46 protein-coding genes (2 of these 46 cut by a window edge) are annotated in these 57,671 nt (G+C 59.4%); 26 read left to right on the forward strand and 20 right to left on the reverse strand.

The genetic code is table 11. From position 1 onward, the window contains the following. Positions 1–365: the end of a DUF6543 domain-containing protein gene (locus AABM55_RS13155; protein WP_347929803.1), read on the forward strand. Its footprint begins 3,469 nt before the window's first position; 365 of the gene's 3,834 nt are visible here — the last part of the coding sequence; its start codon lies off the left edge, out of view; the stop codon is at positions 363–365. Positions 366–440: 75 nt separating this feature from the next. Here the strand turns inward: AABM55_RS13155 and AABM55_RS13160 are convergent, their stop codons facing one another. Further along, positions 441–935: a DUF934 domain-containing protein gene (locus AABM55_RS13160; protein WP_019690775.1), complete on the reverse strand. Its 495-nt coding sequence runs from the start codon at positions 933–935 to the stop codon at positions 441–443. Next, positions 919–2,577, reverse strand: a complete 1,659-nt coding sequence (locus AABM55_RS13165) for a nitrite/sulfite reductase (RefSeq protein ID WP_347929804.1) — start codon at positions 2,575–2,577, stop codon at positions 919–921. The genes AABM55_RS13160 and AABM55_RS13165 overlap by 17 nt, the downstream gene beginning before the upstream one ends. A gap of 521 nt (positions 2,578–3,098) precedes the next feature. Between AABM55_RS13165 and AABM55_RS13170 the strand changes: the two genes are divergently transcribed. After that, positions 3,099–4,184 carry an ABC transporter substrate-binding protein gene (locus tag AABM55_RS13170; protein ID WP_347929805.1) on the forward strand — a complete coding sequence of 362 codons (1,086 nt, stop codon included), beginning with the start codon at positions 3,099–3,101 and terminating at the stop codon, positions 4,182–4,184. A gap of 7 nt (positions 4,185–4,191) precedes the next feature. Here AABM55_RS13170 and AABM55_RS13175 read toward each other — a convergent pair whose 3' ends face one another. Next, on the reverse strand, positions 4,192–4,410 hold the full coding sequence (locus AABM55_RS13175) for a DUF2970 domain-containing protein (RefSeq protein WP_054597004.1): 219 nt from the start codon (positions 4,408–4,410) through the stop codon (positions 4,192–4,194). 77 nt (positions 4,411–4,487) lie between these two features. Next, positions 4,488–4,844 carry a hypothetical protein gene (locus AABM55_RS13180; RefSeq protein ID WP_054597005.1) on the reverse strand — a complete coding sequence of 119 codons (357 nt, stop codon included), beginning with the start codon at positions 4,842–4,844 and terminating at the stop codon, positions 4,488–4,490. Between the two features lie 504 nt (positions 4,845–5,348). Here AABM55_RS13180 and AABM55_RS13185 point away from each other — a divergent pair. Then, entirely contained in the window at positions 5,349–10,250 is a 4,902-nt protein-coding gene (locus AABM55_RS13185) for an NAD-glutamate dehydrogenase (RefSeq protein WP_054597006.1), read from the forward strand. A 76-nt stretch (positions 10,251–10,326) separates the two neighbouring features. On the opposite strand, the gene AABM55_RS13190 is transcribed toward AABM55_RS13185, so the two are convergent. The 4 genes from AABM55_RS13190 to AABM55_RS13205 all read right to left on the reverse strand — a co-directional run bounded on the left by AABM55_RS13190 (position 10,327) and on the right by AABM55_RS13205 (position 14,041). Next, a complete protein-coding gene (locus tag AABM55_RS13190) occupies positions 10,327–11,085 on the reverse strand; it encodes a lytic polysaccharide monooxygenase auxiliary activity family 9 protein (protein WP_347929806.1) in 759 nt (252 codons plus the stop codon). Between the two features lie 127 nt (positions 11,086–11,212). After that, positions 11,213–11,920, reverse strand: a complete 708-nt coding sequence (locus AABM55_RS13195) for an ATPase (RefSeq protein ID WP_347929807.1) — start codon at positions 11,918–11,920, stop codon at positions 11,213–11,215. A 268-nt stretch (positions 11,921–12,188) separates the two neighbouring features. Next, a complete protein-coding gene (locus AABM55_RS13200) occupies positions 12,189–12,482 on the reverse strand; it encodes an antibiotic biosynthesis monooxygenase family protein (protein ID WP_216742248.1) in 294 nt (97 codons plus the stop codon). 125 nt (positions 12,483–12,607) lie between these two features. Then, a complete protein-coding gene (locus tag AABM55_RS13205) occupies positions 12,608–14,041 on the reverse strand; it encodes a PLP-dependent aminotransferase family protein (protein WP_347929808.1) in 1,434 nt (477 codons plus the stop codon). A 187-nt stretch (positions 14,042–14,228) separates the two neighbouring features. Here AABM55_RS13205 and AABM55_RS13210 point away from each other — a divergent pair, with 187 nt between their 5' ends. Both AABM55_RS13210 and AABM55_RS13215 read left to right on the forward strand, forming a co-directional pair. Beyond that, positions 14,229–14,750, forward strand: a complete 522-nt coding sequence (locus AABM55_RS13210) for a GNAT family N-acetyltransferase (RefSeq protein ID WP_347929809.1) — start codon at positions 14,229–14,231, stop codon at positions 14,748–14,750. A gap of 244 nt (positions 14,751–14,994) precedes the next feature. Beyond that, entirely contained in the window at positions 14,995–15,489 is a 495-nt protein-coding gene (locus AABM55_RS13215; protein ID WP_347929810.1) for a hypothetical protein, read from the forward strand. Positions 15,490–15,680: 191 nt separating this feature from the next. On the opposite strand, the gene AABM55_RS13220 is transcribed toward AABM55_RS13215, so the two are convergent. Continuing rightward, positions 15,681–15,902, reverse strand: a complete 222-nt coding sequence (locus AABM55_RS13220; RefSeq protein WP_347929811.1) for a cbb3-type cytochrome c oxidase subunit 3 — start codon at positions 15,900–15,902, stop codon at positions 15,681–15,683. 57 nt (positions 15,903–15,959) lie between these two features. Next, positions 15,960–17,387: a cytochrome-c oxidase, cbb3-type subunit I gene (gene ccoN, locus AABM55_RS13225; protein WP_103319758.1), complete on the reverse strand. Its 1,428-nt coding sequence runs from the start codon at positions 17,385–17,387 to the stop codon at positions 15,960–15,962. Between the two features lie 264 nt (positions 17,388–17,651). Between ccoN and AABM55_RS13230 the strand changes: the two genes are divergently transcribed. Together AABM55_RS13230 and AABM55_RS13235 are read left to right on the forward strand one after the other, a co-directional pair. After that, positions 17,652–19,325, forward strand: a complete 1,674-nt coding sequence (locus tag AABM55_RS13230; RefSeq protein ID WP_347929812.1) for a nitrite/sulfite reductase — start codon at positions 17,652–17,654, stop codon at positions 19,323–19,325. Continuing rightward, entirely contained in the window at positions 19,322–19,816 is a 495-nt protein-coding gene (locus tag AABM55_RS13235; protein ID WP_054597015.1) for a DUF934 domain-containing protein, read from the forward strand. Before AABM55_RS13230 ends, AABM55_RS13235 begins: the two co-directional genes overlap by 4 nt. 77 nt (positions 19,817–19,893) lie before the next feature. On the opposite strand, the gene AABM55_RS13240 is transcribed toward AABM55_RS13235, so the two are convergent. Beyond that, positions 19,894–21,300: a DUF1254 domain-containing protein gene (locus AABM55_RS13240; RefSeq protein WP_347929813.1), complete on the reverse strand. Its 1,407-nt coding sequence runs from the start codon at positions 21,298–21,300 to the stop codon at positions 19,894–19,896. 271 nt (positions 21,301–21,571) lie between these two features. On the opposite strand from AABM55_RS13240, the gene AABM55_RS13245 reads away from it, so the two are divergent. The 8 genes from AABM55_RS13245 to AABM55_RS13280 all read left to right on the forward strand — a co-directional run bounded on the left by AABM55_RS13245 (position 21,572) and on the right by AABM55_RS13280 (position 35,325). Further along, positions 21,572–22,015 carry a hypothetical protein gene (locus tag AABM55_RS13245; protein ID WP_054597017.1) on the forward strand — a complete coding sequence of 148 codons (444 nt, stop codon included), beginning with the start codon at positions 21,572–21,574 and terminating at the stop codon, positions 22,013–22,015. Positions 22,016–22,246: 231 nt separating this feature from the next. Next, entirely contained in the window at positions 22,247–22,747 is a 501-nt protein-coding gene (gene tpx, locus AABM55_RS13250) for a thiol peroxidase (RefSeq protein WP_019690760.1), read from the forward strand. Between the two features lie 179 nt (positions 22,748–22,926). Next, on the forward strand, positions 22,927–24,249 hold the full coding sequence (locus tag AABM55_RS13255; RefSeq protein WP_347929814.1) for an MdtA/MuxA family multidrug efflux RND transporter periplasmic adaptor subunit: 1,323 nt from the start codon (positions 22,927–22,929) through the stop codon (positions 24,247–24,249). Beyond that, positions 24,246–27,350, forward strand: a complete 3,105-nt coding sequence (locus AABM55_RS13260; RefSeq protein ID WP_347929815.1) for an MdtB/MuxB family multidrug efflux RND transporter permease subunit — start codon at positions 24,246–24,248, stop codon at positions 27,348–27,350. The genes AABM55_RS13255 and AABM55_RS13260 overlap by 4 nt, the downstream gene beginning before the upstream one ends. Beyond that, on the forward strand, positions 27,347–30,454 hold the full coding sequence (locus AABM55_RS13265) for an efflux RND transporter permease subunit (RefSeq protein ID WP_347929816.1): 3,108 nt from the start codon (positions 27,347–27,349) through the stop codon (positions 30,452–30,454). Before AABM55_RS13260 ends, AABM55_RS13265 begins: the two co-directional genes overlap by 4 nt. Continuing rightward, positions 30,451–31,944: an efflux transporter outer membrane subunit gene (locus AABM55_RS13270; protein ID WP_054597021.1), complete on the forward strand. Its 1,494-nt coding sequence runs from the start codon at positions 30,451–30,453 to the stop codon at positions 31,942–31,944. The genes AABM55_RS13265 and AABM55_RS13270 overlap by 4 nt, the downstream gene beginning before the upstream one ends. Before the next feature lie 336 nt (positions 31,945–32,280). After that, positions 32,281–34,362, forward strand: a complete 2,082-nt coding sequence (locus tag AABM55_RS13275) for an EAL domain-containing protein (protein ID WP_347929817.1) — start codon at positions 32,281–32,283, stop codon at positions 34,360–34,362. A gap of 216 nt (positions 34,363–34,578) precedes the next feature. Further along, positions 34,579–35,325, forward strand: coding sequence for an SDR family oxidoreductase (locus tag AABM55_RS13280; RefSeq protein WP_347929818.1), 747 nt, complete (start codon positions 34,579–34,581; stop codon positions 35,323–35,325). Here the strand turns inward: AABM55_RS13280 and mapR are convergent. From mapR to AABM55_RS13295, 3 genes are all read right to left on the reverse strand, one after another. Further along, positions 35,322–36,731 carry a GntR family transcriptional regulator MpaR gene (gene mapR, locus AABM55_RS13285; protein ID WP_103314357.1) on the reverse strand — a complete coding sequence of 470 codons (1,410 nt, stop codon included), beginning with the start codon at positions 36,729–36,731 and terminating at the stop codon, positions 35,322–35,324. The genes AABM55_RS13280 and mapR overlap by 4 nt on opposite strands. 190 nt (positions 36,732–36,921) lie before the next feature. After that, a complete protein-coding gene (gene ccoG, locus AABM55_RS13290) occupies positions 36,922–38,334 on the reverse strand; it encodes a cytochrome c oxidase accessory protein CcoG (protein WP_347929819.1) in 1,413 nt (470 codons plus the stop codon). Positions 38,335–38,529: 195 nt separating this feature from the next. Further along, positions 38,530–38,763, reverse strand: coding sequence for a DUF3203 family protein (locus AABM55_RS13295; RefSeq protein WP_054597026.1), 234 nt, complete (start codon positions 38,761–38,763; stop codon positions 38,530–38,532). Between the two features lie 207 nt (positions 38,764–38,970). On the opposite strand from AABM55_RS13295, the gene AABM55_RS13300 reads away from it, so the two are divergent. The 3 genes from AABM55_RS13300 to glgB all read left to right on the forward strand — a co-directional run bounded on the left by AABM55_RS13300 (position 38,971) and on the right by glgB (position 46,721). After that, positions 38,971–40,968: an alpha-1,4-glucan--maltose-1-phosphate maltosyltransferase gene (locus AABM55_RS13300; protein WP_347929820.1), complete on the forward strand. Its 1,998-nt coding sequence runs from the start codon at positions 38,971–38,973 to the stop codon at positions 40,966–40,968. A 180-nt stretch (positions 40,969–41,148) separates the two neighbouring features. Further along, entirely contained in the window at positions 41,149–44,490 is a 3,342-nt protein-coding gene (gene treS, locus AABM55_RS13305; protein WP_347929821.1) for a maltose alpha-D-glucosyltransferase, read from the forward strand. Beyond that, positions 44,487–46,721, forward strand: coding sequence for a 1,4-alpha-glucan branching protein GlgB (gene glgB / locus AABM55_RS13310; RefSeq protein WP_347929822.1), 2,235 nt, complete (start codon positions 44,487–44,489; stop codon positions 46,719–46,721). The genes treS and glgB overlap by 4 nt, the downstream gene beginning before the upstream one ends. Before the next feature lie 84 nt (positions 46,722–46,805). On the opposite strand, the gene AABM55_RS13315 is transcribed toward glgB, so the two are convergent. Further along, the gene (locus tag AABM55_RS13315; RefSeq protein WP_103314363.1) at positions 46,806–47,672 is read right to left on the reverse strand and encodes a universal stress protein; all 867 of its coding nucleotides are present in this window, start codon (positions 47,670–47,672) and stop codon (positions 46,806–46,808) included. A gap of 227 nt (positions 47,673–47,899) precedes the next feature. Here AABM55_RS13315 and AABM55_RS13320 point away from each other — a divergent pair, with 227 nt between their 5' ends. From AABM55_RS13320 to AABM55_RS13330, 3 genes are all read left to right on the forward strand, one after another. Then, positions 47,900–48,511: a tRNA-(ms[2]io[6]A)-hydroxylase gene (locus AABM55_RS13320; protein ID WP_054597031.1), complete on the forward strand. Its 612-nt coding sequence runs from the start codon at positions 47,900–47,902 to the stop codon at positions 48,509–48,511. Positions 48,512–48,665: 154 nt separating this feature from the next. Continuing rightward, positions 48,666–49,373 (forward strand): winged helix-turn-helix domain-containing protein, encoded by a 708-nt coding sequence (locus tag AABM55_RS13325; protein WP_347929823.1) that lies wholly within the window; start codon positions 48,666–48,668, stop codon positions 49,371–49,373. Further along, positions 49,374–50,651 carry an ATP-binding protein gene (locus tag AABM55_RS13330; protein ID WP_347929824.1) on the forward strand — a complete coding sequence of 426 codons (1,278 nt, stop codon included), beginning with the start codon at positions 49,374–49,376 and terminating at the stop codon, positions 50,649–50,651. A gap of 84 nt (positions 50,652–50,735) precedes the next feature. Here AABM55_RS13330 and AABM55_RS13335 read toward each other — a convergent pair whose 3' ends face one another. The 4 genes from AABM55_RS13335 to AABM55_RS13350 all read right to left on the reverse strand — a co-directional run bounded on the left by AABM55_RS13335 (position 50,736) and on the right by AABM55_RS13350 (position 53,262). After that, positions 50,736–51,539 carry a MipA/OmpV family protein gene (locus AABM55_RS13335; protein ID WP_347929825.1) on the reverse strand — a complete coding sequence of 268 codons (804 nt, stop codon included), beginning with the start codon at positions 51,537–51,539 and terminating at the stop codon, positions 50,736–50,738. Positions 51,540–51,630: 91 nt separating this feature from the next. Further along, on the reverse strand, positions 51,631–52,119 hold the full coding sequence (locus tag AABM55_RS13340) for a GFA family protein (RefSeq protein WP_054597035.1): 489 nt from the start codon (positions 52,117–52,119) through the stop codon (positions 51,631–51,633). Between the two features lie 153 nt (positions 52,120–52,272). Beyond that, positions 52,273–52,767: a Spy/CpxP family protein refolding chaperone gene (locus AABM55_RS13345; RefSeq protein ID WP_054597036.1), complete on the reverse strand. Its 495-nt coding sequence runs from the start codon at positions 52,765–52,767 to the stop codon at positions 52,273–52,275. A 96-nt stretch (positions 52,768–52,863) separates the two neighbouring features. Continuing rightward, complete coding sequence (locus AABM55_RS13350) at positions 52,864–53,262, reverse strand: hypothetical protein (RefSeq protein WP_347929826.1); 399 nt, start codon at positions 53,260–53,262, stop codon at positions 52,864–52,866. A 253-nt stretch (positions 53,263–53,515) separates the two neighbouring features. Between AABM55_RS13350 and AABM55_RS13355 the strand changes: the two genes are divergently transcribed. Then, entirely contained in the window at positions 53,516–53,869 is a 354-nt protein-coding gene (locus AABM55_RS13355) for a BON domain-containing protein (protein WP_054597038.1), read from the forward strand. 130 nt (positions 53,870–53,999) lie between these two features. Here the strand turns inward: AABM55_RS13355 and AABM55_RS13360 are convergent, their stop codons facing one another. Further along, a complete protein-coding gene (locus tag AABM55_RS13360; protein ID WP_103314373.1) occupies positions 54,000–54,872 on the reverse strand; it encodes an undecaprenyl-diphosphate phosphatase in 873 nt (290 codons plus the stop codon). Positions 54,873–55,216: 344 nt separating this feature from the next. Between AABM55_RS13360 and AABM55_RS13365 the strand changes: the two genes are divergently transcribed. The 4 genes from AABM55_RS13365 to AABM55_RS13380 all read left to right on the forward strand — a co-directional run. After that, the gene (locus tag AABM55_RS13365; protein ID WP_347929827.1) at positions 55,217–55,984 is read left to right on the forward strand and encodes a hypothetical protein; all 768 of its coding nucleotides are present in this window, start codon (positions 55,217–55,219) and stop codon (positions 55,982–55,984) included. 29 nt (positions 55,985–56,013) lie between these two features. Next, positions 56,014–56,451 (forward strand): hypothetical protein, encoded by a 438-nt coding sequence (locus tag AABM55_RS13370; RefSeq protein ID WP_054597041.1) that lies wholly within the window; start codon positions 56,014–56,016, stop codon positions 56,449–56,451. Positions 56,452–56,571: 120 nt separating this feature from the next. Further along, positions 56,572–57,237: a response regulator transcription factor gene (locus tag AABM55_RS13375; protein ID WP_347929828.1), complete on the forward strand. Its 666-nt coding sequence runs from the start codon at positions 56,572–56,574 to the stop codon at positions 57,235–57,237. Then, positions 57,213–57,671, forward strand: the 5' end (the start) of a protein-coding gene (locus AABM55_RS13380; protein ID WP_347929829.1) for an ATP-binding protein. The gene runs 927 nt beyond the window's last position; 459 of the gene's 1,386 nt are visible here — the first part of the coding sequence; the start codon lies at positions 57,213–57,215; its stop codon lies beyond the right edge, outside the window. Before AABM55_RS13375 ends, AABM55_RS13380 begins: the two co-directional genes overlap by 25 nt.

Below are 57,671 nucleotides of genomic sequence, written 5' to 3' on the forward strand. Positions count from 1 at the left end.
CCAGGCCAAACGCTTGGTTGACCGGGCTTCTCCCTGAGCAGGCGGCACAACAGACCGCACGCTGGGAGCGTCTTTTTGCAAAAGAGGGGAGTAATCGTTTCTTCGACACTTTGGACGTACTGACGCGCACGGCCGATTTCCTGGTGGACTATGCACCTTTGCAACAGCGAGTGTGGCGAATGGTTAATGAGATGGATGCTTCGCAGGAGCTTTGCCAGCACCTGTTCGAGGGCGTGGAATGGTCGCCTCTCGATGGGGATGACCCGTTTGCCAGTTTTGTACGACTGGAAGACAGAATCACTTTATTCAAGGAGCCGCCTGTGAAAAAAGCCAGTCTCGACGGCGAGACTTTTCAAGCGTCGTAGGTGGAGCGAGGAGTCTGTAGCCACAATAAAAAACCTTGAGCCCGGCACAGGCGCCGGGCTCAAGGTTTTTTTCGATCAGCGGCGACGAAACAGTGGCAGCGGTTCGTCGGTGGCGGCCTGGTAGGTCACCGAGAAGTCCTTGAGGCTTTCAAGGGCTTCGTACGGGTCCTTGTCGGCGCGCAATGCATACGCGTCGAAACCGCAGCGGTGCAGGTAGAACAACTGGTCGCGCAGCACATCGCCAATCGCCCGCAGTTCGCCCTTGTAGCCGTAACGGTCACGCAGCAGGCGCGCGTTGGAGTAGTTGCGCCCGTCGGTGAAGGCCGGGAAGTTCAAGGCAATAACCTGGAACTGATCGACGTCGTCACCGATTTCCTCGGCTTCTTCATCGGCATCCAGCCACACGCCCAAACCGCCATCGCGAGCCTTGAGCGCATGCGCGTGATCGCGCCACAGGGCCAGCGGGACGATCAGGTCGTCGCAGTTGGAAATGCCGTCGAAGGTAGCGTCCTTGGGCAGCAAGTGCCAGGTTTCGTCGATGACTTCGTTGTTCTTAATTATTCGCTGCATAGACGCGTTCCTTGAAGAGGTCGATGCCGATACGTTGATAGGTGTCGATGAAGCGTTCGTCTTCGGTACGTTGTTCCACGTACACGTCGATCAGCTTCGAGATCACGTCAGGCATGTCGTCCTGTGCAAAGGACGGGCCGAGGATCTTGCCCAGGCTGGCGTCACGGCTGGCGCTGCCGCCGAGGGATACCTGGTAGAACTCTTCACCTTTCTTGTCCACTCCGAGGATGCCGATGTGCCCGACGTGGTGGTGACCACAGGCGTTCATGCAGCCGGAAATGTTCAGGTCCAGTTCGCCGATGTCGAACAGGTAGTCCAGGTCATCGAAACGGCGCTGGATGGCTTCGGCGATCGGGATCGACTTGGCGTTGGCCAGGGAGCAGAAGTCGCCACCGGGGCAGCAGATGATGTCGGTCAGCAGGCCGATATTCGGTGTAGCGAAGCCTTGCTCGCGCAATTCACCCCACAGGGTGAACAGTTGGCTCTGCTCGACATCAGCCAGAATGATGTTCTGCTCATGGGAGGTGCGCAGCTGGCCAAAGCTGTAGCGGTCGGCCAGGTCGGCAACGCCATCGAGCTGCTTGTCGGTCAGGTCACCCGGAGCAACGCCGGTCGGCTTGAGCGACAGGGTCACCGCGACATACCCCGGCTTCTTGTGAGCCAGGGTGTTGCGGGTGCGCCAGCGAGCAAAGCCCGGATATTGCTTGTCGAGTTCAGCCAGTTCTGCCGTCTGATCGTTCAGGGCTTTGTAGTCCGGATCGACGAAGTGCTTGGCGACGCGATGCACTTCAGCCTCGGTCAGCGTGGTCTGGCCACCGCGAAGGTATTCCATTTCCGCGTCGACTTTTTGTGCGAAGACTTCAGGCGTCAGGGCCTTGACCAGAATCTTGATCCGCGCCTTGTACTTGTTGTCGCGACGACCATAGCGGTTGTACACACGCAGGATGGCGTCGAGGTAGCTCAACAGGTCTGGCCACGGCAGGAATTCATTGATGAACGCGCCAACGACAGGCGTTCGGCCGAGGCCACCACCGACCAGCACGCGGAAACCCAGTTCGCCTGCGGCGTTGTGCACTGGCTCAAGGCCGATGTCATGGACTTCAATGGCTGCACGGTCCGAGGTCGAACCGTTGATGGCGATCTTGAACTTGCGCGGCAGGTAGGCGAATTCCGGGTGGAAGGTGGTCCACTGACGGACGATTTCGCACCACGGACGCGGATCGATCAACTCGTCGGCAGCGACACCGGCGAACTGATCGGTGGTGACGTTGCGCAGGCAGTTGCCGCTGGTCTGGATAGCGTGCATCTGCACGGTCGCCAGCTCAGCCAGGATGTCCGGGATGTCTTCCAGTGCCGGCCAGTTGAACTGGACGTTCTGCCGGGTACTGATGTGGGCATAGCCCTTGTCGTAGTCGCGGGCAATCTTGGCCATCATTCGCGTCTGGCGCGAAGTCAGTTGGCCATAAGGCACGGCAACCCGCAGCATCGGAGCGAAGCGCTGGATGTAAAGGCCATTTTGCAGGCGCAGGGGGCGGAATTCTTCTTCGCTCAGCTCGCCTGCCAGATAGCGTCGGGTCTGATCACGGAACTGCTTGACGCGGTCCTCGATGATCCGCTGATCGTACTCGTCGTATACGTACATATAGGTCCTGTTCTCAGGCTTGGGCCAATCAGGAACAGCTGCGTTTTCCGCTCGCTTGATTCCGATACTGCCTTGGCAATTCTGCGCGCACGGCCGCGCACTCCCCACGGAGCCGAGGCAAGATACCAGTTTGCGTTTATGCGCAAAAGTGATGTTTGAGTATATGTAAAGAACCAAATCGACTAATGAGACTGGTTATTGTCTTACCCACATTTGTGGTGCGGGCAATCCTCTACTTAACTGTGCTCGAGTCTTTCTGCAATCACCGATAAAACCGACAAGAGGCGATGCAATGAGCAACCCAACCAAAGCACGGAAAAGCGATAGCACCGTCGATGCATGGGCCATTCTGTTTCTGATCTTCCTGGTAGTGGGCACTGCGGTGTTCTGGGTCAGCCATCAATAGGTAAGCGTGTCCGGGCCCTGTCCTGACGATTGTCGGACAAAACGTCGATTAATCGCGATTTGCCAGCACTTCGCTGGCTATAATGCGCGGCTAATTGCCGGGGCTCGGATATTCAATGTTCAAGTTTTTCTGTGGGGTATTGCTGACGTTTTGCTCGGTCTATGGATCGGGTACGCAAGCGGCGTCAGTGCTGTTCCTGAGTCCTGGCACCTCTACGGAAACTTTTTGGCTGAGCTATTCGCAATTCATGCAGGCTGCCGCCCGGGATCTGGGCATGGACCTGCAGATCCAGTATTCCGAGCGCGTGCCTGAAACCACGATCAAACAGGCCCGTGAAGCCCTGCAAGGGCCAAAACGTCCGGACTATCTGGTGTTCGCCAACGAGCAATATGTTGCGCCGGAAATTTTGCGGCTGTCCGAGGGCAGCGGCGTGAAGCTGTTTATCGTCAATAGCGCGCTAAACGCTGATCAACTGGCGTTGCTCGGCAATCGCGAGAAAAAATACCCGGCTTTGCTCGGTAGCCTGGTACCCAACGATGAGGAGGGCGGTTACCTGATGCTCAAGGAGTTGATCCGCCTGCATCCTCCGGTCGCCCCCGGCCAGAAACTTGAATTGCTGGCGTTTGCCGGTTTGAAAATCACGCCGGCCTCGCAGTTGCGTGAAAAGGGCTTGATGCGGGCGTTGCGCGAGCACCCCGAGGTGCATTTGCAGCAACTGGTGTACGGCGGGTGGAACCGTCAGCGCGTCCATGAGCAGGCGACGTTGCTGTTCAAGCGCTATCCGCAGACGTCGCTGATCTGGACGGCCAACGATGAAATGGCGTTCGGCGCGATGCAGGCCTATGAAGAGGCGGGCGGCACGCCGGGCAAGGGCGCGCTGTTCAGCGCCGTCAATACCTCCCCGTCAGCCTTGCAGGCACTGCTGGATGGTCGTCTTAGTGTATTGGTAGGCGGACACTTCAGCCTGGGCGGTTGGGCGCTGGTGCAGTTGCATGACTATGACCAGGGCGTCCATGTCGAACGATATGGCGGTCGTGACCGGCAGGTCCCGCTGTTGCAGTTGATTGATCGGGAACAGGCCAGGCGCTTGTTGGCCATCGGTGCCACGCAGAACTACGGTGTGAACTTTCGCAGCTTTTCGGCCAAGGATCGTCCGCTGAGCTATCGCTATCCGTTCAGCCTGCAAGCACTGATGCACTGACGTCGGGCTAAACCCCGGCCAGATGCAGGACCAGTTTCACGATACCGAACAGCGTCAGCGCAAAGACTGCGGTGAACAGAATGCCCAATATCACGAAATGACTGGGTTTGCCGTGTGTGAAGTCGCGGGCGCGGTTCTTCCCGCTCTGCACGCCGAACGCCGCCGCCATCACGCTGTGCAGCATCTGCCAGAAGCTGGGTGGTTTGTTGTCGACTGGATCGTCCATAAATCCCTCGTCACCGGAGTGTATTAGGCAAGCATAGTCAATCTTCCCGGGGCCGTGAGGCCACCCACCCGCCAGGGTCAGCTCAACTGGCTCACATAAGTGCCCGTGCCCTTGAGAATGTTCTGCAACGTTTCTTCCACTTCAGCCAGATCCGCCGGCGCGGTGCTGTGGTGGATTTCCAGATGATCGTCGCCATTCAGCGCATCGGCGTCAGCGGCGGCTATTTCGATCAGCAGGCGGGTAGGGCTGAGGGTGACTTTCACGCCGTCGAGGGTCGACGGTTCGCCATCAAGGGTGATCTCCAGCTCATCTTCATCCGGGTAGCGAGTCATCAAAAACATCTCGCCCTGATTGCTGTGGCAGCAGAGCATGGCCAGGTTGTCTTCTTCGTCATCGCACGGGTTGGCGATAAGGTGGGCGGTGGTCAGTTGCATGGGGAAAATCCTCGCTCAAGGAGCGTTATGAAGACGACAAAAGCCGATTCTGCCAGCCCGAGTGAATTTCTGCTCGGATGTGTGTCTGAAAGTGTGTTGTGAACACTACAAGGGGAGTCGGTCATTTCTGGTACGAAGGCACCGTAAATCCGGGCATAAAACCGTCTTTTTTTCACGCAACTGCTAGTGTTGTTCGATGCGCTGCCGATGAGTTACGTACCGATGACCGAATATGTCGCAGCATCGCAAGCAGGCAGGTTGTCGCACCCGATAAGCTGCGCAACCAATGGGCACCTCTAAAGACATTGCTTGTCTATCCGGTAGTCGTTTTTACAGATGCCCTTTCATGGAAGGTGAATGTGACCTGAGTGTCTCGTCCAGCTTCACCCATCTGTCACCCTGTTAACCTCTGCCCGAGATTCAGGAACTGGGTGACGGATTGCCCCGACAGGGGTTTTGCACGCGACGCTTCCATCAATAACAAGCCCAAGCGGAGTACCACAGATGGCGTTCTTCACCGCAGCCAGCAAAGCCGACTTCCAGCAACAACTGCAAGCGGCACTGGCGCAGCACATCAGTGAACAGTCACTGCCACAAGTGGCGCTGTTCGCTGAACAATTCTTCGGCATTATTTCCCTCGATGAGCTGACCCAGCGCCGGTTGTCCGACCTCGCCGGCTGCACCCTTTCTGCCTGGCGCCTGCTTGAGCGCTTTGATCACGCGCAACCGCAAGTGCGCGTTTACAACCCGGATTACGAACGTCACGGCTGGCAGTCGACCCACACGGCGGTCGAAGTGCTGCACCACGACTTGCCATTTCTCGTGGACTCGGTGCGCACCGAGCTGAACCGTCGCGGCTACAGCATCCACACCTTGCAAACCACGGTGCTGAGCGTGCGTCGCGGCGCCAAGGGCGAGTTGCTGGAAATCCTGCCTAAAGGCTCCCAGGGCGAAGGCATTCTGCAAGAATCGCTGATGTACCTTGAGATCGACCGTTGCGCCCATACCGCCGAACTCAATGTATTGAGCAAGGAACTGGAGCAGGTTCTCAGTGAAGTCCGCGTTGCGGTCGCCGATTTCGAACCGATGAAAGCCAAGGTCCAGGAACTGATCGAAGGCATCGACAAGAGCAAGTTTGCCGTCGATGCCGAAGAAAAGAGCGAGATCAAGGGCTTCCTCGAGTGGCTGGTGGGCAACCACTTCACGTTCCTCGGTTACGAAGAGTTCGTGGTTCGCGATGACAAGGATGGCGGCCATATCGAGTACGACCAGAGCTCGTTCCTGGGCCTGACCCGATTGCTGCGCGCCGGCCTGACGGCTGACGACCTGCGTATCGAAGACTACGCCGTGAACTACCTGCGCGAACCGACGCCGCTGTCGTTCGCCAAGGCTGCGCACCCAAGCCGTGTACACCGTCCGGCTTACCCTGACTACGTGTCGATCCGCCAGATCGATGCCAACGGCAAAGTCATCAAGGAATGCCGTTTCATGGGCCTGTACACCTCGTCGGTGTATGGCGAAAGCGTGCGGGTCATTCCGTACATCCGTCGCAAGGTCGATGTCATCGAACAGCGCTCCGGCTTCCAGTCCAAGGCGCACCTGGGCAAGGAACTGGCCCAGGTACTCGAAGTACTGCCGCGTGACGATCTGTTCCAGACTCCGGTCGACGAGCTGTTCAGCACCGTGATGTCGATCGTGCAGATCCAGGAACGCAACAAGATTCGCGTGTTCCTGCGCAAAGACCCGTACGGTCGCTTCTGCTACTGCCTGGCCTACGTGCCACGCGACATCTATTCCACCGAAGTGCGTCAGAAGATCCAGCAAGTGCTGATGGATCGCCTGAAAGCCAGCGATTGCGAATTCTGGACCTTCTTCTCCGAGTCCGTGCTGGCCCGTGTGCAACTGATTCTGCGGGTCGACCCGAAGAATCGTCTGGACATCGATCCACTGCTGCTGGAAAAAGAAGTGGTTCAGGCCTGCCGCAGCTGGCAGGACGACTACGCAAGCCTGGTGGTCGAAAGTTTCGGCGAAGCCCAGGGCACCAATGTGCTGTCCGACTTCCCGAAAGGCTTCCCGGCCGGCTACCGCGAGCGTTTCGCTGCGCATTCGGCTGTGGTCGACATGCAGCACCTGCTGAGCCTGAGCGAAAAAAATCCGCTGGTCATGAGCTTCTATCAGCCGCTGGGTCAGGTGTCCGGTCAGCGCGAGCTGCACTGCAAGCTGTACCACGCCGATACCCCGCTGGCCCTGTCCGACGTCTTGCCAATCCTGGAAAACCTCGGCCTGCGCGTGCTGGGCGAGTTCCCGTATCGCCTGCGTCACAGCAACGGTCGCGAGTTCTGGATTCACGACTTCGCGTTCACCGCTGCTGAAGGCCTGGAACTCGACATCCAGCAGCTCAACGACACCCTGCAGGACGCGTTCGTCCACATCGTTCGCGGCGATGCCGAAAACGATGCATTCAACCGTCTGGTACTGACCGCCGGCCTGCCGTGGCGCGACGTTGCGCTGCTGCGTGCTTACGCCCGTTACCTGAAGCAGATTCGTCTGGGCTTCGACCTGGGCTACATCGCCAGCACCCTGAACAACCACACCGATATCGCTCGCGAATTGACCCGGTTGTTCAAGACCCGTTTCTACCTGGCGCGCAAGCTGACCAGCGACGACCTCGACGACAAGCAGCTGCGCCTGGAACAAGCGATTCTGAGCGCTCTGGACGACGTTCAAGTGTTGAACGAAGACCGCATCCTGCGTCGCTACCTGGACCTGATCAAGGCTACCTTGCGGACCAACTTCTACCAGACCGACGCCAACGGTCAGAACAAGTCCTACTTCAGCTTCAAGTTCAACCCGCACGCTATTCCAGAGCTGCCGAAGCCAGTACCGAAGTTCGAAATCTTCGTTTACTCGCCACGCGTCGAAGGCGTGCACCTGCGCTTCGGCAACGTGGCTCGTGGTGGTCTGCGCTGGTCCGACCGTGAAGAAGACTTCCGTACCGAAGTCCTGGGCCTGGTAAAAGCCCAGCAAGTGAAGAACTCGGTCATCGTGCCAGTGGGCGCCAAAGGCGGCTTCCTGCCGCGTCGCCTGCCGTTGGGCGGCAGCCGTGATGAGATCGCAGCAGAAGGCATCGCCTGCTACCGCATCTTCATTTCCGGTCTGTTGGACATCACCGACAACCTGAAAGACGGTGCGCTGGTACCGCCGGCCAACGTCGTGCGTCATGACGACGATGACCCGTACCTGGTGGTGGCAGCGGACAAGGGCACTGCGACCTTCTCCGACATCGCCAACGGTATTGCGATCGACTACGGCTTCTGGCTCGGTGACGCCTTCGCGTCGGGCGGCTCGGCCGGTTACGACCACAAGAAAATGGGCATCACCGCCAAAGGCGCGTGGGTTGGCGTACAACGTCACTTCCGCGAGCGCGGCATCAACGTCCAGGAAGACAGCATCACTGTCGTGGGTGTCGGCGACATGGCCGGTGACGTGTTCGGTAACGGTTTGTTGATGTCCGACAAGCTGCAACTGGTCGCAGCGTTCAACCACCTGCACATTTTCATCGACCCGAATCCACAGCCAGCCAACAGCTTCGCTGAGCGTCAGCGTCTGTTCGACCTGCCGCGTTCGGCGTGGTCGGATTACGACACCAGCATCATGTCTGAAGGCGGCGGGATCTTCTCCCGTAGCGCGAAGAGCATCGCGATTTCCCCGCAGATGAAAGAGCGCTTCGACATTCAGGCCGACAAGCTGACCCCGACCGAACTGCTGAACGCCTTGCTCAAGGCACCAGTGGATCTGTTGTGGAACGGCGGTATCGGTACGTACGTCAAAGCCAGCAGCGAAAGCCACGCCGATGTCGGCGACAAGGCCAACGATGCACTGCGCGTGAACGGCAACGAACTGCGCTGCAAAGTCGTGGGCGAGGGCGGTAACCTCGGTATGACCCAACTGGGTCGTGTCGAATTCGGTCTCAATGGCGGCGGCTCCAACACCGACTTCATCGACAACGCCGGTGGCGTGGACTGCTCCGACCACGAAGTGAACATCAAGATCCTGCTCAACGAAGTGGTGCAGGCTGGCGACATGACCGAGAAGCAACGTAACCAGTTGCTCGGCAGCATGACGGATGAAGTCGGCGGTCTGGTTCTCGGCAACAACTACAAGCAGACCCAGGCCCTGTCCCTGGCAGCCCGTCGCGCCTACGTGCGGATTGCCGAGTACAAGCGCTTGATGAACGACCTGGAAGGCCGTGGCAAGCTGGACCGTGCCATCGAGTTCCTGCCGACCGAAGATCAACTGAACGAGCGCGTTGCGGCAGGCCATGGTCTGACCCGTGCCGAGCTGTCGGTATTGATCTCCTACAGCAAGATCGACCTCAAGGAGCAGTTGCTCAACTCCCTGGTGCCGGACGACGACTATCTGACCCGCGACATGGAAACCGCTTTCCCGCCGATGCTGGTCAGCAAGTTCTCCGAGGCCATGCGTCGTCACCGTCTGAAGCGTGAGATCGTCAGCACCCAGATCGCCAACGATCTGGTCAACCACATGGGTATCACCTTCGTTCAGCGACTCAAAGAGTCGACCGGCATGAGCCCGGCGAACGTGGCCGGTGCGTATGTAATCGTGCGTGACATCTTCCATCTCCCGCACTGGTTCCGTCAGATCGAGGCGCTGGATTACCAGGTTTCGGCCGACGTACAACTGGAGCTGATGGATGAGCTGATGCGTCTGGGCCGTCGTGCCACTCGCTGGTTCCTGCGCAGCCGTCGCAACGAGCAGAACGCAGCGCGCGACGTCGCACACTTCGGTCCACATCTGGCAGCGCTGGGCCTCAAGCTCGACGAACTGCTGGAAGGTCCGACGCGCGAAGGCTGGCAGACTCGCTATCAGGCCTACGTCGCCGCTGGCGTACCCGAGTTGCTGGCGCGCATGGTTGCAGGCACCAGTCACCTGTACACCTTGTTGCCAATCATCGAGGCAGCGGACGTGACTGGCCAGAATGCAGCGGACGTGGCCAAGGCCTACTTCGCCGTGGGCAGCGCGTTGGACCTGACCTGGTACCTGCAACAGATCAGTGCTCTGCCGGTGGAAAACAACTGGCAAGCGCTGGCCCGTGAAGCGTTCCGCGATGACATCGACTGGCAGCAACGGGCGATCACCATCTCGGTCCTGCAAATGGGCAACGGCAAGCAGGACGTGGAAACACGTCTGGCCTTGTGGATGGACCAGAACCAGACCATGGTCGAGCGCTGGCGCGCCATGCTGGTGGACATCCGTGCCGCCAGCGGCACCGACTACGCCATGTACGCGGTCGCCAACCGCGAACTGCTGGACCTGGCGTTGAGCGGTCAAGCGGTGGTGCCTGTCACGGCCACTGCAATCGCTGAACTGGAGCCTGCTGCCTGATCATCAGGCGCTGAATAAAAAAGCCCCGTCTCGAGAGAGGCGGGGCTTTTTTTTTGTTGCAAGTGAGCATGGTCGGTCAGGCAGGGAAATTCAGGTCAATCACTTGATAGAAGGCTTTATCGGTATTTGCCACGTCCCAAATGGCGAGAAGGACGTGGTATCCCTTGCGCGGAGGCAAAGTCACTTCGTGTCGTTGAAGAGGACCAGGCATCAGTTCTTTGTCGGCCTCAGGTCCCCAGTATGGCTGGTAACTGTTGAGGTACCTCTTGAGCGGGGTTTCTTCGAAATGTCTCCTCGCCAATGGTTCATTGGAGTTCCAGTCCGCTTTGGTGATCAAGTACTTCCATCGGCGGGTCAAATGGCCTTGGCTTAACTCCCACATGAGCACCAGGTTTTGGCCCGACATGACGTCATGTTTTTTCCAGTGGGCGCCTGGTGCGTTGAGCAGGGCGCGTGCATCGCTATGCCCGCCACTGGCAATCATCCCGTCGAGGGGAGGTGCGATGTTGCGCACATCTTCCGGAGCATCAGGGTCCTGCAAGTTACCTTCAGTCGCAGGAAACAGTTTTCCGCCCTCAAGTGCGTTGGCTTGACCGGGATCCAGCTTACCTTCCTCAAGAAGGAACTGAGCGCGGGATTTTGGCGTGGTGATTCGGCCATGCCTGGGCCCAATTTCTTTCCTGTGGCTTAGCTCACTTAACAAACTCTCGATGAGTTTGTTTACCTCACCTGACGAGAGTTTTTCCAGCCCACTTTCAGAAGATTGTTCGTTTTTTGAAGTCATCGCATTGACACTCCATTCAATGAAACCACCAAAGACCGGACGAAAGTCCATCGGCCCGTCACCTGTCTGTCGAGGTGGATTAGAGAAGGAAGGATCGATCACTGTCTACTGTCAGAGTTGACAGTAGACAGTTGTATCTAGCTGTGTTTTTCAGGTTTGGCAGGGTGGTCAAAGTTGGTTATTTGACGGTGCGTAAATCTTCGCTCGATAACGAAAGTTTATCTGACGGTTTGCTTAGTAAATTGCTGAGCGACTGGTCAAACTTTTGTAAGGCGCGAACTTGAATGTTTTGCTGTTCATTGATATCGGCAACTATCTCGCGCGTAGGTTTGAAATCGGCCCACACCGGGCTCAGGCTTTTTGCCTCGTGACCTGGAGCGGTTCCGATGTAATTGAGCCCGGCGTCATAGAAGTTCGCCATGACGTCGGCCTGTACATCGGAACTGCGCGAGGTGATGAGCTGACTATGGGTGTCAATGACCGCCACGACATCCGGTTTCGCGGCTTTAAGACTTTGCATGTCCGGGTAAACCGTTACCGAGCCGAACTGCCGTTGCAGGGAGGCCTTGATCCAATTCACCGCCATGTCCGGTTGGGAGGTGGAAACATAGGCGTCGTGGATCGGCTGCACCAGCAAGCTCTGGCCAAAACCGGTGCCGGCGTTGGCCTGGTAGTCCTTGAGGTAGGCACGGCTGTTCTGGGTGTTCTGACTGTAGACAATGCCCAGTGACACGTTCGGACCGCTGGTGACATGGGTGGCGCTGGAGTGCACGAGTGGTGCAGTGAAGTAATTGCTCAGCGCGGCTTGCTCTTCTGGAGCGGTGGGCACCGAACAGCCGGTTAATAAGGCAGTGAGGCTGATGCTGGTGACCAGGACTATGTTCATGGTGTGTCTCCAGTGAAACACATTCAATCGGGAAGTTTAACGGGTCGAACAGTGTCGACGTAGTTCCAGACTAAACCTGTTGGCGGGAAATTAAATAGCCAATAGTTCCACTGGTCGGAGGGCTGATTTATTAGGGATTTAAAAGTGCGTAGTTGATTTCCGAAGGAAATAAACAGGGCCCGAATATAGAGTTCAGGCCCTGTTACTTATGGCTGGAAGCGCGGGTATTAGTTTTTCAATAGCGTTAGTAGTGCATCGTGTCGACGCGTTAAACGATGGGGAAACAGTTGAAGTCGACGCTGCTGGCCAGTCGGCTGTCGATCAGGCTGATGAAGCCTTGAACTTGCGGGCAGTAGAAGTGTGATTGCATGGCGGTTTCGGACTGCCAGCGGGCACTGACCGTCCATCGATTGTCATCCTCCGGACAGCGGTCGACCATGTAGGAATCGCAGCCTGGGAGCTCACGCAATGTTTCGACGATCTTCTGCAATTGCTTGCCCAGTTCATCCGAGCGGCCAGCGGCGGCCTGTACCTGGACCGTATTGATTATTTCGTTGGGCATCGCACACGCTCCTGTATCAAGCCGGACGAGGCTCGCTCAAGGTGGGATAACGCATGTGCAGGATAGGCCTGTGGCTGGTAGCGGCCAACAGCCAATTGGCAGTAAAAGTGCCATACCAATAGACCTCAACAGACTTGCTGCAAAATGTCCCGCAGGCGGTCAAGGGCACTATCGATGTCCAGGGTTTCGATGGAGCCGAAGCCCATGAACAGCCCGGCCCGTGGCGGTTGCTGATAGTAAAAACCGCTCAGGCCATACAGCCCGACGTCGAGTTTTTTCGCCAATGTGATGACCAACGGGACATCCACCTCGACTTTGCACAGCAAGGCCATGTGAAAGCCGGCAGTGGTTGGCACCGCTTCGAGCCAGGGCGAAAGGTCCCCGGCGACGCGTGCGAGGATTCGCTCGCGCCGCCCGGCATAGACCGTATGGCAGCGGCGGATGTGTTTCAGCAGACAGCCTTCGGCGATGAACTTGGCCAAGGCCCATTGCGGCAGGGTCGAGGTGTGCAGGTCGGTCAGTTGCTTGGCGCGGATCACCGCGTCGAGAATGGCCGGCGGCAGAATCGCGTAACCCAGGCGCAATTCTGGCAGCAGGGTTTTCGAAAAGGTCCCGACGTAGGCGACGATCCCGCGCTCATCCATGCTTTGTAGGGAGTCGGTGGGTCGGCCCGCGTAGCGGAACTCACTGTCGTAGTCGTCCTCGATAATGATCGCGCCCAGCTCATGTGCCCTTGCCAGCAAGGCTTCGCGCCGTGCCTGGCTCATCGGCATGCCGAGCGGGAACTGGTGAGAGGGTGTGACATAGATCAGCCGGGTTCCATCGGGAATCAGCTCGACTTGAATGCCTTGCTCATCCACCGGCACCCCGACCACTTCGGCGCCGTGAGAGGCGAACAACAGGCGTGCCGGCGGGTAGCCGGGATCTTCCATCGCGACGAGGCTACCGGGCTCGGTCAGTACGCGGGAGATCAGGTCCAGCGCTTGCTGCGCGCCGTTGCACACCACCACGTCGTCGTCCTGGCAATTGACCCCGCGAGAAAAGGCGATATGCCGGGCGATCGCGTTGCGCAGCGTCGGCAGGCCTTCCGGCTCGCTGTAAAAACCCTTGGAGCCAGCAATCTGCCGCAGCGCATGGGCGGTGCAGCGGCGCCAGTCATCCTGAGGAAACAGGCCCTTGCTGGTGGCACCGCCGATGAACTCGTAACGCAGCGAACCTTCCTGGGTGGGGTGGCGCAAGAACCACGGCATGTTGCGCCAACGCTCGAGGATGTCGGCGCTCGCCAGTTCGCAATGGCTCTGTTTGCGGACGATTGCCGAGGGGCGGGGATTGACGTAGGTGCCTTTGCCGATCCTCCCGGTGAGGAAGTTCTCGTAGGTCAACTGCGCGTAGGTGTCGGAAATGGTCTTGCGTGAGATCCCCAATTGCTCGGCGAGCAAGCGGCTCGGCGGTAGCTGTGTCCCGGCGGCCAGGCGACCCGACTCGATGGCGCTACGCAGTTGCTGATACAGCTGACCGGCGAGGTCCTTGCGGCCGTTGATCACAACATGAAGTTCCATACCCGCGAGGCTCCTGCGGCAGTTGGTGTTTCGGGTTGACGTGTCTGACATCAGATTACCCGTATTGCGGTGTCGGGAAGAAGTTGCAGCGCATCCATATTCGCGCCTCGTCGCGCTATGGCTGTCGTCATCCGGGTGATGATCCGTTTAGACTCGATGGCCATGCTACTTTCAAGGAGGAATCACCATGTCAGCCATCGATCCTGTGATCAGCATTGAGCGTATGAGCGAAGCCCACATCGAGGGCATTACCGCGCTTTACAACGATCCGGCGGTTGCCCGCCAGGTGCTGCAAATGCCGTTTCAGTCTACTGAAGTCTGGCGCAAGCGCCTGGCGCCGGAGAACGAGCGGGTGGTGCAACTGGTGGCGTTGCATCAGGGCCAGGTGATCGGCAACATCGGCCTGGAGCAGGTTTCGCGGATTCGTCGCAGTCATTGCGCCAACATCGGCATGGGCGTGGCGGTCGCGTGGCAAGGCCAGGGCGTTGGCTCGCGGCTGCTCGCGGCGGTGCTCGACCTTGCCGACAACTGGATGAACGTGCAACGGGTCGAACTCTCGGTGTATGCGGATAACGAAGCGGCGATGGGGCTGTATCGCAAGTTTGGTTTCGACACAGAAGGCTTGTTTCGCGAGTATGCGGTGCGCGATGGGGTGCTGGTGGATGCCCTGAGCATGGCGCGCTTGCGCCGTCTGCTCAAGGCGCGCTGAGTCAGCCGCCGAGGGCGAACGCCAGCGCAGCTTGCGCATACCGTTCGGCGGCATCCGGGACCAATACGCTCCTGTTGATGACGTAGTGCGGCCTACAATGTCCGCGATCCGGCAGCGGAGTAAACCCTTGGCGCGGCGCTGAAGTGTCAGCAAGGTGTGCATGCCCGGTTTTAGTCGTACGCCGGCAGCGTGCATCTGCCATGCTCAAAGTCCGCAGTACTGCTTCAACCAAAGGAACACAGCAATGGATGACGTACAGCAACTGGGTGAGATGCTTCGCCACTACGCAGAAAGCGAAGCGCACAAGAAGCAGCTGTTTGAAACCCAATCGGCAGTCTGGGCAACACGAATTGGCGAGTTGTTCGGGCAGATCGAGCAGTGGCTGGCCCCGGTCAAGGCCCCGCATTTGCTGGAGGTGAACCGCGAAGCCTATGTGGCGTTCGGGGCGAACGTGCCGGTCGAAAGCTCGACCTTCAAGACCGAAAAACTGAGCATTCTGATTGCCGGCAAACCGGTGGAAATCGTCCCGGAAGTGATGGGTGCCGGTGGGCTGATTACACTGGCGGTCATGGGCTTGACCGCTGCGCGTTACGGCAGCGTGTCGCTGGTGTGCCAACCCCCTTCGACTGACTGGCAGTGGCGCAAGACCAATGGCCTGAAAGACCCGGACACCTTTGCCTTCGACGCGAATTTCCTGGCGCAGCAGTTGCAGAGCCTGATACCGCGCGATCGGGGTTGAGTCGAGTTCTGGCAGGTGTGAACTTTTGTGGCGAGGGGGCTTGCCCCCGTTGGAGCGCGAAGCGGTCCAAAAGTCGATGATCGTATTGTGTCAGGGAAAATGCATCTGCCGGTTTTACGACTGCTTCGCAGCCGAACGGGGCGGTGCGGCGTTCCGGCAAGCCCCCTCGCCACAGGGGGTGTGGTTTGACTTCAAACCTCCAGATTCCCCCAACCCGGCCTGGCTTCTTCGGGTGCAACGGCTTTCACAGTCTTGCCCGTCGCCAACTCCACCCGCCGTGCCACTTCCGGGTCATCGGCAAACGGCATCAGACTGGCATCTTCCAGGCTTTCGGCCGACTGATGCTTCAAGCAATACTCCACCGATAAATACAGGCACGCCACGCCCAACAGATCCAACATGACTTCGATCATGGCAAACATTCCCTGAGGTGAGAGACGCAAGCCGGTGGGCTTGCGTCATGGGCCGGATCAAGCGATCTGCGCTTCTTGCTCAGCGATTTTCAGGTCGGCGACCCGCACGGTGCGCCAGGTGTTGTAAGCCATCAGCAGCATGCCGCTGAGGAAGAACACGCCGCCGACGAAACGCACAATGAAGCCAGGATGGCTGGCCACCAGGGTTTCGACGAAGGAATAGGTCAGCGTGCCATCGTCGTTGATGGCGCGCCACATCAGGCCCTGGGTGATGCCGTTGACCCACATCGAGGCGATGTACAGCACGGTGCCGATGGTTGCGAGCCAGAAGTGCGTGTTGATCAGACTGATGCTGTACATCTGCTCGCGGCCAAAGACTTTCGGGATCATGTGGTACAGCGAACCGAAGGTGATCATCGCCACCCAGCCCAAGGCGCCGGCGTGTACGTGGCCGATGGTCCAGTCGGTGTAGTGGGAGAGGGCGTTGACGGTTTTGATCGCCATCATCGGCCCTTCGAACGTCGACATGCCGTAGAACGCCAGCGACAGCACCAAGAACCGCAGAATCGGGTCGGTGCGCAACTTATGCCAGGCGCCCGAGAGCGTCATCATCCCGTTGATCATCCCGCCCCAGCTCGGCGCCAGCAGGATCAGCGACATCGCCATGCCCAGCGATTGCGCCCAGTCCGGCAGTGCGGTGTAGTGCAAGTGGTGTGGGCCGGCCCAGATGTACAGGGTGATCAGCGCCCAGAAATGCACGATCGACAACCGATAGGAATACACCGGCCGGCCGACCTGTTTCGGCACGAAGTAATACATCATCCCGAGGAAGCCGGTAGTCAGGAAGAAGCCCACTGCGTTGTGCCCATACCACCACTGCACCATCGCATCGGTGGCCCCGGAATACACCGGATAGGACTTGAACCAGTCCACCGGAATCGACAGGTGATTAACCACGTGCAGCATGGCGATCACCACAATGAACGCACCGAAGAACCAGTTGCCGACGTAGATGTGCTTGGTCTTGCGCTGCACCACTGTGGTGAAGAACACAATGGCGTAGGCGACCCAGACCACCGTCATCCACACCGCGCCGGAGAACTCGATCTCGGCGTATTCCTTGGTGGTGGTGTAGCCCAGGGGGAGGGTGATCAGCATGCTGACGATCACCGATTGCCAGCCCCAGAAGGTGAAGGCGGCGAGTTTGTCGCTGTACAGTCGCACCTGGCAGGTGCGCTGAACCGCGTAGTAGCTGGCGGCAAATTGTGCGCTGCCGGCAAAACCGAAAATCACCAGGCTGGTGTGCAGCGGGCGCAAGCGACCAAAGGTGGTCCAGGGCAAATCGAGGTTCGCCTCCGGCCACACCAGTTGCGAGGCGATCCACACGCCCATCGCCATCCCGATAACACCCCATACCACTGTTGCCACGACGAATTGGCGGACGACCTTGTAGTTATAGGCCTGTCCGATTGCTGCTGTGCTCATGGTCAATGCTTCCACGGTTGCAAAGTCTTGCCAGGCCACCCGGTCTGGCATGCGGTCAACTGTAGAAACCCTGGTCGAAACAAAACAGACTCAGAAAAACTGCATTAATGCGGATCAGATGTAAGGCCTGCCTGCGGTGATCTGCCGCGCCCTGATATGGTTTTTTAGTCTTTAGCTGAATCTGTAACCACCTGAGCCGCTACTGCATAGTCACTCCCCCAGAAACGAGCCGCAGAGCCCGATCAACCCTGATGAGGTAGCGACATGTATCAGTACGATGACTATGACCGGGCCCTGGTCTTTGAACGGGTTGCGCAGTTCCGCGATCAGGTCGAGCGGTTCATGGCTGGAGCCTTGAGTGAGGAAGAGTTTTTGCCGTTGCGCCTGCAGAACGGCCTGTACATGCAAAAGCACGCCTACATGCTGCGGGTGGCCATTCCTTACGGCACCCTGAGCGCCCGGCAGATGCGTACGCTGGCGAGCATCGCCCGGGATTACGATCGGGGTTACGGGCACTTCACCACCCGACAAAACATGCAATTCAACTGGATCGAACTGGCCCAGGTGCCGGACATCCTCGAGCGCCTGGCCCAGGTCGAAATGCATGCGATCCAGACCTCCGGCAACTGCGTGCGCAACATCACCACCGAAGCCTTTGCCGGGGTGGCGGCCGATGAGCTGATCGATCCGCGGCCCTTGGCGGAAATCCTCCGGCAGTGGTCGACCATCAACCCCGAATTCCTGTTTTTGCCACGTAAATTCAAGATCGCCATCTGCTCGGCGGAACAGGACCGTGCGGCGATCATGATGCATGACATCGGTCTCTACCTTTACCGCGACGCGGCAGGGCAGATGCTGCTGCGGGTGATCGTTGGCGGCGGTCTGGGGCGCACACCGATCCTCGGTTTGCAGATCCGTGAAGGATTGCCGTGGCAGCATTTGCTGTCCTACGTCGAGGCGGTGTTGCGGGTCTACAACCGCCATGGTCGACGTGACAACAAGTACAAGGCGCGGATCAAGATTCTGGTCAAGGCGCTGGGCATCGAGGCCTTCGCCCAGGAAGTCGAACAGGAGTGGCAACACCTCAAGGACGGCCCGGCGCAGTTGACCGACGTCGAATACCAGCGCGTCGCCAGCGCGTTCGTGCCGCCCACCTATGCGCCACTGGCCGACACCGACCTGGACTTCGGTACTCGCCTGACCGAGAACCCGGCATTCGCGCGTTGGGTTGCGCGTAACGTGCAGCCGCACAAAGTACCTGGCTACACCAGCGTGGTGCTGTCGACCAAACCTGGCATGGCCTCGCCACCCGGTGATGTCACCGATGCGCAGATGGACGCGGTGGCCGACTGGTCCGAGCAGTTCGGTTTCGGCGAAATCCGCATTGCCCATGAACAGAACATTGTCCTGCCGGACGTGCCCAAGTCTGACCTGTACGCGTTGTGGTGCCTGGCCTGCGAGCATGGACTGGGCTGCGCCAATATCGGTTTGCTGACGGACATCATTGCCTGCCCCGGCGGCGATTTCTGCGCGCTGGCCAATGCCAAATCGATCCCCATCGCCCAAGCGATTCAGGCACGTTTCGATGACCTGGATTACCTTCACGACCTGGGTGACATCAGCCTCAACATTTCTGGCTGCATGAATGCCTGTGGTCATCACCACATCGGCAATATCGGCATTCTCGGCGTCGATAAGAATGGCAGCGAGTGGTACCAGATCACCCTCGGTGGATCACAGGGCAAGAACAGCGCGTTGGGCAAGGTCATCGGTCCGTCGTTCAGCGCCGCCGAAGTACCGCAAGTGATCGAGCGGATCATCGCGACCTTTGTCCGTTACCGCGAGAGCGAAGAACTGTTTGTCGACACCTTGCAGCGCATCGGTCTGGAGCCGTTCAAGGAGCGCGTTTATCCCAAGAGCCTGGAGGTCGTTGCATGAATAATCTGCTGCGGTTGGAAGATGGTGCTGCGCTTAAGGTCGACGACGATCCGTGGACCCTGGTCAGGGACCTGGAAAGCCAACTGCCAGCGGGGCCGCTGATTTTGCCGCTGGCTCTGTGGCTGACCCGCCGTACTGAACATCATCCGTCACGAGACGCGGTGTGGTTGGGGCCGGATGACGAGGTCGACAGTCTCAAGCCGTGGCTCAAGCTGATACCCATGATCGCGCTGGAGTTTCCAAGTTTTCGCGATGGTCGGGCTTACAGCCAAGCTTACCTGTTGCGCACGCGTTTGGGTTGGGCGGGGGAGTTGCGGGCGATTGGCGATGTGCTGCGCGACCAGCTCAGCCATATGCGCCAATGCGGTTTCGATGCGTTCGCGGTGCGTGAAGACAAATGCGCTGAAGATGCCCTGAAGGGGCTGGTGGGGATGAGCGTGCATTACGGTCGCTCGGTGATCGAGCCACGACCGTTGTTTCGCCGACGCTGATCAATACGTTCAACAGATCCGGGTGATGTGTGCACCCACGGTTGCGGGGGTGCACACGGTTTGCGTATCACTTCAACTTACGGGTTGATCGGCGTCAGCGGCGGCAGTTTCCATTGACCGTTGCCGACCTGAGGCTGGGGCAGGTACAGGCGCAACACCGCGTAGAACGGACCGTGCGGCGCCGGCAGCCAGTTACTGCGCTGATCCTTGAGCGGCTCGGAGTGCTGCAGGTAAAGCGTCAGTCCGCCGTCCGGGTCGCGCTTGAAGGTGGACAGCATGCGCGAGTTGAGCAGGTAGCGTTTCTTGTGGTTGGGTACCAGCAGCTTGGTCTTGCCGTCGTACATGGTCAGTGACCAGAACGCGTCGGCTGGCGGTAACTGATCCTTGTCAAAGTGCACGGTGTAGCTGTGTCTCGCGCCGTTAGCCGGTTTGCCCAGGCTGTCGACCAGGTAACTGAACTTGGCTGCTTCATCGGCCGAGTTGCCAAAGATCCCCAGGTTGGCGCCGGCGTAGCGGTACAGATAATTGTTGTTCAAGTGGTCGCGGGTACCGAACAAGTCACCGTTGTTGACCTGATGGGTATCGATCTTGTCTTTCTTGAACGCCGCGTACTCGGCCTTGGCATCGGCAATCCCGTCGTCGAGGGCTTTGCGCTGTTCGGCGGTGAGAGTTTTAAGGTCGTACGGCTGGCCGGCAACAATGCCGATTTTCGCGAAACGTGCCAGTTGGTCTTTTTCAACGTCTTGCGCCGGGGCGAAGCCGAGCATGAAGTTCAGGTAGCGGAACAGCTCCGGGCTGTCGCTCATGGTCGGAGTTGGCTTTGGCCAGTCGATTTTTGGTGCAGCAGCCGGTGCCGGTTGCCCCAGGTATTGGCTCAACGTCTGAACCTTGTAGCCGTGCTGGATTTTCTTGACCTTCTCCAGGTCCTTTTCATCAAACAACTGCGTGCGGTACAGCGCATAGGCAATATTGGTTTCGCTACGTACCAGGCGATCGATCTTCAGCGGTTGCTGACCTTGCCAATTGGGACCGGCAATCATGAAGGTCCCGCCCTTGTTGCCCGTGCTGCGGGTGCCCAGGTAAGCAAAGTTCTGGGTGTAGAGGTCGACCAGTTGTACCGAGTAGTAACGCTCTTCGGCGATCTGCGGCAGGGTCACAACCACAGGCTCGGCGCGCAGGTCCATCCAGAGAAATGAGCTGGGAGTGTCCGGGTTTGGGCTAACGAACGCGGTGTCCTTGGGGGTGAACGCTCTTGCCGTATTGCTGATATGGTTGAGCGGTGCCTTGAAGTTCGGACCGTTCTTGTCCACCGCCTGGGTGTACAGGGTCTTGTACATCTCAACCACCGGGAAGCCGTAGAGATACGCGTCTTTGGCGATCCCCCGGGCTTCTTCGGGGCTGGCGCTGAAATCTGCCCAGGCGCTTGCGCTCAGTAGCAAAGAGAGGCCGGCGAGCAACAGGCGGGTCGGTTTTTCGATGGTCATTGCACAGTCCTATGGATAAGCGCGATTCAGGTGTCATTGCACGGGCGTAATGTCGTCGAGTTTGCGGTTTTTGTCGAAACAAGTTTCCGTTACCGAACAAAGGTGCACGTCATTGCGGGTCGTTACCTGGTCACTTTGTACATAAAGTCCCCTAAATTTCGTGCGCCAAAATAATAAGCCTATTCACAGGCTTGCATGTGAAAAGCGCTGTAATACGGTAAATGTCGAGTGCTAATCTGCCGGCATTCGTGCTCAAGGAAGGACACTGTCAATGCCTGTTCTGGAACTCTCCACGCTGATCAGAGGACAAACACCCGCACAGGTTCTCGATTTTTGCCTTGAAGGCAGCAATTTCCCGAAAATCTTCCCGGAACGGGTGACGCCATTAGGCAACATCGACGTGAATGACTTGCGCATTGCTGCCGGTCGCGAGTTCAGTTTTCGTCACTGGATGTTCGGCTGTATTCCGGCGACCTGGACCGTGACGATTCGCGAGGTCAGCGACAGCCATTTCATCGACGAAATGCTCAAGGGCCCGATGGCTGCATTTCGTCATGAGCACCGGGTCGCGGCGGCGGAGGGGGGGACGCTGTACACCGATCGCGTGACCTATGCGGCCATTGGCGGTGCACTTTTCGAGTGGTTGATGGTCAATGCCTACATGCGGCGGATTTTCGAGGCGCGGCACCGCAATATGCTTCGTTTGCTGGGCTGAATCGCGCGCCCGTAGGAGCAAGGCTTGCCCGCGAAGAACGATAACGCGGTGAGGCTGTTGCACCGCAGTGTTCCAATCGCGGGCAAGCCTCGCTCCTACAGAAATCGGCATATCTCCAATGTACGCAACGACCTATCACAATTTGCATCTGGCCATAGGTCGTCGGACAATTTCGTGGTTAACTTCGACCTCTTCGATATTTTCCAAACAACGTTCAGAAGGACTCCGTTCATGGCTCAAGTCACCCTCAAAGGCAATCCGGTTCAAGTCAACGGCCAACTGCCACAAGCCGGTTCCAAGGCGCCAGCCTTTTCCCTGGTTGCCGGCAATCTGTCCGACGTGACCCTGGCAAGCTTCGCCGGCAAGCGCAAAGTGCTGAACATCTTCCCAAGCATCGACACTCCGACCTGCGCCACGTCGGTACGCAAGTTCAACGCTCAGGCCAACGACGTGGCCAACACCGTTGTCCTGTGCATCTCGGCTGACCTGCCGTTCGCCCAGGCACGTTTCTGCGGCGCTGAAGGCCTGGAAAACGTCCAGAACCTGTCGACCCTGCGCGGCCGTGAGTTCATCGAAAACTATGGCGTTGCCATTGCCGACGGCCCGCTCAAAGGCCTGACCGCCCGCGCCGTGGTGGTACTCGATGAAAACGACACTGTGCTGCACAGCGAACTGGTTAAAGAAATCGCTGAAGAGCCAAACTACGAAGCGGCGTTGGCCGTTTTGAAGTAACCGCATTTTACAATTATTAACGGCCTGGCTCTGTCCAGGCCGTTTTCATTTGTGCTTCAGTGCCTTAGCAAAAAATCGCAAAAGCAGGCTGAAGGTAAATTGCCGGTAAAGGCGCTTTGCTTCAATGCCGTCAGTGCTTATCGTTCACTCTCCCGTATAAAGATGCCCACACGCGCCCAATGGTTGATCATTCCATGCAATCCTCTGCTTCCCGTCATCCCCGTCGCTGGCTATTTGGCCTGCTGGTCCTGTTGGTCATTGCCGGCCTGTGCTGGAAGTTCTGGCCAGGCGGTACGGCTCACAAAGACGCCCCAGTAGCTAAAGCGGCGGCGGGGCATGTCGGCAAGTCTGGCGGGATGCGTCCGGGTTTTGGTGGCGCCACAGGACCGGTCCCGGTTCGGGTCGCGCCTGCTGTCGTGGGTGATTTCCCGCTCTATTACAAAGCGCTGGGCACGGTCACTGCGCTGAACACCATCAATGTGCGCAGCCGTGTGGGCGGTGAACTGGTGAAGATTGCGTTTGAAGAAGGGCAAATGGTCAAGGCAGGCGATCTGCTCGCCGAGATCGACCCGCGCCCTTACCAGAACGCCTTGCTGCAAGCCGAAGGCACGTTGCTGCAGAACCAGGCACAGTTGAAAAACGCGCAGGTGGATCTGGAACGCTATCGCGGTTTGTATGCGCAAGACAGTATCGCCAAACAGACCCTCGACACCGCAGCTGCGCTGGTGGGGCAGTACCAGGGCACGGTCAAGACCAATCAGGCGGCGGTCAACGACGCCAAACTCAATCTGGAATTCACCAGGATCCGTGCGCCGATTACCGGGCGTGTCGGTCTGCGGCAGCTGGACGTTGGCAACCTGGTGTCCGCCAATGACACCACGTCCCTGGCGGTCATTACCCAGACCCAGCCGATCAGCGTGGTCTTTACCTTACCGGAAAACACGCTCGATACCGTGCTGACCCGCTACCACTCCGGTGCCAAACTGCCGGCTGAAGCCTGGGATCGTGGCGATACCAAAATGCAGGCCAGCGGCGTCTTGCAAAGCCTCGACAACCAGATCGACACCACCACCGGCACACTGAAGTTCAAGGCACGCTACGACAATCGCGATCTGGCACTGTTCCCGAATCAGTTCGTCAACGTCCGACTGCTGGCCGACACCCTCAAGGGCGTGGTGCTGGTGCCTTCGGCAGCCGTTCAGTTTGGCACCAACGGCACCTTTGCCTATGTCCTGGACGGTGACAAGAAAGTCACCATTCGCCCGTTGAAGATCGGTGCCAGCGATGGTGACAACACGGTGATCCAGGAAGGCTTGAAAGCCGGTGATCGCGTGGTTCTGGAAGGCACTGACCGCCTCAAGGAGGGCAGTGAAGTCGAGGTGGTCAACGACAGCAGTAATGTCGCCCCCGCGACCCCGACCCCGACCGAAAGCCAGGACCCATCGACCAACGCCACGACTGATCCGAAAGCCACCGGCAAGGCGCACAAGGGTCGCGCATGAACATCTCGCGGCTGTTTATCCTTCGCCCGGTAGCCACCACCCTGAGCATGCTGGCCATCGTTTTGGCCGGCATGATTGCCTACAAGTTGCTGCCGGTCTCGGCATTGCCTCAGGTCGACTACCCGACCATTCGGGTCATGACCCTGTACCCGGGCGCCAGTCCGGATGTAATGACCAGTGCGGTGACTGCGCCACTCGAGCGCCAGTTCGGGCAAATGCCCGGCCTGACCCAAATGGCCTCGACCAGTTCCGGCGGCGCCTCGGTGCTGACCCTGCGCTTCAGCCTCGACATCAACATGGACGTCGCCGAGCAGCAGGTGCAGGCGGCGATCAACGCGGCGACCAATCTGTTGCCCAAGGACTTGCCCGCTCCACCGGTGTACAACAAGGTCAACCCGGCGGACACCCCGGTGCTGACCCTGGCGATCACCTCCAAAACCATGCTGCTACCCAAACTCAATGATTTGGTCGACACGCGCATGGCGCAGAAAATCGCCCAGATCAGTGGCGTCGGCATGGTCAGCATCGCCGGCGGCCAGCGTCAGGCCGTGCGGATCAAGGTCAACCCGGAAGCCCTGGCGGCCAACGGCTTGAACCTGTCGGACGTACGCACCTTGATCGGCGCGTCCAACGTCAACCAGCCCAAAGGCAACTTCGACGGCCCGACCCGGGTCTCGATGCTCGATGCCAACGATCAGTTGACCTCGCCCAAGGACTACGCCGAACTGATTCTGGCCTACAAGAACGGCGCGCCGTTGCGACTCAAGGACGTCGCGCAGATTGTCGATGGCGCCGAAAACGAACGCCTCGCTGCGTGGGCCAATGAAAACCAGGCTGTGTTGCTGAATATCCAGCGCCAGCCGGGTGCCAACGTGATCGAGGTGGTCGACCGGATCAAGGCCCTGTTGCCGAGCATCACCGACAACCTGCCGGCTGGCCTCGACGTTACCGTGCTGACCGACCGTACCCAGACCATCCGCGCGTCCGTCACCGACGTGCAGCACGAATTGCTGATCGCCATCGCCCTGGTGGTGATGGTGACGTTCCTGTTCTTGCGCCGGGCCAGCGCCACGATCATTCCGTCGATTGCCGTGCCGTTGTCGCTGATCGGCACCTTCGGCGTGATGTACCTGGCCGGTTTTTCGGTCAACAACCTGACCTTGATGGCGTTGACCATTGCCACCGGTTTTGTGGTGGACGACGCGATCGTCATGCTGGAAAACATTTCGCGCTTCATCGAGGAGGGCGACAGCCCGTTGCAGGCGGCGCTCAAGGGCGCCAAGCAGATCGGTTTCACCCTGATATCGCTGACCTTGTCGCTGATTGCGGTATTGATTCCACTGTTGTTCATGGCCGATGTAGTGGGGCGGCTGTTCCGCGAGTTTGCGATTACCCTGGCGGTGGCGATCCTGATTTCCCTGGTGGTTTCGCTGACCCTGACGCCAATGATGTGCGCGCGGCTGCTCAAGCGTGAACCCAAGCCAGAAGAACAGGGCCGCTTCTACCGGGCCAGCGGTGCGTGGATCGACTGGCTGATCGCCGCCTACGGGCGCAAGTTGCAGTGGGTGCTCAAGCATCAGCCGCTGACCTTGCTGGTGGCCGTCGCTACCCTGGGCCTGACGGTGTTCCTGTACATCGTGGTACCCAAGGGCTTTTTCCCGGTGCAGGACACCGGGGTAATCCAGGGTATTTCCGAGGCGCCGCAGTCGATTTCCTTCGCCGCCATGAGCCAGCGCCAGCAGGAGCTGGCCAAGGTCATCCTGGCCGATCCGGCGGTGCAAAGCCTGTCGTCCTATATCGGAGTCGACGGCGACAACGCGACCCTCAACAGCGGGCGCTTGCTGATCAATCTCAAGCCGCACAAAGAGCGTGATCTGAGCGCGGCCCAGGTGATCAGCCGGTTGCAGCCGCAGCTGGACAAACTGGTGGGCATTCGTCTGTTCATGCAGCCGGTGCAGGACCTGACCATCGAAGACCGGGTCAGCCGCACACAGTACCAATTCAGCATGTCGTCGCCGGATGCCGAGATGCTCAGCCTGTGGAGCGGGCGACTGGTCGAGGCGCTGCGCAAACAACCCGAGCTGACCGACGTTGCCAGTGATTTGCAGGACAAGGGCTTGCAGGTCTATCTGGTGATCGACCGTGACGCGGCTTCGCGAATCGGCGTTTCGGTGTCGAACATCACCGACGCGCTGTACGACGCTTTTGGCCAGCGCCAGATCTCGACCATTTACACCCAGGCCAGCCAATACCGCGTGGTGATGCAGGCACAGGACGGCGAAAAGATCGGCCCGCAGGCGCTGGAGCAGATTCACGTCAAGACCACCAATGGCGGCCAGGTGCGGCTGTCCAGCCTGGCCCACGTCGAAGAGCGCCAGGCGCAATTGGCGATTGCGCACATCGGCCAGTTCCCGGCAGTGATGATGTCCTTCAACCTCGCGCCCGGCGTGGCGTTGGGGCAGGCCGTCGAGCTGATCAACAAGGTGCAGCAGGACATCGGCATGCCGCTTGGCGTGCAGACTCAGTTCCAGGGTGCGGCCCAAGCGTTCGAAGCCTCGCTGTCGAGTACCTTGCTGCTGATTCTAGCGGCGGTGGTGACCATGTACATCGTGCTCGGCGTGCTGTACGAGAGCTACATTCACCCGATCACCATTCTCTCGACGCTGCCATCGGCGGCGGTCGGCGCCTTGCTGGCGTTGATTCTCAGCGGCAACGACCTGGGCATGATCGCGATCATCGGCATCATCTTGCTGATCGGCATCGTCAAGAAGAACGCGATCATGATGATCGACTTCGCCCTCGACGCCGAGCGTAATCAGGGCATGGACCCGGCGACCGCGATTTATCAGGCGGCGCTGCTGCGTTTCCGGCCAATCCTGATGACCACCCTGGCCGCGTTGTTTGGCGCGGTGCCGTTGATGCTCGCCACTGGTTCGGGGGCCGAACTGCGCCAGCCATTGGGTCTGGTGATGGTCGGTGGCCTACTGGTGAGCCAGGTGCTGACGCTGTTTACCACGCCGGTGATCTATCTGTACTTCGACCGCCTCGGTCGGCGCTGGCGACGTGCGCCTGAGCGCCTGGAGCCGGTAGAGCAGCCATGAACCTGTCCGGACCTTTCATTCGCCGGCCGGTAGCGACGATGCTGCTGAGCCTGGCGATCATGTTGCTGGGCGGTGTGAGTTTCGGCTTGCTGCCGGTGTCGCCGCTGCCGCAAATGGATTTCCCGGTGATCGTGGTGTCGGCGAGCCTGCCGGGCGCGAGCCCCGAGGTCATGGCCTCCACCGTGGCGACGCCGCTGGAGCGATCCTTCGGCGCCATCGCCGGGGTTAACACCATGAGCAGCCGATCCAGCCAGGGTTCGACCCGGGTAATCCTGCAATTTGACATGGACCGCGACATCAATGGCGCGGCGCGAGAAGTGCAAGCGGCGATCAACGCCTCGCGCAACCTGCTGCCCAGCGGTATGCGCAGCATGCCGACCTACAAGAAGGTCAACCCGTCCCAGGCGCCGATCATGGTGCTGTCGCTGACCTCGGATGTACTGGAAAAAGGTCAGCTTTATGACCTGGCCTCGACCATCCTTTCGCAAAGCCTGTCTCAAGTGCCCGGTGTCGGCGAGGTGCAGATTGGCGGCAGTTCGTTGCCGGCAGTGCGCATCGAGCTTGAACCGCAACTGCTGAACCAGTACGGCGTGGCGCTGGATGATGTACGCAACACCATCGCCAACGCCAACGTGCGCCGGCCCAAGGGTTCGATCGAAGACGACCAGCGGATGTGGCAGCTCCAGGCCAACGACCAGTTGGAGAAGGCCAAGGATTATGAACCGCTGATCATTCGCTACCAGAATGGCTCGGCGTTGCGCCTGGGCGATGTGGCCAAGGTTCGCGACAGCGTCGAAGACCGCTACAACAGCGGTTTCTTCAACGATGACGCGGCGGTGCTGTTGGTGATCAACCGCCAGGCCGGCGCCAACATCATTAAAACGGTCAACGATATCAAGGCGCAGTTGCCGGCGTTGCAGGCGGTGTTGCCGGCCAGCGTCAAACTGAACCTGGCGATGGACCGTTCACCGGTGATCAAGGCGACCTTGCACGAAGCGGAAATGACCCTGCTGATTGCCGTGGCGCTGGTGATTCTGGTGGTCTACCTGTTCCTCGGTAACTTCCGCGCGTCGTTGATCCCGACGCTGGCGGTACCGGTGTCGTTGGTCGGTACGTTCGCGGTGATGTACCTCTATGGCTTTTCGCTGAACAACCTGTCGCTGATGGCGCTGATTCTGGCCACGGGGCTGGTGGTGGACGATGCCATCGTGGTGCTCGAAAACATTTCGCGGCACATCGACGAAGGGATCGCGCCGATGAAGGCGGCGTACCTGGGCGCCAAGGAAGTCGGTTTTACCCTGCTGTCGATGAACGTCTCGCTGGTGGCGGTGTTCCTGTCGATTCTGTTCATGGGCGGGATCATCGAGAGCCTGTTCCGCGAGTTTTCGATCACCCTGGCGGCGTCAATCGTGGTGTCGCTGGTGGTCTCGCTGACCCTGACGCCGATGCTCTGTGCCCGCTGGCTGAAACCCCACACGCCAGGTGAAGAAAACCGTTTGCAGCGCGCCAGTCGGCGCGCCAACGACTGGATGGTCAAGCACTATGCCAGCGGCCTGGATTGGGTGCTGCGTCACAAGCGGCTGACGCTGCTCAGCCTGTTTGTCACCATTGGCGTCAACATCGCCTTGTATGTGGTGGTGCCCAAAACGTTCCTGCCGCAGCAGGACACCGGTCAACTGATCGGTTTTGTCCGCGGCGACAATGGCCTGTCGTTCAACGTCATGCAGCCGAAAATGGAAACCTTCCGCCGCGCGGTGTTGAAAGACGCGGCGGTGGAAAGTGTCGCCGGTTTTATCGGCGGGACCAACGGCACCAATAACGCTTTCATGCTGGTACGCCTGAAGCCGATCAAGGAACGCAATATTTCTGCGCAGAAGGTCATCGAACGCCTGCGCAAGGAAATGCCCAAGGTCGCCGGTGCCCAATTGATGTTGATGGCTGACCAGGACTTGCAGTTTGGCGGTGGCCGCGAGCAGACCACCTCGCAATACACCTACATCCTGCAAAGCGGCGATTTATCGGCGTTGCGCGAGTGGTATCCAAAGGTCGTCACCGCACTCAAGGCATTGCCTGAACTGACGGCCATCGACGCCCGCGAAGGGCGAGGTGCCGCGCAGGTGACACTGGTGGTCGATCGTGACCAGGCCAAACGCCTGGGTGTCGACATGTCGATGGTCACCGCGGTGCTGAACAACGCTTATAGCCAGCGCCAGATCTCGACCATTTACGACAGCCTCAACCAGTATCAGGTGGTGATGGAGGTCAATCCGAAATACGCCCAGGACCCGATCACCCTCAATCAGGTCCAGGTGATTACTGCTGCCGGCGCGCGCATTCCGTTGTCGGCAATTGCCCACTATGAAAACAGCCTGGAAAACGACCGGGTCAGCCATGAAGGGCAGTTCGCGTCCGAGAGCATCTCTTTTGATATGGCCGAAGGCGTCACCGTTGAACAAGGCTCGGCCGCCATCGAACGGGCGATTGCCAAGCTGGGGTTGCCGGAAGAAGTGATCGCCAAGATGGCCGGCACTGCCGACGCTTTCGCGGCGACCCAGAAGAGTCAGCCGTGGATGATTCTCGGTGCGCTGGTGGCGGTGTATCTGGTGTTGGGCGTGCTGTACGAAAGTTACGTGCACCCGCTGACCATCCTCTCGACGTTGCCTTCGGCAGGTGTCGGTGCGTTGTTGTCGATCTATGTGCTGGGCGGCGAGTTCAGCCTGATTTCGCTGCTCGGGCTGTTTTTGCTGATCGGCGTGGTGAAGAAAAACGCCATTCTGATGATCGACCTCGCGCTACAGCTTGAGCGCCATCAGGGCATGGAACCGCTGGAGTCGATTCGCAGTGCGTGTCTGTTGCGTCTGCGGCCGATTCTGATGACTACCCTGGCGGCGATTCTGGGCGCCTTGCCCTTGTTGCTCAGCACCGCCGAAGGCGCGGAAATGCGCCAGCCATTGGGCCTGACCATTATCGGCGGGTTGATTTTCAGCCAGGTGCTGACGCTTTTCACCACCCCGGTGGTTTACCTCTACCTCGACCGTTTGCGCCATCGGGTCAACCGCTGGCGTGGGGTTCGTACCGATGCTTCTCTGGAAACTCCGCTATGACTGACCGTTGCCCACTCAACCTCGACGCACCGATGGCCCGGCGCCTGGTATCGGCCCGCGGTTCGCGTTTACTGAGTCTTTCGCTCAGCGTCTTGATGCTCAGCGCCTGCGCCATCGGCCCGGACTATCAGCGCCCGACAGTGGCCGAGCCGGCACAGTACAAGCAGGCCGACGGCTGGCGTCAGGCGACGCCGAGTGATTCATTGGCGCGTGGCGCCTGGTGGGAACTGTACGGTGATCAGCAGCTCAACGGGCTGGTCGAAAAACTCAACAGTGCCAACCAGACCGTTGCCCAGTCCGAAGCCCAGTACCGCCAGGCTCAGGCGTTGGTACGCAGTGCCCGAGGTGCGTTTTTTCCGACGGTTGATCTGAGCGCCGGGAAAACCCGTTCGAGTCAAGGCACCGGTAGCAGCAGTTCGAGCCTGAGCAGTACCAACAGTGGTATCCGCGACACCTATAACACTCAGCTTGGGGTGAGTTGGGAAGCGGACGTCTGGGGCAAATTGCGTCGCGGCCTGGAAGCCGACAAGGCCAGTGCCCAAGCGAGTTTTGCCGACCTGGCCGCGATGCGCCTGAGCCAGCAATCGGAGCTGGTGCAGAACTACCTGCAATTGCGAGTGATCGACCAGCAAAAGCGCCTGCTGCAAGCCACGGTCGAGAATTATCAGCGCTCGCTGCAAATGACCGAAAATCAGTACCGCGCGGGAGTGTCCGGCAAGGACGCGGTGGCCCAGGCGCAAACCCAACTGAAAAGCACACAGGCCGACATGGTCGACCTGATCTGGCAGCGTGCGCAGTTCGAGAACGCGATTGCGGTGCTGATCGGCTTGCCGCCGGCTGACTTCAACCTGGCAGAAACCCAGAACATTCCAGCATTGCCGCAGGTTCCGCTGAGCCTGCCCTCGCAACTGCTGGAGCGACGCCCGGACATTGCCTCCGCCGAGCGTTCGGTGATTGCCGCCAACGCCAACATCGGCGTGGCCAAGGCAGCCTACTACCCGGACCTGACCTTGAGCATGAGTGGCGGCTACAGCAGTAGCACTTACTCTAACTTGATCAGCTTGCCGAACCGTTTCTGGTCGGTAGGGCCGAAACTCGCCATGACCTTGTTCGATGGCGGCCAACGCTCGGCGGAAGTCGACCGAACCGAGGCGGCCTATGACCAGACCGTGGCCAAGTATCGGCAAACCGTGCTCGACGGGTTCCGCGAAGTCGAAAACTACCTGGTGCAGCTCAAGGTCATGGAAGACGAAGCAGCGGTGCGCCAGGAAGCGCTGGATGCGGCCCGCGAGTCGTTGCGCCTGACCCTGAACCAGTACAAGGCCGGGTTGATCGCCTACCTTGATGTGGTGGTGGTCCAGGCCACAGCGCTGAGCAACGAGCGTAGCGTGCTGACCTTGCAGCAAAGCCGGCTGATTGCCAGCGTGAACTTGATCGCCGCGTTGGGCGGTGGCTGGGATGGTCAGACCCAGATCAGCGAAAAAAACTAGGGTAGAGCGTTTCTGTGGCGAGGGAGCTTGCTCCCGCTGGGCCGGTCCGCGTTCGGGCGAAGCGGCCCCAAAACCTGCGACCGCGTCATTTCAGTCACACCGCAATGGCTGGCTTCACGACTGCTGCGCACCCGAGCGGGAGCAAGCTCCCTCGCCACAAATTGCAGTCAGCCTTACGCTCTGTAAGGGTATGTCCTGCCTTGTTTCAGACTGTCCGTCGCGCTAATGGCCTTTTGGTTACTTTGTGAGTGCGTTCGTTGATGGAATCAGTACAATCGCGCACTTTGCCCCAACGAGCATGGATGCAGTCCAGCGGGGGCGTCACGAGAAGTTCTGATGCTCATCGGTAGCTATTCCCCCGCGCTGGTTCTGATCTCCCTTTGCGTGGCGATTCTTGCCTCCTATACCGCCCTGGACCTGACCGGTCGTATCGCAACCGCCAAAGGCCGCGCAGTTCATTTTTGGACGGCGGGTGGCGCGTTGGCGATGGGTATCGGCGTCTGGTCGATGCACTTCATTGGCATGCTGGCATTCAGGTTGCCGATCATCCTCGGCTACGATATCGGTATCACCGCGTTGTCGCTGGTGATCGCCATTCTGTCCTGCGGGTTCGCGCTGTGGCTGGTCAGCCAGCCGCGTATGCCGGGCTGGCAACTGGCGTTCGGCGCATTGATCATGGGCGCGGGCATCAGCGGCATGCATTACACCGGCATGGCCGCCATGCGCATGCAGCCGGGTATCGATTACGATCCGACATTGTTTGGTGCTTCGCTGGTGATCGCGGTCGGCGCTTCAGCCGCGGCATTGTGGATTGCCTTTCGTTTACGCCAGAACACCCCGTATGTGCGCCTCGTTCGTGGCGGCGCCGCGGTGATCATGGGTATCGCAATTGTCGGTATGCACTACACAGGGATGGCGGCCGCACGATTTGCCGAGGGCAGCTATTGCGGCGCGACAGTCGACGGTTTGAGTGGCAAGGGCCTGGACAATCTGGTGCTGGTCACCACTCTGGCAGTGTTGAGCATCGCGCTGCTGACGTCGATCCTCGATGCACGCCTGGAAGCACGCACCGCCGAGTTGGCCAATTCCTTGACCCTGGCCAACCGCGAACTCACCCAGCTGGCATTGCACGACCCCCTGACCGGGTTGCCGAACCGTGTACTGCTGGCCGATCGCATCGATCAAGCCATGCATGTGGTGCAGGAGCAGGGCGGCTGTTTTGCGTTGATGTTCATCGATCTCGATGGTTTTAAACCGGTCAACGATGCCTTTGGTCACCATATAGGCGACCAGTTGCTGCGCGAAGTCGGCGTACGTTTGCGCGAGGACCTGCGCGGCCAGGACACGCTGGCGCGGATAGGCGGCGATGAATTCGTGTTGCTGGTGCAGCTCGCCGAACCTGACGATGCCTTGCGCCTGGCGGCGCGTCAGGTGGGGTTGATCTCGCGCGCATTCCGGGTCGCCGAGCACGATTTGCAGATCTCTGCCAGCGTTGGCATTGCCGTATACCCTGGCAACGGACAGACCCCGCAAGAACTGCTGATGAACGCCGACGCGGCGATGTATCACGCCAAGGGCGCGGGCAAGAACGGTCACAGCTTCTTCGATGCCTCGATGAATACCAACGCCCGCAAGCAACTGCAAATGCTTCAGGATTTGCGTAATGCGCTTGAGCAACAGCAATTCAGCCTGCACTACCAACCCAAGTTTGACGCCAGCAATGGTCGGCCGGTCGGCGCCGAAGCCTTGCTGCGCTGGGAACACCCGACCCTGGGCATGCTGCTGCCGGACAAGTTCATCGAACTGGCGGAGAAAACCGGGTTGATCATTCCGATCGGCGACTGGGTGCTCAACGAAGCGTGCCGGCAAATGAGCCTCTGGCACAGCCAGGGTTACACCCATTGGCGTATTGCAGTGAATCTCTCGGCGTTGCAGTTCTGTCATGCCGGGCTGGTTCAAAGCGTCGCCAAAGCCTTGGCCACTCACCGTTTGCCGGCTAACAGCCTGACCCTGGAAATCACCGAAACCACCGCCATGAGCGATGCCGACGCGAGCATGACGGTGCTCCAGCAACTGTCGGAAATGGGCGTCGACCTGTCCATCGACGACTTCGGTACCGGTTACTCGAGCTTGATGTACCTCAAGCGCCTGCCGGCCAATGAGCTGAAGATCGACCGTGGTTTTGTCCGTGACCTTGAGCGCGACAGCGATGACGCGGCGATCGTCTCGGCCATCGTCGCCCTTGGGCAGGCGCTGGGTTTGCGCATCGTCGCCGAAGGCGTGGAAACCGATGTGCAACAGGACTTCCTGACTCAGCTAGGCTGCGATTCCTTGCAGGGCTACCTGCTCGGCCACCCGTTACCGGCCGACAGGTTCATGGTCGATATACACCGGGCCGAGCAATTGGTGACGGGTTGATTGACCTCTGTGGCGAGGGAGCTTGCTCCCGTCGGCCGGTCCGCGTTCGGGCGAAGCAGTCGTAAACCTGGCTTGCCGTGGTGGAGGTCAGGAGCGCTGCGCACTCCAGCGGGAGCAAGCTCCCTCGCCACAGTGGCAGTGACAGGCCATGCAAAACCCGGCGTTGGCGGTTATTCTTGCGGCGCAAGGCTTTGGGTTCGAATGGGGGGATTGAGCATGGACAAAGTCATCGTTATCACTGGCGGCAGTCGCGGTATCGGCGCTGCTACGGCGCTCCTGGCGGCTGAGCAGGGCTATCGAATCTGCATCAACTACCAGGCCGATGAGCAGGCTGCGCAACAGGTCCTCGAGCAAGTCCGCGCGCTCGGCGCCCAGGCGATTGCGGTGCGCGCTGACGTCAGCATCGAAGATGAAGTGATCAGCCTGTTCCATCGCGTCGACACCGAGCTGGGCCGAGTCACCGCACTGGTGAACAACGCCGGCACCGTCGGACAAAAGTCGCGGGTCGATGAAATGTCCGAATTCCGCATTCTGAAAGTCCTGAAAACCAATGTCCTGGCGCCGATTCTCTGCGCCAAGCATGCACTGCTGCGCATGTCACCCAGACACGGCGGGCAGGGCGGCAGCATCGTCAACGTCTCCTCGGTCGCCTCGCGCCTCGGCTCGCCGGGTGAATACGTCGACTACGCAGCCTCCAAGGGTGCGCTGGATACGTTCACCATCGGCCTGTCCAAGGAAGTCGCCGGCGAAGGCATCCGCGTCAATGCCGTGCGTCCCGGCTACATCTACACCGACTTCCATGCCCTGAGCGGCGATCCGGATCGGGTCAGCAAGCTTGAATCGGGCATTCCCATGGCCCGCGGCGGCCGCCCGGATGAAGTGGCCGAGGCGATTATCTGGCTGCTGTCGGACAAGGCTTCTTATGCGACCGGGACCTTTGTTGATTTGGGTGGCGGGCGTTAAAAAGATCGCACAATCCTGCCTAAGGTCTCCATGGCCTTTTCGGTATCCTCGGTCCACGGGCTGCCGTAGTTCAAGCGAATACAATTCCTGAAGCGCTGGGTCGGTGAAAAGATCGGTCCCGGTGCAATGCTGATGCCTTGGGCCAATGCCATCTGGAACAACTTCAACGAATCCATCTGCGAGGGCAATTCCAGCCACAGGAAGTAACCTCCGGCCGGCTGGCTGACGCGGGTCTGGGCCGGGAAGTAGCGGGCGATGGCCGCGAGCATGGCGCTTTGCTGTTCTTCGAGGGCGTAGCGCAGTTTGCGCAGGTGGCGGTCGTAACCGCCGTGTTGCAGGTAATCGGCGATTGCCGCCTGGGCCGGCATCGAGGCGCAGAGCGAAGTCATCAGTTTCAGCCGTTCAATTTTCTGCGCATAACGCCCGGCGGCGACCCAACCGATGCGGTAACCGGGCGCGAGGCTCTTGGCGAAGGACCCGCAGTGCATCACCAGCCCTTCGGTGTCGAAGGCTTTGGCCGGTTTCGGTGCTTGCTGGCCGTAATAGAGCTCGGCGTAGACATCGTCCTCGATCAGCGGCACCTGATGGCTGCGCAACAACTCGACCAGTTCCTGTTTCTTGGCCTCGGGCATGGTTGCGCCCATGGGGTTCTGGAAACTGGTCATGCACCAGCAGGCTTTGATCGGATGGCGCTCGAGGGTTTGCGCCAACACGCCGAGGTCGATGCCGTCGCGCGGGTGCACGGGAATTTCCACGGCTTTGAGTTTGAGTCGCTCAAGCACTTGCAGGCTGGCATAGAACGCCGGGGCTTCGATGGCCACCAGGTCGCCGGGTTCGGTGACCGCTTGCAGGCACAGGTTCAGCGCTTCGAGCGCGCCGTTGGTGATCAGCAGTTCTTCCATGGGCAGCATCAGGCCGCCGACCATGTAGCGCAGGGCGATTTGCCGACGCAATTGCGGATTGCCCGGCGACATGTCGGTCACCACCATGCGTGGGTCCATTTCCCGGGCGGCACTGGCCAGCGAGCGTGACAGGCGTTGCAGTGGAAACAGCGTCGGGCTCGGGAAGGCCGAGCCGAAGGGTACGGTGTTCGGGTCCTTGATCGAGTCGAGTACCGAGAACACCAGTTCGCTGACGTCGACTTCGGTGGATTCGCTGACCTGGCTGCTGATCACCGGCTCCGAGAACGGGCTCGGCGCGTGGGTGTTGACGAAGTAGCCGGAGCGCGGCCGGGCGCGGATCAGCCCGCGACGCTCCAGCAGGTAATAAGCCTGAAACACTGTGGACGGGCTGACCCCGTAAGTCTGGCTGGCGTAACGCACCGAGGGTACACGCTGGCCTGGGCCGAGCACCCCGGAGCGGATCAGTTCAGCAATGTCGTCAGCGAATTTTTCGTAGCGTTTCATCTAGGACCCGGATTTGACGGAAAACAGGCGGCGCAGATCCTGTGGTGAGGGGGCTTGCCCCCGTTCGGCTGCGCAGCAGTCGTAAACCTGTGTGCGTGTTCTACCTGACACGCCGCGGTGCCTGACTTGGGGGCGCTTTGCGCCCCAGCGCGGGCAAGCCCGCTCGCCACAGGGTTGGCAGTTTAAAGGCTCAACGATTCAACGGTGCAACAAAACGGCTCTGTGCCACGCTGTTCACTGAAGGTTCATCGCTGTCAGTGATCTTGAAGCTGATCGTCTGCGAGCTGCTGCTCGGCTTGTCGGTGGTCATGGCCACTGAAACAGGCACATCGACAATTTCTCCCGGCGCCAGGCTCAACTCGGTCTTGCCCTGTAACTGGAAGCCGTCGCCGTCCACCAGAGACAAGCGATAGTCCTGCCGCTGCTGGGTTTTGTTGATGACTTTGAGGCTGTAGATGTTTTCGATCTGGCCCTGGCTGTTTTCGCGAAACAGGCCACGGTCCTTGCTGACGTCCAGCGATACCATCGACCGCTCCATCAGCGCCAGCGTCAGTGCACCAATCATTACCACCAGCACCGCGGTGTAGCCGATCAACCGAGGCCTGAGCAGGTGCGTCTTGCCACCTTGCAACTCATGCTCGGAGGTGTAGCTGATCAGGCCACGGGCATAGCCCATTTTGTCCATGATCGAATCGCAGGCGTCGATACATGCCGCGCAACCAATGCACTCCATCTGCAAGCCGTCGCGAATGTCGATGCCGGTCGGGCAGACCTGCACACACAGGTGACAGTCGATGCAATCGCCCAGACCCGCGTCGGCAGGCTTCACCTCGCGTTTGCGCGGGCCACGGCTTTCGCCACGGGCGGCGTCGTAGGAGATGGTCAGCGTGTCTTTGTCGAACATCACGCTCTGGAACCGTGCATACGGACACATATGCATGCACACCGCTTCTCGCAGCCAACCGGCGTTGATGTAGGTCGCGCCGGTGAAGAACAGCACCCAAAACAGACTGACGCCGCCCATTTGCAAGGTCAGCAACTCATTGGCCAGCGGACGGATCGGCGTGAAGTAGCCGACAAACGTCAGTCCCGTCAGCACGCTGATGGCCAGCCACATCGTGTGTTTGGCGGAGCGACGCAGCAGTTTGTTCAGGCCCCAGGGGGCGGCTTGCAGTTTGATCCGCTGATTGCGCTCGCCCTCGGTGACCTTTTCGCACCACATGAACAGCCAGGTGAAGGAACTCTGCGGGCAGGTGTAGCCACACCAGACTCGCCCGGCGAACACGGTGATTGCGAACAGGCCGAAGGCGCAGATGATCAGCAGCGCCGAGAGCAGGATGAAATCCTGCGGCCAGAAGGTCGCGCCGAAGATGTGGAATTTGCTTTCCGACAAGTCCCAGAGCACCGCCTGCCGGCCGCCCCAGTTCAGCCAAACAGTGCCGAAAAACGCCAGGAACAGAAACCCCGCGCCGCTCAGGCGCAAGGTGCGGAACAAACCGGTGAAGCTGCGGGTGTGAATCTGGTTGTCGCTGGATTTGGCCTTCATCTTTGGACGCGAAGGCTCGAATGTCTCTACTAATCGGACGGGGATTCTATCGCTCATGGTCTTTCGCTCATCAGCCTCCATCAGGCCGATCAACTATGACCACCGAACTGTTTGCATAACAGACTCAGGTATTGGATTAAAAAGCGGATCAGATGAGTTCTTGATCCGCCCCTGCGACAACTTGATGCACCCCGGCAGGCGCGGCGACAGTGCCTGTCACAGGCGTCTGCGGCGGTCTGTGATCTGCGTCAGTCAAATCACCGAATCACTGCTGGTGACCATCAGGTGTCGGCGACCATCGGTGGCACCTGCTACGGTTAATGCGTCGGCTTCTGCTTCGGTGATGTAGAAACGCTGGCCATCGAGGTCCACCGCCGACATGGCTTTGTCCGCGTCGGTAATGATGGTGACATCGGCAGCGAGGCGAATCTCTTCGCCGTTCTCGGTAATGAAGAAGCAGACCTGGTTTTCGATTCGCATGGTCATGGGGGTCACCCTTTTCTGCGGGATCTAAAGGTTAGGGCACAGGTCTTGCTCATCGTTCTGTGTAACCGATTAGTGGTCATGGAGCGTGGCTAAAGTGAAAGGATCTGAACTTTTAGCAGAGCCCGGCGCTCGGAACCTAAGTAGCGTCATGCAAGCAGCACACGATCAAGCACAGGAGCGTCCATGGGGCGTAAGGGGCGAGGCTCGATGACGACTGAAAAACCGACGGAGCTGCAGTACAACCCGCAACTGCCACTGTCGCAGGCTTTGCTGCTGCCGCGGATTATTATCGAAAACACCATGCCGGTGATCGATGGCGGCCAGTTCGCGGCCAAGGCTATCGAACGGCAGGCGGTGACGGTGACCAGCAAGGTTTTTGCCGACGGTCACGATACGCTTGCGGTGCGCGTGCGTTGGCGTGCCGAGGCCGACTCGATTTGGCAGAGCGAAGTCATGACCGATCTCGGTAATAACACCTGGCAGGGGCAGTTCAGCGTCGCAATGCCGGGTAGGTATCGGTTTTGTATCGAGGCCTGGATCGATCAGTTCGCCAGTTTCTGTCATGAACTGGAAAAGAAGCACACAGCGGGTGTGCCGGTCAGCCTGGAGCTGCAAGAAGGGCGCATCCAGGTGCTGCAGGCGGCGGAGCGCAGTGACGGTCCGTTGAGCAAGAAGCTTACGGCGCTGCACCATGAGCTGGCCGGGCTGCTTGAAACCGAGCAAGTCGCGCTGTTTCTGCACCCACGCAGTGCCCGGTTGATGGCCGAGGCCGATCTGCGTCCCTACCTCAGCCTGAGTCTGGAGTACCCGCTGGACGTCGAGCGCGAACGTGCGCAGTTCGCCAGTTGGTATGAATTGTTTCCCCGCTCGATCACCGATGATCCGGATCGCCACGGTACGTTCAACGATGTGCACTCACGTCTGGCGATGATCCAGGACATGGGCTTCGACGTGCTGTACTTCCCGCCGATCCACCCGATTGGTCGCAGCTATCGCAAAGGTCCCAACAACGCCCTGACTGCCGGCCCCGATGACCACGGCAGCCCGTACGCCATCGGCGGTATCGAGGGGGGGCACGAGGCGATTCACCCGCAGTTGGGCAGTCGCGAGGACTTCCGTCGTCTGGTCAAGGCCGCCGCCGCACACGGGCTGGAGATCGCGCTGGATTTCGCGATTCAATGCTCCCAGGACCATCCGTGGCTGAAGCAGCATCCGGGCTGGTTCAACTGGCGGCCGGACGGCACCATCAAATACGCCGAAAACCCGCCGAAGAAATACCAGGACATCGTCAACGTCGACTTCTACGCCAGCGAGGCGATTCCCAGCCTGTGGCTGGAGCTGCGGGACATCGTGGTCGGCTGGGTCGAGGAGGGCGTGAAGATCTTCCGGGTCGACAATCCGCACACCAAACCCTTGCCGTTCTGGCAGTGGCTGATCGGCGATGTGCGGGCGTTGTATCCCGAGGTGATCTTCCTGGCCGAGGCCTTTACCACCCCGGCGATGATGGCGCGCCTGGGCAAGGTCGGTTACTCCCAGAGCTACACCTACTTCACCTGGCGTAACACCAAGCACGAATTGGTGACGTACCTCACCGAGCTGAACCAGTCGCCCTGGCGCGAGTGCTTCCGGCCCAACTTTTTCGTCAATACGCCCGACATCAATCCAGGCTTTCTCCATGAGTCGGGCCGCGCCGGCTTTCTGATCCGGGCTGCGCTGGCGACCATGGGCTCGGGCCTGTGGGGCATGTATTCGGGGTTTGAACTGTGCGAGTCGGCGCCAGTGCCGGGCAAGGAGGAATACCTCGACTCCGAGAAGTATGAAATCCGTGTCCGGGACTTTACTGCGCCGGGCAACATCATCGCCGAGATCGCCCAGCTCAACCGTATTCGCCGGCAAAACCCGGCCTTGCACAGCCATTTGGGTCTTCAGGTCTACAACGTGTGGAACGACAACATTCTGTACTTCGGTAAACGCACGGCCGATGGCAGCAATTTTATTCTGGTGGCGGTCAGCCTCGACCCGTTCAACGCCCAAGAGGGGCACTTCGAATTGCCACTGTGGGAGATGGGCTTGCCCGACGACGCGGTGACCCAGGGTGAAGACATGATGAACGGCCACCGCTGGGACTGGCACGGCAAGACTCAATGGATGCGCATCGAGCCGTGGAACCAGCCGTTCGGGATTTGGCGGATAACGGCAACTTGAAGTTGATGCAGTTTTTTGTGGCGAGGGGGCTTGCCCCCGCTGGGCTGCGAAGCAGACCTCGGTCCAGAGAGCCCATTTTCAGGTACACCGCGTGCGCAGATTTTACGACTGCTACGCAGCCGAGCGGGGGCAAGCCCCCTCGCCACAGAGAAGCCTCATCGAATCGAGCAGGAGTTTCCAATGGCGAAGAAACCCAGGTCAGCCACCTTCAGCAATGACCCGCTCTGGTACAAGGATGCGGTGATTTATCAGGTTCACGTAAAGTCCTATTTCGACTCTAACAACGACGGAATCGGCGACTTTCCCGGTTTGATCGCCAAACTGGATTACATCGCCGATCTGGGCGTCAACACCATCTGGTTGCTGCCGTTTTACCCCTCGCCACGCCGCGACGATGGCTACGACATTGCTGAATACCGTGGCGTACACCGCGACTACGGAACGCTCACCGACGCCAAGCGCTTTATAGCCGAGGCTCACAATCGTGGCTTGCGGGTGATCACCGAGTTGGTCATCAACCACACCTCCGACCAACATCCCTGGTTTCAACGGGCGCGCAAGGCCAAGCCAGGCTCAAAGGCGCGGGACTTTTATGTCTGGTCCGATGACGATCAAAAGTACGACGGCACGCGGATCATTTTTCTCGACACCGAGAAGTCCAATTGGACCTGGGACCCGGTGGCCGGCCAATACTTCTGGCACCGTTTTTATTCGCATCAACCGGACCTGAACTTCGACAACCCGCAGGTCATGAAAGCCGTGCTCTCGGTGATGCGCTACTGGCTGGACCTGGGCATCGACGGCCTGCGCCTGGATGCGATTCCCTATTTGATCGAGCGTGACGGCACCAACAACGAGAACCTGCCCGAGACCCATGCGGTGCTCAAGCAGATTCGCGCCGAGATCGACGCCCATTACCCGGACCGCATGCTGCTGGCCGAAGCCAACCAGTGGCCGGAAGACACTCAGTTGTATTTCGGTGATGTTCATGGCGATAACGGCGACGAATGCCACATGGCCTTTCACTTCCCGCTGATGCCGCGGATGTACATGGCGCTGGCCCAGGAAGACCGTTTTCCGATCACCGATATTTTGCGTCAGACGCCGGAGATTCCGGCCAACTGCCAATGGGCGATTTTCCTGCGCAACCATGATGAGCTGACCCTGGAGATGGTCACCGACAAGGAGCGCGATTACCTGTGGAACTACTACGCGGCTGACCGCCGCGCGCGGATCAACCTCGGCATTCGTCGACGCCTGGCACCGCTGATGGAGCGTGACCGGCGCCGCGTCGAGCTGCTCAACAGCCTGCTGCTGTCGATGCCCGGGACGCCGACGCTGTACTACGGCGACGAAATCGGCATGGGCGACAATATCTATCTTGGTGACCGCGATGGCGTGCGCACGCCGATGCAGTGGTCGATCGACCGTAATGGCGGGTTTTCCCGCGCCGACCCGGCGAGCCTGGTGCTGCCGCCGATCATGGACCCGCTCTACGGTTACTTGTCGGTGAACGTCGAAACCCAGGCGGGCGATCCGCATTCATTGCTGAACTGGACCCGGCGCATGCTGGCGATCCGCAAGCAGTCCAAGGCCTTCGGTCGGGGCAGCTTGAAAATGCTCTCGCCGAGCAACCGGCGGATTCTGGCGTATACCCGTGAATACACCGGTGATGACGGTAAACACGAAATCATCCTTTGCGTGGCCAACGTCTCGCGCAGTGCCCAGGCGGCTGAGCTGGACCTTTCGGCCTTCGCTGGCATGGTTCCCGTGGAAATGCTCGGCGGCAATGCTTTCCCGCCGATTGGCCAGCTCAACTTTCTGCTGACCCTGGCGCCGTACGGCTTTTACTGGTTTGTGCTGGCAGCGGAAAACCAGATGCCGAGCTGGCACGTCGAGCCTGCGCAAAGCCTGCCGGACTTCACCACTCTGGTACTAAAAAAACGCATGGAAGAGCTGCTCGAGGCGCCATCGCGCACCATTCTGGAGCAAAGTGCGCTGCCGAGCTGGTTGCACAATCGACGTTGGTTCGCCGGCAAGGACTCCCGTATCGAAACGGTGCACATTGCTTACGGTGTGCGTTTTGGTGATCCGCTGCATCCGGTGCTGTTCAGCGAAATCGAGGTGGCCAGCGACGGTCAGACCAGCCGTTATCAACTGCCGTTCGGGTTTCTCGCCGAAGACCAGGTGGGCGCCGCATTGCCGCAGCAACTGGCGTTGGCGCGAGTTCGGCGCGGGCGGCAAGTGGGCTTGGTGACGGACGCGTTCAGTCTCGACAGCTTCGTTCGTGCGGTGATCCAGGCGATGCAGGCGTACACGGTGCTGGACGCCAGTGACGGCGAAATTCGTTTCGAGCCGAGCGTCGGGCTGGCGGACCTCAATCTGCAGGCTGACTGCGATGTGCGCTACTTGTCGGCCGAGCAATCCAACAGCTCCGCGGTGATTGGCGGCAGCGTGGTGCTCAAGCTGATCCGCAAGGTCGCCAGCGGCGTGCATCCGGAGCTGGAGATGGGCGCATACCTGACGTCCGCCGGGTTCAAGCATATTTCACCGCTGCTCGGCTCGGTGATTCGCCGTGATCGGCAAGGTGAAGACACTCTGCTGATGATCGCCCAAGGGTATCTGAGCAATCAGGGCGATGCCTGGGAATGGACCCAGAACAACCTTGAGCGGGCGATTCGCGATGAGTTGGCCGAGGCCATCTCCGAGCAGGAACAGCACTACAACGCGCTCGGTGAATTGAAAGATTTCGCTGGCATGCTCGGTCAGCGGCTCGGGGAAATGCACCAGATACTGGCCGCGCCCGGTGACAACCCGGCGTTTGGTTCGCGGGTCAGTACGCACAAGGATCAGCAGGCATTGGCGAAAGCGATTGCTGCACAGCTGGAGCACGCCTTGCAGTTGCTCAAACAGCATCAGGCCCGGCTGAGCCCGGAGGACCAGGTGTTGGTGGTGCGTTTGCAGGAGCAGAAGAGAGCCATCCTCAGGCACATTCAGGAGCTGGCGGCAAAAGCGGTGGGCGGTTTGCAGATGCGTGTCCACGGTGATCTGCACCTGGGCCAGGTGCTGGTGATCAAGGGTGATGCCTACCTGATCGATTTCGAGGGGGAACCGGCGCGGCCATTGCATGAGCGAAGAGGCAAGCACAGTCCGTACAAGGATGTCAGCGGCGTGCTGCGTTCGTTCGATTACGCAGCGGCGATGGCCCTGGATGGGCAAGGGGTTGAAGTCACCGCGCAGACGCTGGCAGCACGTCAACGGGTGACGGAGCGTTATTTGCGTGAGGCCACCGCAACGTTTGTTCAGGCGTATCGGCAGGCAGCAGCTAGTCTTGCTCATGCTTGGCAGGATCCTGCAGCCGAAGACGCTGCACTGGCGTTGTTCTGCCTGGAGAAGGCGGCCTATGAAGTGGGGTATGAAGCGGAAAATCGTCCTGCCTGGTTGCCTGTGCCATTGCACGGTTTATACGGGTTGTTGAGTGGACTCAAACCCTTTTCCTATGTGAGTGGAGAGCAGTCATGACGGAGCCATCATTGAGGGAGCAGGGACAGGTGAAAGAAGCGCTGCTGCCAGCGGCGCGAGACATTGAGGCGCTGGTGCGCGCCGAGTATCAGGATCCCTTTGCGATACTCGGACCCCATGCAGATGGGGCCGGCGGTCAGTTCATTCGTGCCTACCTGCCGGACGCCTTGAGCGTGCAGGTGATCGCCCGTGACTCCGGCGAAGAACTCGGCAGCTTGAACCCGACCGAAGTGCCGGGGTTGTTCGTCGGGCATTTCGACCGGGCACAGGCTTATCTGTTGCGTACCCGATGGGCGGGTGGCGAGCAGACCGCAGAGGACCCTTACAGCTTCGGTCCGTTGTTGGGCGAGATGGATTTGTATCTGTTCGCCGAGGGCAATCACCGGGACCTCAGTGCGTGTCTGGGGGCGCAGCTGAAGAACGTCGAGGGTGTCGACGGCGTGCGTTTTGCCGTGTGGGCGCCGAATGCCCGGCGGGTCTCGGTGGTCGGCGATTTCAACGTCTGGGATGGTCGTCGTCACCCGATGCGGCTGCGTCATCCGTCCGGGGTCTGGGAGCTGTTTGTTCCGCGCTTGCAGGCCGGTGAAGCGTACAAGTACGAAATTCTCGGTGCCCACGGGATTCTGCCGCTGAAGGCTGACCCCGTGGCACTGGCGACACAGCTACCGCCTGACACAGCCTCGAAAGTCGCCTCACCGTTGCATATCGAATGGCAGGATCAGGACTGGATGCAGACACGCGGCGAGCGCCACCGGCCGAGCGCGCCGCTGTCGATCTATGAGCTGCATGCCGGTTCCTGGCAGTGCGAAGTGGATGACGTCGGTGAAGTGGCGCGCCAATACCATTGGGGCGAGCTGGCCGAGCATCTGATCCCTTATGTGCAGAAACTCGGCTTCACCCATATTGAACTGATGCCGATCATGGAGCACCCGTTCGGCGGTTCCTGGGGGTATCAGCCATTATCGCAATTCGCCCCGAGCGCCCGTTACGGCTCGCCCAGTGACTTTGCCGCGTTCGTCAACGCCTGCCACCTGGCCGATATCGGTGTGATCCTCGATTGGGTGCCGGCGCATTTTCCCACCGATACCCATGGCCTCGCGCAGTTCGACGGCACCGCGCTGTACGAGTACGGCAACCCGCTCGAAGGTTTTCACCAGGACTGGGACACGCTGATTTACAACCTCGGACGCACCGAAGTACATGGCTTCATGCTGGCGTCGGCGTTGCACTGGCTCAAGCATTTTCACGTCGATGGGCTGCGGGTCGATGCAGTGGCTTCGATGCTGTATCGCGACTATTCACGCAAGGCCGGCGAGTGGGTACCCAATCGCCATGGCGGTCGGGAGAACCTCGAAGCCATCGATTTTGTCCGCCACCTCAACGATGTGATCGACCTCGAAGCACCCGGAGCGCTGGTGATTGCCGAGGAGTCGACGGCCTGGCCGGGCGTCAGCCAGGGCACGCAGCATGGCGGGTTAGGGTTCGACTACAAATGGAACATGGGCTGGATGCACGATTCGCTGCATTACATTCAGCAGGACCCGGTCTACCGCGCCCATCATCACAACGAGCTGAGCTTTGGCCTGGTTTACGCATGGTCCGAACGCTTCATCCTGCCGATTTCCCACGACGAAGTGGTCCACGGCAAACACTCGCTGATCGACAAGATGCCCGGCGATCGCTGGCAGAAGTTCGCCAACTTGCGTGCCTACCTGAGTTTCATGTGGGGGCACCCGGGTAAAAAACTGCTGTTCATGGGCTGTGAGTTCGGCCAGTGGCGCGAATGGAATCACGATCAGCAGCTGGATTGGTACTTGCTGCAATACCCGGAACACCGCGGCGTGCAAAAACTGGTGACCGACCTCAACCAGCTCTACCGCGAAGAGCCGGCGCTGCACGATCAGGACGATGTGCCGCAGGGCTTCCAATGGCTGATCGGCGATGACGCGATGAACAGCGTCTATGCCTGGCTGCGTTGGAGCAAGGAAGGGCGGCCGGTGCTGGTAGTGGCTAACTTTACACCGGTGCCGCGTCCGGCGTATCGGATTGGCGTGCCCATTGGCGGGCGCTGGAATGAAGTGTTCAACAGCGATGCGGGCATCTACGCCGGCTCCAACTATGGCAATGGCGGCGGTGTGATGACCGAAGAGGAGGGCAGCCACGGCCAACCCTTGTCGTTGGTGCTGAATCTGCCGCCGTTGGCGGTGTTGATGTTGCGTCCAGAGGGGTGATGTTGAGCTGATGTGCTAACTGGCTTCGATTGCCGACTCCTGCGCAGGATGGTGATCCTGCGCAGGAACGGCGACCGGTTGCGCTTACTTGCCGCTGGTCACCAGTTCTTCCAGGTGATCCATGATTTCCTGTGGCTTGAGCACCAGCACATCGCTTTCCAGCGAGTCGAGTACCACTTCCGCGGTGTTTCCGATCAAGGCCCCCGAGAACCCGGTGCGCGCCACAGTGCCGATGACGGTCACCGACGCCTGCAATTTATGCGCAATGTGGGGAATCAGCACATCGGCCGGACCTTCTTCGATATGCAGGTGTTCATCGTCGATGTCGAACTCGGCCTGGAACGCCTTGCACGCTTCGCGGTAGCGGGCCTCGATGGTTTCCTTGAGCTGGAACACCGGGTCGGCCGCCGAGAGCATGGGCGATGGATGGGCGCTGATGACGTGCAGATGGGCCTTGGCCAGGTGAGCGATGTCGAAGCCATGATCGACGATGCTCGCATGCAGCACGCGGTGCTCGGGGTCGTTGTTGCCCACGTCGATGGCCGCCAGAATCGTCCCGCCGGTCCAGGGTTTCGAGGTCTTCACCAGTAACACCGGGCTCGGGCACTGGCGCAGCAGTTTCCAGTCCGCCGGGGTCAGCAGGGCCTTCTTCAGCGGGTTGTCCGGAAAGTGTTGCTTGATCACCAGCCCGCAACCCTCGGCCTGCTGCACATCGATGATGGTTTCATGCAGGCTTTTGTTCCAGGCTTGCTCGGTGGTGACACTGTGGCCGTCTTCCTGCAGGCTGGCTTTGAGCACACTCAACAGCGCCGAGTGATCATGCTCTTTATCGCAGATCAGCAAGTGCAGATGCGCCTGAGTCACCCCGGCGATCATCTTGGCGCGCTTGAGGGCCAGGCTCTCCTCGGGCAAGGGTTCGATGACCACCAGGATGCTGCGGATGGCTTGCATGGTCGGAATCTCCGATGAATGAAAAACACGTCGTTGCACAACTATAGTTGCTGGTCGTGAACTCGGGTCTTGATGCATATCAAGTCTGGCGACTGGTGGTCTGCCGGCAGGCACGTATAATCGGCCCCCTTCGCTGTGAACTTATTGCCCGTGAGCCTCATGTTACTGAACCCTGAAATCGTCGCCGTCCTGCCCAATGGTCCTGTTGAACTGTCGGAAGTGAGCCAATGATCCTTCCTGAAATTCACGAATTCCTTGGCTGCCGCACGCCCGATGGCTGGGTTCAAGCCGCATTGGCCGATCAGGAAACCCTGCTGATCGACCACAAGAACTGCGAGTTCAAGGCTGCCAGTACCGCGCTCAGCCTGATTGCCAAGTACCATTCGCATGTCGACCTGATCAATTTGATGTCACGCCTGGCCCGGGAAGAGCTGGTGCATCACGAGCAAGTCATGCGCCTGATGAAAAAACGCAAGATCGAACTGCGCCAATTGTCCGCCGGTCGTTACGCCTCGGGTTTGCGCAAAGTGGTGCGCAGCCACGAGCCGGTCAAACTGGTCGACACGCTGGTGGTCGGGGCGTTTATCGAGGCGCGCAGCTGCGAGCGTTTCGAAGCGTTGGTGCCCCATCTGGATGAAGAACTGGGCAAATTCTACTTCGGCTTGCTGAAAAGCGAGGCGCGGCATTTTCAGGGGTATCTGAAACTGGCCTACCAGTACGGCGATGCCAAGGACATTGCCCAGGTGATCGACAAGGTTCGCGCCGCCGAGCAGGAACTGATCGAGTCCCCGGACATCGAGTTCCGCTTCCACAGTGGCGTGCCTGCGGCAAGTCTGTGAAAGAAATCAGGCAAATTGTTAAAAACTCTTAAGAACATGAAAGTTCTCCGAAAACCGGCCCGCGAGGCCGGTTTTTCCTGTCTGGCATGTCGGTTGAGGGTGAGATTGGCGCCATAATGCGCGCTCTCAATCATCGGCTCACAGATTGGCACTTATGGACAATCAGGCGTTTGGCAAGGTACTGCTCGTGGAGGATGACGAAAAGCTCGCGGGGTTGATCGCGCACTTCCTCTCCCAACATGGTTTCGAGGTACGGACCGTGCACCGTGGCGATCTGGCGCTGGCGGCGTTTCTCGAATTCAAGCCGAAAATCGTCGTGCTCGACCTGATGCTGCCCGGCCAGAGCGGCCTGCATGTGTGCCGCGAGATCCGCAGTGTGTCCGAGACGCCAATTGTCATCCTCACGGCCAAGGAAGACGACCTGGACCACATCCTGGGCCTGGAGTCCGGCGCCGACGACTATGTCATCAAACCGATAAAACCACCGGTATTGCTGGCCCGGCTGCGCGCCTTGCAACGTCGCCAGATACCGGAAACCACGGTACGCGGTTCGCTGGAGTTCGGCCGTTTGCTGATTGATCGCAGCTGCCGCGAAGTGCGGCTGGCGGGTGAGGGTATCGAGCTGACCACCATGGAGTTCGAATTGCTGTGGCTGCTGGCCAGCGCCGCCGGCAAGATTCTTTCCCGCGATGACATCCTCAATCGCATGCGCGGCATCGCCTTTGACGGGCTCAACCGCAGCGTCGACGTGTACATCAGCAAACTGCGCGGCAAGCTCAAGGACAATCCCAGAGAACCGGTGTGCATCAAGACCGTTTGGGGCAAGGGTTATCTGTTCAATCCATTTGCCTGGGAGCTCTAGATGCTAAGGCTGTTTCTGCGGCTGTACGTCATTCTCGCCTTTGGCTTTGCAGGGGCGATCTGGACGGTCAATTACATTTTTGCCGAGCTGTTGCCCGAGGCCAACGAGACCTATAACCGCGAAGCCATGCGCGGGCCAGCTTACAGCCTGGTCGAATTGCTCCGTCCGGTCACCGGCATTGCGCGTGATGAGCGCCTGGCGGAGCTGAAAACCCACTACGGGCTGCGCCTGAAGCTGGTGCAGAGCAGTGAGCTGGATCTCACTGAGCGAGAGCAAAAACTGCTGGCTGACGGTCTGTTGGTCGTGCGCGGGGATTTCAACGAGTTTATCGCCAGCATCGATGGCGGCCCGCAGTTGTTGAACATCAAACTCCCGGAGGAGCCCAAGTGGCTGTATGTCTGGGCCTACGCTTTACTGGGCGTGTTCCTGGCTTTTGTCCTGTACTTCTGGGTGCGACCGCATTGGCGCGACCTCGAACTGATCAGAGTGGCCGCGCAACGTTTCGGCGATAACGATCTGACCTCGCGCATTCAATTGTCCAAACGCTCGAACATTCGCGTGCTGGCCGAGCACTTCAACCAGATGGCTGCGCGTATCGAAGGCTTGATTGCCAATCAGCGCGAGCTGACCAATGCGGTGTCCCATGAGTTGCGCACGCCGATTGCGCGCTTGTCGTTCGAACTCGATCAACTCAAGCAACAGGCCGATCCGAGCGAGCGCAAAGCACTGATTGCCGACATGTACGCCGATCTCGGTGAACTGGAAGAGATGGTTTCCGAGTTACTGACCTACGCCAGTCTTGAACGCGGTGCCACGGTGATCAGTCTCGAAAGCATTCAGGCTCACAGTTGGCTCGACAGCGTGGTCGGCAGCGTTGCCCTGGAGGCCGAGGCGGCCGGGGTGCAGCTGTTGATTCGCGCCTGTGAGGTCGACTCTGTGCGGATCGAGCCGCGCTTTATGGCGAGGGCGGTGATCAACCTGCTGCGCAATGCCATTCGCTACGCCGAGCGACGGGTGGAGGTGTCGCTGACGCTGGGTGAAGACGGTTATGAAGTGTTGGTCAACGACGATGGCCCGGGCGTGCCGATGGAAGGACGCGAGAAGATTTTCGAGCCGTTCTCGCGACTCGACACCAGTCGCGACCGTCGCACCGGTGGTTTCGGTCTGGGCCTGGCGCTGGTTCGGCGGGTGTCGCAATCGCACGGCGGCAAGGTCGACGTCAGCGATTCGCCGTGGGGCGGCGCGTCGTTTCGCATGACCTGGGCGCAGGCTGACTAAGTCAGATCTCAGCCTTAACACATAACCGATCACCCGTAGCAGCAGGCTGCTACGAGGTCTGGGGCGTACTGCGGGGGAGGCAACTCAGAAGCTGTATTTCACCTGGCCAGCCAGCGACGTTTGCGTCCGTCGTTCGACGATCGGGCTGTCCGCTGCATCGCCATTGAGGTACTGCATCGCCAGCACCGTCGAGAATTCGGTCTGGTCGTTGATCGGCACCGCCCAGGTCAACGCTGCGCCTCGGCTGACCATCCCGCCGTGGGTGGCGTAGGCCCGGAACTGGCTGCGTGACGCCTGGGCCGTGCTCACGCCGTACCAGGTCCGCACGTAGTCGGCATCACCAAACACGCTGTTGAGGCTGCCATCCAGGCTGCCGTATTCGCCTTCATAGAGGTTGGTGCTGATACTCAGCTCCAGCCGGTTGTAGGCGGAGCCGGTGTCGCGGTCGTCATCGCTCTTTTTCAGCGCGTGCTCCAGGGTGGCGCCGACAACCACTTCGCCCAAGGTGTAGTGAATACTGGCGCCCAGTTGCGGGCGGGATTTGATCGAGCCCATACCATCCAGGCGATTCGAGCCCTCGAACCTCGACTTGCGGTCCTTGCGCGTTTCACTCAGGCCAATGTAGGTGCTGAATGCCAGGTCCCCCCATTCGTTCTGCCAACCCAGACCGCGTTCGGTGTCGAGGAAGAGGCCATAAGGGCTGACAATCTGGCCGCCGAGCAGCGGCGCAGTCACGCGTTCATCGCTGCCGCTATAGCGTGGCGCGTTAGCCACACCGGCCTGCGCGCTGTAATGCCAGTCTTCGGCTTGCACGTAATCGGTCGAGGCCAGCAGGCAGATGGACGTCAGCGAAAGACAAAAGGTTTTGCGGTTTTTCAGAGCAAGCATGAGGCACCCGGCAGGGATTAGGATGCCATCATGCTAGGGGCGTACGGGTAGGCAATCTTTGAGAGCTTTGTCGGGAAACTGTCAAAGACTGTTAACGGCTCAGGCCCAGCCGCTCGTGCCACTCGGCAATGGATTCTTGCGGGTAGACCTCGAACTGCTGATCGCCGGGATGTAGCTCGACTTCGACCCACGAGGCTTTTGAACCGAGCATCAGGTGCGTGTGTTCCGGCGGCACCGGCAGCGGGGTGTCGATGGCCGAAGCAAAGGGGTGAATCAACTCGGGCCATTCAGGGCTGAACAACCACAAACCACTGCCGCAAAGCGAGCAGAAGTGCCGTTCGGCGCTGCTGCTGTGGGCACGCCGGGCGCCGTCATCCTTGAGACGCGCGTGATAGATCGAGATGTGTTTGCGACCGCGGACTTTCAGGCTTTTCGCCTCGCCGCCGAGGTTGATCGCGTAGCCACCCGAGCCTTGGGTCTTGCGGCAGATCGAGCAATAACAACGTTGATACGGGTAGGGGTGGGCACTGTTCAGACTGAACGACACCGCGCCGCAATGGCAGGAACCTTCAAGCTGCATGGGGCAAACCTCCAAAAAGTCGCGCGGACTTCCTGGAACAGCCTAGCAGTTGAGCAATACTTCAGCCCTTGGCATCAGCCTCTGCGGGTCGCTGCGTTCCAGTGCGAACCGAGCCTGCTGCGGCCGGTTCGCCTGGTTGAAGGTCGTGGCATATCACTTGGATTTTTTCGCGGCCTCGAGCCGGTCCTCGCGTTTTTCCTGTTCATTGCGGAACAGCTTGTCGGCATTTTTTTTCTGATCGTCGGAAAACGTGCCATACAGAGCGCTAAACGTCGTTGCAAGCTTTTGCATATTGTCCGCGTGCAACTGGGCTAATTTGGCATAGGAGGCCATTGCGTCATCGGCATTCAACGATGGCAGCTTTTCCGCTCGCTCCAGAAAGGCGGTATCGGCGTTGTGCGCATTGTCGCGGATGGTTTGCGCGTAGGCCTCCCATTGAGTTGACTGCTTGTCGGTGATTTTCAGCTTGGCGTGCAGTTCCTTGATCCTCTTCTCCACAACGTCCATGTGCTTTTTGGTATGACTGGCAGCTGTCTGTGACGTTGCAGCAGGACTGTTCGTTGCCGTCGTCTGTGCCGAGACAGAAGTGCTGAGCAATGCCAGCATCAACGCTGCCGGCATAGCTGCTTTGAGTACGAAGTTATTCATGTCTTTATATCCGGATTGAGTTGTCGAACTGACGACCGTTGTATGGGATATATCAGTGTGAGCGGCGGTCGCTCGGGTTCCATACGACCAGGCAGCTTAATAGCCGGGTGGAGGATATCCATAGGAGTTGTACGAATCGGGATAGTACGGCCTTGGGTAGTACCGGACCCCCGGTGGAGGGGGCGGAGGAGGTTGCCGGTAAATCACGGCGGGCGGCGCCTGTACCGCACCCGCGACGACTGCTCCCAATATTGCACCAACCAGTATCGCCCCCAAATCGCCGCTGCCATCACCGCGATAGTCACCACCGCCGCCGCGATAGTCACGACGGTTGTCATGGCCGCCACGATAGTCGCGATGGTAAACCTGCCGGCCGTAGCCGTCCCGCTGATAGTCATGTTGCGCTTGTGCCGGTAGCGCGGCCGCTGCCACGGTAACAGCGACAAGCATTACTGCCAGCCGTCGGTAAAAAGGTATTTGCAAATGCTGAGTCATGAATCGTGCCTCCTTCAATGAGGGAATCACTGAACCCCACCGTCCACTGGATGAGCAGGAAGATCACAACCGTCTTGATATGGCGGCGATCTGCCTTGTGTCAGGTTGACTTAGCTACCGGCGCGGGTCTGTTCGGTAGCGCACCCTTGCGCCCGGTACAGAGTGATTAAAGCAGATGGGCTGGGGGACAGCGCTCGGACCGCAACGACCGCACTATAATTAATCTGTCGATGACACGAGAGAGGGTCCAACTATGAAAACTCACTCCTTCCAGCATTACTCTCATAATCTGGGAATGGCCGTTCACGACGCATGGATTACTACCCGGGTGAAATCGGCCCTGACATTTGCAGAGCCGACTCTCAGCATGCATGTCAATGTCAAAACCCACGCAGGTACGGTAGCGTTGAGCGGTCGCGTCAACACCCATAAAGAATGCGAGCGGGTGGTAGAGCTCGCCCGTTCGGTGAATGGCGTCAACGAAATCGATGCCAAAGACTTGCTGACGCATGTGTTCACTCCCGGGCATCTCCCGGAAGCACCCAACGCTGAAGAGAGCACCGAGTATCGGCCTCAATCGTCGGAAAAAAAGATCGACGACAAGTAATGCTGGCAACCGTGTGAACGCCGCGCTCCCGGTTGCGAAACGGGGGCGCGCGGCGCAGCGCAGACCGTATCGTCGGCTGACAATAAAAAGCCCGGCACTGGGCCGGGCTCTATCAGCGTTTGAATGTTGTTTAGCTCAACAGCCCGGTACTGACCGCGACAATCAGGAAAATACCCAGTACCGCCCGATAAATAACGAAAGGCCAGGTGGAAAACCTTTCGAGGAATTTCATCAGGCCCCAGATCGCGCAAAATGCCGACACGCTGGCGATCACCAGACCGAAAATCAGGTGCGACCACGCTTCGGCCGGTATGTGTGCGTGATACAGCACCCACAACTCTTTCAAGCCGGCCAGCGCAATAGCGGGCAGTCCAAGCAGGAATGAGAAACGCGCAGCTTCTTCGCGTTTGAAGTTAAGGAAGAGTGCGGCGGTGAGTGTTGAACCGGAGCGGGAAACGCCGGGGATCAGCGCGCCAATCTGTGCAATGCCGACAATCAATGCATCCCGCAGGCGCATCTGTCCCACGACGCGTTGATGGCGGCAGCTGAGTTCGGCCGCAGCCAGCAGAACGGCCATCACCAGGCACGAGATACCAATCACCATCAGGCCTCTTAACGGTGAGTTGCAGGTATTGAGCAGCGAGGACAAGGCCAGGCCCGCAATGCCGATCGGGATGGTCGCCAGCACAATCGCAACGGCCAGCTTGAACGACTGATTGTTGTAATCACGCTGTCGCACGGCGCCTATGCTGCCAGCGACGACTTCCCGTACATCACGCCAGAAATAGCTGACGACCGCAGCCAGTGCGGCCAATTGCATCGCGGCGGAAAACGCCGAGCCGGGATCGGGCCAGCCGAGCAGGGCGGGCACGATTCGCATGTGCGCAGTGGATGAAATGGGTAATAGCTCGGTGATGCCTTGAATGATCCCCAGGATGCCAATTTGCAGGTAATCCAGAGAAGCAAAGCCGATATCAAGGCCGCTGGTACAGACGTTTGTCAAAATACGTTCCTTAAAAAGTAAGGCTTTCCCACTAGCCCCGAAAACACGGCACGACGTTCGGAAAGTCTTGGCAGTGGGCAAATGATCCTGGACTGAACCGCTCTGTCAGAGGGTCGTTCATGGTGACTGCGAGCGGAATAATGGCCTTATTTGTAACTGTTTGCTACAGGCTGTTGAGATGATTTTTTTAGTCAAGAGCGCCCGCGAAGCCCCTGTGTACGGGCTTGGCCGGGATTTTATGTTCGCTTCATGACCGACAATCGAAGTTCCTCAGTCCCAGCTAAGTTTGCCTGCGTAGTCTCTCCCTTGCGCGATTTGCAGCGCTGTCAAGGAGAAGCATCCACATGAAGCCGCTTACGAAAGCTGACTGGCTCAATAAAGTCCCTGAGGTGACGCTGTCGTTCTGGGTCATCAAGATCATGTCCACCACCGTGGGTGAAACCGGCGCTGACTTTCTCGCCGTCGATGCCGGGTTGGGGCAGGGTGTGACCAGTATCGGCATGGCCGTGCTGTTGGCGATCGCGCTGTTCGGCCAACTTCGTACACGCGCCTACAGCCCTTGGATTTATTGGTTGACGGTGGTGCTGGTGAGCGTCGTCGGGACGCAGATTACCGATGTGCTCACTGACAAAATGGGCATCAGTCTGTATGCCAGCACGGCGGTATTTTCGGTGTTGCTGGCGATCAATTTCATGATTTGGTACGGACTGGAACGCAGTCTTTCGATCACTGAAATCGTCACGCCACGCCGGGAACTGTTCTATTGGGCGACGGTGCTCTGCACCTTTGCGCTGGGCACCGCCGCCGGCGACCTCGCCACCGAAGCGCTGGGGCTTGGCTTCACACTGGGTGCGGTGATTTTCGGCGCGCTGATCGGCGTGACGTTCGCCGCCTGGCGCCTGGGCGGCAATACGGTTCTGACCTTCTGGATCGCCTACATCCTGACCCGCCCTTTCGGCGCCTCCCTAGGAGATCTGCTGACGCAAGCCAAGACTTATGGCGGCCTCGGCATGGGCGCCATGTGGACCAGCGCGATGTTTCTCAGCGTCATCCTGATTCTGGTGGCCGTCGCACAGATGAGCGTCGGCAATCGCAAACTCGTCACTGAATAACCGGTTCAAAAGCCTATCAAGGAATCATCATGGTCTACGTTCAAACCGCCATTCGTAAAGCCGCCGTCCTTTCAGCCATTGTCGTGTTCGGCCTGGTCGCCGGGTGTTCTAAACCCGCTGACGCGCCTAAAACGAGTGCTACTTCGGGCGCGGCCAGCGTCCAGCAGAGCTCGGCCTCGAAACTCGGCGACCTGTCCGCGTTCCAGGGCATTGCGGCCAACGTTGCCGATCTGGTGAATAAAAACGACCTGCCAGGCGCGAAAACGCGAATCAAGGACCTCGAGTTGTCCTGGGACTCCGCGGAAGCCGGCATCAAGCCACGTGCTGCCAGCGACTGGCATGTCCTGGACAAGTCCATCGACACTGCACTTGAAGCCTTGCGCGCCAGCACCCCGAAACAGAGCGACTGCAAGGCGGCGATGGATGACTTGCTGAAAACCTTCAATTCGCTGCAAGGAAAAAGCTGACCGCTTTCAATACCCATAAATCGCTTCGCGCACGCTTGAACAGGTGATTCAATGCAGGCTCGACATTCGCGCAGGTATACCCGCGTGAGTGTCGAGCCTCACTTATCACCGGAGAGGGACATGCGGATATTACTGGTCGAAGACGACCCGATGATCGGGGAGGCGATCCAGGGCGCACTGAAAGATGCCAGTTATGCCGCCGACTGGGTCAACAATGGCCTCACCGCCCTGACGGCGCTGGACACTCAACATTATGATCTGGTGCTGCTTGACCTCGGCCTGCCCGGCAAGGACGGCCTTGCGGTATTGAGCAGCATTCGGGCGCGCAACAACGGCGTTCCCCTGCTGATCATCACAGCCCGCGACAGCCTCGACGATCGCTTGCGCGGTCTCGACGGTGGCGCCGACGATTACCTGCTCAAACCCTTTGATATGGCCGAGCTGCTGGCCCGCATGCGTGCCGTTCTGCGCCGCAAGGGCGGCAGCGCGCTGCCGGTGTTCAGCAATGGCGTGGTGTCGCTGGACCCGATCTTGAAACAAGCCAGCACCGAAGAAAACCCCGAGGTCCAGCTCTCCAGCCGCGAGTTTTCGCTGCTGCAGGCGCTGTTGATCAGGCCGGGGGCAATTCTCTCGCGCAGCGATCTCGAAGACCGTATCTACGGCTGGGGCAATGAAGTGGAAAGCAATGCGGTCGAGTTTCTGATCCATGCGCTGCGTCGCAAGCTGGGTAGCCACGTCATCAAGAATGTCAGGGGTATGGGATGGATGGTTTCAAAAGGCGACTGAGCGAGTCGGTTCAGGTCAGGCTGTCCGTTTCCCTGTCGCTGGCCATTCTGATCGTCGCTATCGTGGCTGGTATTTTCGCCTTCGTCTCGGCATTCGATGAAGCCCTGGAAATGCAGGACAACACCTTGCATCAGGTGGCCGTGCTGTTCGAGCGCCAGCAGATGACGCTGGCCTATCCGACGCAAGGCAAGGGCATCGAGGGCGACGATGAAGAATCCCGGGTCACCGTTCAGTACCTGAACGATGGCAACCAGGTGTCGGGCAATGTGGAGGCTGGCGCACCGCTGCCACTGCCGACAACGCTGGCCGACGGCCTGTCGACGCTGGTGGTCGGTGGCGAGCCGTTTCGCGTGCTGGTCAAGACCCTGACCAGTGGCGCACGCATCGCCGTTGCACAGGAAACCGGCATGCGCGACAAGGACGCCCGCGAGAGT

It is taken from the genome of Pseudomonas helvetica (assembly GCF_039908645.1).
Lineage (GTDB): Bacteria > Pseudomonadota > Gammaproteobacteria > Pseudomonadales > Pseudomonadaceae > Aquipseudomonas > Aquipseudomonas helvetica.

Bases quoted from the DNA above. Each gene is read 5' to 3' on its own strand.
- AABM55_RS13195 (WP_347929807.1), bottom strand. From the start codon at position 11,920: ATGAACATAGTCCTGGTCACCAGCATCAGCCTCACTGCCTTATTAACC.
- AABM55_RS13375 (WP_347929828.1), top strand. From the start codon at position 56,572: ATGCGGATATTACTGGTCGAAGACGACCCGATGATCGGGGAGGCGATC.
- AABM55_RS13275 (WP_347929817.1), top strand. From the start codon at position 32,281: ATGCTCATCGGTAGCTATTCCCCCGCGCTGGTTCTGATCTCCCTTTGC.
- AABM55_RS13315 (WP_103314363.1), bottom strand. From the start codon at position 47,672: ATGCAAGCCATCCGCAGCATCCTGGTGGTCATCGAACCCTTGCCCGAG.
- AABM55_RS13300 (WP_347929820.1), top strand. From the start codon at position 38,971: ATGACGACTGAAAAACCGACGGAGCTGCAGTACAACCCGCAACTGCCA.
- AABM55_RS13185 (WP_054597006.1), top strand. From the start codon at position 5,349: ATGGCGTTCTTCACCGCAGCCAGCAAAGCCGACTTCCAGCAACAACTG.
- AABM55_RS13260 (WP_347929815.1), top strand. From the start codon at position 24,246: ATGAACATCTCGCGGCTGTTTATCCTTCGCCCGGTAGCCACCACCCTG.
- AABM55_RS13320 (WP_054597031.1), top strand. From the start codon at position 47,900: ATGATCCTTCCTGAAATTCACGAATTCCTTGGCTGCCGCACGCCCGAT.
- ccoG (WP_347929819.1), bottom strand. From the start codon at position 38,334: ATGAGCGATAGAATCCCCGTCCGATTAGTAGAGACATTCGAGCCTTCG.
- AABM55_RS13235 (WP_054597015.1), top strand. From the start codon at position 19,322: ATGAATAATCTGCTGCGGTTGGAAGATGGTGCTGCGCTTAAGGTCGAC.
- AABM55_RS13230 (WP_347929812.1), top strand. From the start codon at position 17,652: ATGTATCAGTACGATGACTATGACCGGGCCCTGGTCTTTGAACGGGTT.
- AABM55_RS13280 (WP_347929818.1), top strand. From the start codon at position 34,579: ATGGACAAAGTCATCGTTATCACTGGCGGCAGTCGCGGTATCGGCGCT.
- AABM55_RS13365 (WP_347929827.1), top strand. From the start codon at position 55,217: ATGAAGCCGCTTACGAAAGCTGACTGGCTCAATAAAGTCCCTGAGGTG.
- AABM55_RS13335 (WP_347929825.1), bottom strand. From the start codon at position 51,539: ATGCTTGCTCTGAAAAACCGCAAAACCTTTTGTCTTTCGCTGACGTCC.
- AABM55_RS13190 (WP_347929806.1), bottom strand. From the start codon at position 11,085: ATGGACTTTCGTCCGGTCTTTGGTGGTTTCATTGAATGGAGTGTCAAT.
- AABM55_RS13165 (WP_347929804.1), bottom strand. From the start codon at position 2,577: ATGTACGTATACGACGAGTACGATCAGCGGATCATCGAGGACCGCGTC.
- AABM55_RS13240 (WP_347929813.1), bottom strand. From the start codon at position 21,300: ATGACCATCGAAAAACCGACCCGCCTGTTGCTCGCCGGCCTCTCTTTG.
- AABM55_RS13330 (WP_347929824.1), top strand. From the start codon at position 49,374: ATGCTAAGGCTGTTTCTGCGGCTGTACGTCATTCTCGCCTTTGGCTTT.
- AABM55_RS13215 (WP_347929810.1), top strand. From the start codon at position 14,995: ATGGATGACGTACAGCAACTGGGTGAGATGCTTCGCCACTACGCAGAA.
- AABM55_RS13355 (WP_054597038.1), top strand. From the start codon at position 53,516: ATGAAAACTCACTCCTTCCAGCATTACTCTCATAATCTGGGAATGGCC.
- treS (WP_347929821.1), top strand. From the start codon at position 41,149: ATGGCGAAGAAACCCAGGTCAGCCACCTTCAGCAATGACCCGCTCTGG.
- glgB (WP_347929822.1), top strand. From the start codon at position 44,487: ATGACGGAGCCATCATTGAGGGAGCAGGGACAGGTGAAAGAAGCGCTG.
- AABM55_RS13220 (WP_347929811.1), bottom strand. From the start codon at position 15,902: ATGATCGAAGTCATGTTGGATCTGTTGGGCGTGGCGTGCCTGTATTTA.
- AABM55_RS13295 (WP_054597026.1), bottom strand. From the start codon at position 38,763: ATGACCATGCGAATCGAAAACCAGGTCTGCTTCTTCATTACCGAGAAC.
- AABM55_RS13340 (WP_054597035.1), bottom strand. From the start codon at position 52,119: ATGCAGCTTGAAGGTTCCTGCCATTGCGGCGCGGTGTCGTTCAGTCTG.
- AABM55_RS13170 (WP_347929805.1), top strand. From the start codon at position 3,099: ATGTTCAAGTTTTTCTGTGGGGTATTGCTGACGTTTTGCTCGGTCTAT.
- tpx (WP_019690760.1), top strand. From the start codon at position 22,247: ATGGCTCAAGTCACCCTCAAAGGCAATCCGGTTCAAGTCAACGGCCAA.
- AABM55_RS13245 (WP_054597017.1), top strand. From the start codon at position 21,572: ATGCCTGTTCTGGAACTCTCCACGCTGATCAGAGGACAAACACCCGCA.
- AABM55_RS13205 (WP_347929808.1), bottom strand. From the start codon at position 14,041: ATGGAACTTCATGTTGTGATCAACGGCCGCAAGGACCTCGCCGGTCAG.
- AABM55_RS13270 (WP_054597021.1), top strand. From the start codon at position 30,451: ATGACTGACCGTTGCCCACTCAACCTCGACGCACCGATGGCCCGGCGC.
- AABM55_RS13325 (WP_347929823.1), top strand. From the start codon at position 48,666: ATGGACAATCAGGCGTTTGGCAAGGTACTGCTCGTGGAGGATGACGAA.
- AABM55_RS13160 (WP_019690775.1), bottom strand. From the start codon at position 935: ATGCAGCGAATAATTAAGAACAACGAAGTCATCGACGAAACCTGGCAC.
- mapR (WP_103314357.1), bottom strand. From the start codon at position 36,731: ATGAAACGCTACGAAAAATTCGCTGACGACATTGCTGAACTGATCCGC.
- AABM55_RS13180 (WP_054597005.1), bottom strand. From the start codon at position 4,844: ATGCAACTGACCACCGCCCACCTTATCGCCAACCCGTGCGATGACGAA.
- AABM55_RS13175 (WP_054597004.1), bottom strand. From the start codon at position 4,410: ATGGACGATCCAGTCGACAACAAACCACCCAGCTTCTGGCAGATGCTG.
- AABM55_RS13255 (WP_347929814.1), top strand. From the start codon at position 22,927: ATGGTTGATCATTCCATGCAATCCTCTGCTTCCCGTCATCCCCGTCGC.
- AABM55_RS13200 (WP_216742248.1), bottom strand. From the start codon at position 12,482: ATGCCCAACGAAATAATCAATACGGTCCAGGTACAGGCCGCCGCTGGC.
- AABM55_RS13345 (WP_054597036.1), bottom strand. From the start codon at position 52,767: ATGAATAACTTCGTACTCAAAGCAGCTATGCCGGCAGCGTTGATGCTG.
- AABM55_RS13265 (WP_347929816.1), top strand. From the start codon at position 27,347: ATGAACCTGTCCGGACCTTTCATTCGCCGGCCGGTAGCGACGATGCTG.
- AABM55_RS13210 (WP_347929809.1), top strand. From the start codon at position 14,229: ATGTCAGCCATCGATCCTGTGATCAGCATTGAGCGTATGAGCGAAGCC.
- AABM55_RS13370 (WP_054597041.1), top strand. From the start codon at position 56,014: ATGGTCTACGTTCAAACCGCCATTCGTAAAGCCGCCGTCCTTTCAGCC.
- AABM55_RS13350 (WP_347929826.1), bottom strand. From the start codon at position 53,262: ATGACTCAGCATTTGCAAATACCTTTTTACCGACGGCTGGCAGTAATG.
- ccoN (WP_103319758.1), bottom strand. From the start codon at position 17,387: ATGAGCACAGCAGCAATCGGACAGGCCTATAACTACAAGGTCGTCCGC.